Source organism: Pseudoalteromonas sp. HL-AS2, from assembly GCF_031198805.1.
Lineage (GTDB): Bacteria > Pseudomonadota > Gammaproteobacteria > Enterobacterales > Alteromonadaceae > Pseudoalteromonas > Pseudoalteromonas nigrifaciens.
Genome location: NZ_CP133572.1, coordinates 576,714 through 634,384 on the forward strand (window position 1 = coordinate 576,714; position 57,671 = coordinate 634,384).

At 39.2% G+C, this 57,671-nt stretch carries 39 protein-coding genes and 1 pseudogene (1 of these 40 only partly in view); 15 read left to right on the plus strand and 25 right to left on the minus strand.

The window, feature by feature from the left end:
- The 13 genes from RB215_RS17420 to RB215_RS17480 all read right to left on the minus strand — a co-directional run.
- On the minus strand, positions 1–924 hold the 5' portion of the coding sequence (locus tag RB215_RS17420) for a hypothetical protein (protein ID WP_309217282.1). 309 nt of this gene lie to the left of the window's left edge; the window shows 924 of its 1,233 coding nt (coding positions 1–924); it begins with the start codon at positions 922–924; the stop codon falls past the left edge of the window.
- A gap of 214 nt (positions 925–1,138) precedes the next feature.
- Positions 1,139–3,712, minus strand: a complete 2,574-nt coding sequence (locus RB215_RS17425; protein ID WP_309217283.1) for a nuclease domain-containing protein — start codon at positions 3,710–3,712, stop codon at positions 1,139–1,141.
- A gap of 2 nt (positions 3,713–3,714) precedes the next feature.
- Positions 3,715–5,970 (minus strand): AAA family ATPase, encoded by a 2,256-nt coding sequence (locus RB215_RS17430; RefSeq protein WP_309217285.1) that lies wholly within the window; start codon positions 5,968–5,970, stop codon positions 3,715–3,717.
- A 2-nt stretch (positions 5,971–5,972) separates the two neighbouring features.
- Entirely contained in the window at positions 5,973–7,790 is a 1,818-nt protein-coding gene (locus RB215_RS17435) for a restriction endonuclease subunit S (RefSeq protein ID WP_309217286.1), read from the minus strand.
- Positions 7,790–9,262, minus strand: a complete 1,473-nt coding sequence (locus tag RB215_RS17440) for an N-6 DNA methylase (protein WP_309217287.1) — start codon at positions 9,260–9,262, stop codon at positions 7,790–7,792. Before RB215_RS17440 ends, RB215_RS17435 begins: the two co-directional genes overlap by 1 nt.
- Positions 9,263–9,379: 117 nt before the next feature.
- Positions 9,380–11,851: an EcoAI/FtnUII family type I restriction enzme subunit R gene (hsdR, locus tag RB215_RS17445; RefSeq protein WP_309217288.1), complete on the minus strand. Its 2,472-nt coding sequence runs from the start codon at positions 11,849–11,851 to the stop codon at positions 9,380–9,382.
- 231 nt (positions 11,852–12,082) lie between these two features.
- Positions 12,083–13,390, minus strand: a complete 1,308-nt coding sequence (locus RB215_RS17450) for a DUF4145 domain-containing protein (RefSeq protein ID WP_309217289.1) — start codon at positions 13,388–13,390, stop codon at positions 12,083–12,085.
- Entirely contained in the window at positions 13,387–14,346 is a 960-nt protein-coding gene (locus tag RB215_RS17455; protein WP_309217290.1) for a viperin family antiviral radical SAM protein, read from the minus strand. Before RB215_RS17455 ends, RB215_RS17450 begins: the two co-directional genes overlap by 4 nt.
- Positions 14,347–14,543: 197 nt before the next feature.
- The gene (locus RB215_RS17460; RefSeq protein ID WP_309217291.1) at positions 14,544–15,215 is read right to left on the minus strand and encodes a hypothetical protein; all 672 of its coding nucleotides are present in this window, start codon (positions 15,213–15,215) and stop codon (positions 14,544–14,546) included.
- Positions 15,205–15,633, minus strand: coding sequence for a hypothetical protein (locus RB215_RS17465; RefSeq protein WP_290292405.1), 429 nt, complete (start codon positions 15,631–15,633; stop codon positions 15,205–15,207). Before RB215_RS17465 ends, RB215_RS17460 begins: the two co-directional genes overlap by 11 nt.
- Positions 15,626–16,462 carry a hypothetical protein gene (locus tag RB215_RS17470; protein ID WP_290292403.1) on the minus strand — a complete coding sequence of 279 codons (837 nt, stop codon included), beginning with the start codon at positions 16,460–16,462 and terminating at the stop codon, positions 15,626–15,628. The genes RB215_RS17465 and RB215_RS17470 overlap by 8 nt, the downstream gene beginning before the upstream one ends.
- Positions 16,463–16,835: 373 nt before the next feature.
- Entirely contained in the window at positions 16,836–18,338 is a 1,503-nt protein-coding gene (locus RB215_RS17475) for a hypothetical protein (RefSeq protein ID WP_309217294.1), read from the minus strand.
- A 126-nt stretch (positions 18,339–18,464) separates the two neighbouring features.
- Positions 18,465–19,331, minus strand: coding sequence for a hypothetical protein (locus RB215_RS17480; RefSeq protein ID WP_309217295.1), 867 nt, complete (start codon positions 19,329–19,331; stop codon positions 18,465–18,467).
- A gap of 252 nt (positions 19,332–19,583) precedes the next feature.
- Between RB215_RS17480 and RB215_RS17485 the strand changes: the two genes are divergently transcribed.
- A complete protein-coding gene (locus tag RB215_RS17485) occupies positions 19,584–21,476 on the plus strand; it encodes a winged helix-turn-helix domain-containing protein (protein WP_309217296.1) in 1,893 nt (630 codons plus the stop codon).
- A 430-nt stretch (positions 21,477–21,906) separates the two neighbouring features.
- Here RB215_RS17485 and RB215_RS17490 read toward each other — a convergent pair whose 3' ends face one another.
- Positions 21,907–22,116 (minus strand): hypothetical protein, encoded by a 210-nt coding sequence (locus RB215_RS17490; protein WP_197141617.1) that lies wholly within the window; start codon positions 22,114–22,116, stop codon positions 21,907–21,909.
- 811 nt (positions 22,117–22,927) lie between these two features.
- On the opposite strand from RB215_RS17490, the gene RB215_RS17495 reads away from it, so the two are divergent.
- Complete coding sequence (locus RB215_RS17495; RefSeq protein WP_309217297.1) at positions 22,928–23,806, plus strand: hypothetical protein; 879 nt, start codon at positions 22,928–22,930, stop codon at positions 23,804–23,806.
- A 291-nt stretch (positions 23,807–24,097) separates the two neighbouring features.
- On the opposite strand, the gene RB215_RS17500 is transcribed toward RB215_RS17495, so the two are convergent.
- Both RB215_RS17500 and RB215_RS17505 read right to left on the minus strand, forming a co-directional pair.
- Positions 24,098–24,565, minus strand: a complete 468-nt coding sequence (locus tag RB215_RS17500; protein ID WP_309217298.1) for a hypothetical protein — start codon at positions 24,563–24,565, stop codon at positions 24,098–24,100.
- A 199-nt stretch (positions 24,566–24,764) separates the two neighbouring features.
- Positions 24,765–25,157, minus strand: a complete 393-nt coding sequence (locus RB215_RS17505; protein WP_182720721.1) for a hypothetical protein — start codon at positions 25,155–25,157, stop codon at positions 24,765–24,767.
- Positions 25,158–25,721: 564 nt separating this feature from the next.
- Between RB215_RS17505 and RB215_RS17510 the strand changes: the two are divergent.
- Positions 25,722–26,008: pseudogene (locus RB215_RS17510) on the plus strand (transcriptional regulator).
- Positions 26,009–26,791: 783 nt separating this feature from the next.
- Complete coding sequence (locus RB215_RS17515; RefSeq protein ID WP_309217471.1) at positions 26,792–27,679, plus strand: LysR substrate-binding domain-containing protein; 888 nt, start codon at positions 26,792–26,794, stop codon at positions 27,677–27,679.
- Between the two features lie 79 nt (positions 27,680–27,758).
- On the opposite strand, the gene yegQ is transcribed toward RB215_RS17515, so the two are convergent.
- Complete coding sequence (gene yegQ, locus RB215_RS17520) at positions 27,759–29,165, minus strand: tRNA 5-hydroxyuridine modification protein YegQ (protein ID WP_011329783.1); 1,407 nt, start codon at positions 29,163–29,165, stop codon at positions 27,759–27,761.
- 258 nt (positions 29,166–29,423) lie between these two features.
- On the minus strand, positions 29,424–29,924 hold the full coding sequence (locus tag RB215_RS17525; RefSeq protein ID WP_225740922.1) for an acyloxyacyl hydrolase: 501 nt from the start codon (positions 29,922–29,924) through the stop codon (positions 29,424–29,426).
- Positions 29,925–30,233: 309 nt separating this feature from the next.
- Here RB215_RS17525 and RB215_RS17530 point away from each other — a divergent pair, with 309 nt between their 5' ends.
- From RB215_RS17530 to der, 10 genes are all read left to right on the plus strand, one after another.
- Entirely contained in the window at positions 30,234–31,850 is a 1,617-nt protein-coding gene (locus RB215_RS17530) for an alpha/beta hydrolase (RefSeq protein ID WP_309217299.1), read from the plus strand.
- A gap of 143 nt (positions 31,851–31,993) precedes the next feature.
- Complete coding sequence (gene ndk, locus RB215_RS17535; RefSeq protein WP_011329780.1) at positions 31,994–32,425, plus strand: nucleoside-diphosphate kinase; 432 nt, start codon at positions 31,994–31,996, stop codon at positions 32,423–32,425.
- A 169-nt stretch (positions 32,426–32,594) separates the two neighbouring features.
- Positions 32,595–33,725, plus strand: coding sequence for a bifunctional tRNA (adenosine(37)-C2)-methyltransferase TrmG/ribosomal RNA large subunit methyltransferase RlmN (locus RB215_RS17540; protein ID WP_011329779.1), 1,131 nt, complete (start codon positions 32,595–32,597; stop codon positions 33,723–33,725).
- Positions 33,726–33,870: 145 nt separating this feature from the next.
- Positions 33,871–35,613, plus strand: a complete 1,743-nt coding sequence (pilW, locus tag RB215_RS17545; RefSeq protein ID WP_197107786.1) for a type IV pilus biogenesis/stability protein PilW — start codon at positions 33,871–33,873, stop codon at positions 35,611–35,613.
- Entirely contained in the window at positions 35,610–36,473 is an 864-nt protein-coding gene (locus RB215_RS17550) for a RodZ domain-containing protein (RefSeq protein ID WP_011329777.1), read from the plus strand. Before pilW ends, RB215_RS17550 begins: the two co-directional genes overlap by 4 nt.
- A gap of 5 nt (positions 36,474–36,478) precedes the next feature.
- A complete protein-coding gene (gene ispG, locus RB215_RS17555; protein ID WP_086998188.1) occupies positions 36,479–37,597 on the plus strand; it encodes a flavodoxin-dependent (E)-4-hydroxy-3-methylbut-2-enyl-diphosphate synthase in 1,119 nt (372 codons plus the stop codon).
- Positions 37,598–37,776: 179 nt separating this feature from the next.
- Entirely contained in the window at positions 37,777–39,057 is a 1,281-nt protein-coding gene (gene hisS, locus RB215_RS17560; RefSeq protein ID WP_011329775.1) for a histidine--tRNA ligase, read from the plus strand.
- Positions 39,058–39,104: 47 nt separating this feature from the next.
- The gene (locus RB215_RS17565; RefSeq protein ID WP_011329774.1) at positions 39,105–39,725 is read left to right on the plus strand and encodes a tetratricopeptide repeat protein; all 621 of its coding nucleotides are present in this window, start codon (positions 39,105–39,107) and stop codon (positions 39,723–39,725) included.
- Between the two features lie 10 nt (positions 39,726–39,735).
- Positions 39,736–40,914, plus strand: coding sequence for an outer membrane protein assembly factor BamB (gene bamB / locus RB215_RS17570; RefSeq protein ID WP_011329773.1), 1,179 nt, complete (start codon positions 39,736–39,738; stop codon positions 40,912–40,914).
- Positions 40,915–41,007: 93 nt separating this feature from the next.
- Positions 41,008–42,471, plus strand: coding sequence for a ribosome biogenesis GTPase Der (gene der / locus RB215_RS17575; RefSeq protein WP_011329772.1), 1,464 nt, complete (start codon positions 41,008–41,010; stop codon positions 42,469–42,471).
- 88 nt (positions 42,472–42,559) lie between these two features.
- Here der and RB215_RS17580 read toward each other — a convergent pair whose 3' ends face one another.
- Positions 42,560–43,147, minus strand: a complete 588-nt coding sequence (locus tag RB215_RS17580) for a DUF4202 domain-containing protein (RefSeq protein ID WP_309217472.1) — start codon at positions 43,145–43,147, stop codon at positions 42,560–42,562.
- Between the two features lie 184 nt (positions 43,148–43,331).
- Between RB215_RS17580 and RB215_RS17585 the strand changes: the two genes are divergently transcribed.
- Positions 43,332–45,059 (plus strand): DUF885 domain-containing protein, encoded by a 1,728-nt coding sequence (locus RB215_RS17585; RefSeq protein WP_309217300.1) that lies wholly within the window; start codon positions 43,332–43,334, stop codon positions 45,057–45,059.
- 55 nt (positions 45,060–45,114) lie between these two features.
- On the opposite strand, the gene RB215_RS17590 is transcribed toward RB215_RS17585, so the two are convergent.
- From RB215_RS17590 to RB215_RS17615, 6 genes are all read right to left on the minus strand, one after another.
- Complete coding sequence (locus RB215_RS17590) at positions 45,115–45,576, minus strand: thioredoxin family protein (protein ID WP_179807756.1); 462 nt, start codon at positions 45,574–45,576, stop codon at positions 45,115–45,117.
- Positions 45,577–45,699: 123 nt separating this feature from the next.
- Positions 45,700–47,658 (minus strand): hypothetical protein, encoded by a 1,959-nt coding sequence (locus tag RB215_RS17595; RefSeq protein WP_309217301.1) that lies wholly within the window; start codon positions 47,656–47,658, stop codon positions 45,700–45,702.
- 190 nt (positions 47,659–47,848) lie between these two features.
- A complete protein-coding gene (ilvD, locus tag RB215_RS17600; protein WP_011329767.1) occupies positions 47,849–49,528 on the minus strand; it encodes a dihydroxy-acid dehydratase in 1,680 nt (559 codons plus the stop codon).
- Between the two features lie 147 nt (positions 49,529–49,675).
- Positions 49,676–51,166 (minus strand): glutamate synthase subunit beta, encoded by a 1,491-nt coding sequence (locus RB215_RS17605; RefSeq protein WP_089369085.1) that lies wholly within the window; start codon positions 51,164–51,166, stop codon positions 49,676–49,678.
- A 20-nt stretch (positions 51,167–51,186) separates the two neighbouring features.
- Positions 51,187–55,794: a glutamate synthase large subunit gene (gene gltB, locus RB215_RS17610; protein WP_309217302.1), complete on the minus strand. Its 4,608-nt coding sequence runs from the start codon at positions 55,792–55,794 to the stop codon at positions 51,187–51,189.
- 624 nt (positions 55,795–56,418) lie between these two features.
- Positions 56,419–57,624, minus strand: a complete 1,206-nt coding sequence (locus RB215_RS17615; protein WP_309217303.1) for an anhydro-N-acetylmuramic acid kinase — start codon at positions 57,622–57,624, stop codon at positions 56,419–56,421.
- Positions 57,625–57,671: the final 47 nt, after the last annotated feature.

Sequence of the window (57,671 nt, forward strand, 5' to 3'; positions counted from 1 at the left end):
AAGTAATTTTTTTTGTATTCTATTGTGTACCCTACGAGATATATATCTTGCTGATCTAGAAATTAAAACATCATCAATATCTGTAACATCAGATACTTCTACTTCCTCTGATGTAGCTGCTTCTGCAGAATAATGTGAAAAGATAGCATTTATTCGGTCGACGCTCTCTATTTTATGAATTGTTCCACCATATCCAAACGGAACTTCATAATTAATTTCAGTATCTATAAAGTCAACTTCTATTGTATGACCCAATTCAGCTGAATGACGGTAAAGAGGCTTTTCAATGCCTTTTACAACAGCATAAGCACCAATAACTAATCTAGGTCTATTTCCTTGAGGGGCACTATGTAGTTTTACTGCAATAAGATCTCCAGGCTTTAAACTCAAGAAGTGCTTTAATGTAGAGTACGACTCTTTAGGCTCATTTTTATTTTTCAAATACTCAACGATTTCATTCTGTGATTTCCCCAAAAACTCACTCATGTCTTCAGAGAAATTAAAACCAACAGCAATAACATTACTCTTTATCATTAAAGGTAAAACATCCTTAAATGAGTTCGAATTTCCGCCATATTTGCTACCAATCACATAATAATTAGGCACTTCACTCCATATAAACTTTTTTTCACCTGCAGGCCAATTGACCTCTGTCACATTCTCACAACCTTCCTCGGCAACGAAGACAAATTTAAATCTTGTATCACTTACTTTTTCATAGGATTGGACTGTTCCACCTTTATGTGATGGTAACCTTTGCGCCTTATGAATGTATATTCTCCCGCCAACAAGTTCTTGGGCTCTAGCTTCTGAAACACTCCAATCGCCGCTTTCCCATAAGTTGCTTTTTGCGTTAATTTCTTTAAGCTTCTTATCTTCATCTTTCTTTTCAATAAAATGTACAGCTGTTAATTTTCTTAACATATATTTCCCTATTATTTTGAAACTCACCTAATAATTAGTATTTACGAAAAGCACTTATATTAGTAGGCTGATACCACTTGCCTCTTTTGCCAAAACAACAAAAGAAAAGGCCAACGAGAAAACTACTAACAACTTAAATAATAATTTTATATTCAACTACATTCTCAGCTTATTTAAATAGTGCTCAGATAAAATCTAATATCTCGCAATCTAACTACAACAAACTCTCACATGATGGACATTTTATATTTAGCGGCTCCATTGGCATTTGTGAATGGTAGGTCCAATAGTCCCCATTTTTAATTAATCTAGTATCGCAGCTATTACAGTGGTTATATGTTGTAAAGTGCTTACATTGGTTACATTCATACCACGCTGATTTTGCTCTGTTGTTTATTTTTAGCGTTAGATCGTGTGAGCCACATGCTATACAAAAGTTTAGTGACTCGACATCATCGACCTTGCCATTTAACGTATTATTCTCAATACCGTACTGTAGGAACATCCCTATCATACGCTGAAATTCATCTAAGTCATTCAGCCTTTCAATAGGGTTAGCACAAATAGCACCGTATTGATGAAAATACTCCTTTCTGTTTTTATCCCAATCAAACAAAGCTAACTCGCCGTAATAACTATTATTCCCCCATGACTGCGGAGATACTTTTTCAGTAATTGCTGATTTAACAGGATGAATAATAAAAACAGTATTTCTACCTTCTTCACTATAATCTTTATCTTTGTATAGCTGCTTTACAACACCAGAAACGCCTCCGGCTTTTTGAAGCACAGAACTAGAGTAAAATTTTGCATCCATTACAAAACGCTTTTTATAAGCCTCACCATTTTTTCTAGTAAAAAATACATCCATCACAAAGTCTGGCGTTTTACCATTTTCTAGCATTGGTTCGTAACTAAGTTTAATTGTTCTTTTTAAGTTATCGTTTTTAAATACCAAACTTTGATAATTTTGCTTAGTTTCAATAATATTTATAAGCTCTTTTTTCCAGTCATCCGTTGGTGTATAACCATAGTTTTGAACTAACACTTTTATCAATTGAAGTAAGCACCAACGTTCATAAAGAAGAGGCATATTAATCAAACCTATCTCTTCAACCCTCTCGAGAGAGAGTAATAAATCATCATCAGTTAAACTAGTTAACTCGCGTATTTTTTTATAACCAGAATGAATAAATTGATAATCAGGGTTTTGTACGAACGTCATTGAGTTAGGGAAAACGGAGGATGCTTTAACTCCCATACTCTTTAGCTTTTTAATTGCCGCTTTAAACTTGCGTAATTTAGGTTCTAGGCTATTGAATACAACGCCTACATGCTTTTCTTGGATGGCGTAAAAATCTAATCGTTTTTGAATTGATCGCTTTTCACGCTCTTGCTCGGCTCGCTCATTCTTAGTAAGTTTTTTTACCCAGTTATTATGATTAAAATGGACAGCTTTACTTCTTTCAGCCTTAAAACTTTCATGTCTTTGCGTTAACTTATCACCACCCACTATTTTTATTTTACGCATACTTATTAACTCATAAGTATGCCACTGCTTACCATTTGAAAAACCACTTTTATATTTCAGGTTTCCCATAATTTTGTATTCAAAGCCCTGCTCTAGCAGATTTAAAAAAAGTGGTTCACCTTGCTTTAAAAACACATTTTGAGTTGCAACTTCAGTCTCAAACCAATTATCGCTATATTCTTTTTTAATCGCTAAAAAACGAGAATCACCGCCCTTTGTCTTTGAGCCAATTTTTAAAAAACATATAGAAGAATTTTGTTCTCCTAAACCACGTTGATTAAACAATTCGAGCTTCTCTTGTAAATTAGCCGATAAAAACTTTGTATTAAAAGAATCTCTTAACTTTTCTAAGTCTTTTTTTACTAAATCTTTATCTATCAGTTTATCTTCAACAAATGCTTCTAAACGTGATCCTAGTTTTACTATATTTGATTCATAGCGCTTCGTTTTATTTTGAGAAATTGCCACTAATTGCTTTATAATTTTATATATTCGCTCAAGCACATAAAGAATATAGCGATTTTCAGGAACATTATAACTTGGCTCTGTGCTCCGGCTTGTAAGAAGCTTGCTACCACCTTTTGTAGCTAGTTCCATAAAAGTACGATTAACTGGTTTTACAGCCTTTCTTGGCTTTAACGTTTGAACTTCTCTTAGCTCAGCCTTGGGATTTTTTAAAATATTTTGACTATGGGAAAGTAAGTTATTAACCAGTGTAATTGTATCTTGTGTAACGACGCCATCATTAACTGTTTTCCCCTTACCCTTTACATAACTTTGCTCGTCTAAAATCAACTCCCATAAGTCACTTTTAAAGTCAGCCAAGTAAGTATCTAGCTGCTCTAAAGTAAAATCATATGATCCAATATTTACTTGGCAAACTTCATGGGCTAAATAAACTTTTATGCTCCCAGCGGTTCTATGTGCCTTCCCTTGCCAGCGCTTGCTTTTACTAGACCAGCTATCAGCTTCTATCCACCATTCTTTGAGGGTTTCTGTATCAAGTACGCATTTAAGGACGATTTTCTCGCCAGCTCCATTTACAAAATAAGGCTTTATTGTACTCTTTTTTAGAAATCTAAACGCAAGCTGCCCGCATTCGACACCCTCAGTTTTTGGATATATAACCGTGCTACAAATGTACTTATCTACTTCATACTCACAATCTAAAGGCAACAGCGATTCAGTAATACTTAATACTGTGTTCTTGTCATACCAGGTAATATCAATATATTTAGCTTCAAATTCAGCTTTCATTTTTATGCCCAGTAATTCACAACACCGTCATTATCTTTAGCGTTATTAATAATTGATTGTAACGCCACAATACTCGAAAACTCTTCATCCATATTTTCATGGCTTTCTAATATTTCTTCTAACAGCGGTTTTAAAACCTTATCAAGTAAATCTAACTTATCAGATTGTCCCGACTTTTTATTACCATCGAAAGTAAATTTGGGCAGCACTTTATGAATAATAAAATTATTAATAGCCTGCTCTTTATCTTCATTTACATCTTTAAAAAGCGCCAGGTAATTAAGCCCCTGCCTAATCGTTCGCATACCAAATTCAACACCTAAAGGATGAAAAAAACGGCTATTTAGTTCTTTAAACTGTATACAAAAATCGTCATTAATAGAGTAATTAGGATATGGCGTCCTTACACCTAGATCATCTATTTCAAATACCACGGGCAGCGCCACATCTTCAAAGCCATACGCGTCAATTTCACTAATAATCTTATCCCAATCACTCAGTAGCGGGCTTCTAAACTTCATTATGTGAGCGCGATCTAAAATTTTAGGAGATAAATAATGCGTAGTTTCATCAATATTAATTGCACCAATAATGCGAACGTTTGGAGAAATCGTTATAGATGAAGGTGTACTAATTACACCTGCAAGCATACGCCTAATGTCACCGTGGTATTTTATAAGAGAATTTTTATCACTAAAGCCGAATGCGCGTTTCATTTCATTGTTAACATCTTCATCTTGCATAAGCGCTATAAAATCGGTAATACCATTTTTATTATATTTTTCTTTAGCCCCAGTAATAATAGATACAACGCCTTTAAGTTCTGCTAATACATGCGATGCTTCATCATCTGAATAAAGTTGAATCTCTGGCTTTTTATTTCTTTCTTCAAGTTTTGATAAAAAATCAGCAAAATAGTATTCAACCCTCGCCAAGTTCATTTCATCCAAACAAATAAAATAAGGAACTTCTGGGTTTTGCTGTGCCTCAATTAATGCTTCAAGAAACGGAGTTGCTAAATACTTTTTTTCTAAAGGATTGTAATAACCTAACAAATCCTCAGAGCTAGTCCAATTCGGCTTTACCGGAATAATAATAGATTTACCGCCAACAGCATCAGCAAACGAATTAACCAAATTAGTTTTCCCTGAGCCAGAATCCCCCGCTAAAATAATTAAATCGTTACTTCTAATAAGGGTAAGGTAATTTTCAATAATATGACGGGGGTAAAGTATATCGCGCTCTTTGAGATAAGCTTGAATATAAGATACCGCTTGCTTGTAATCACCGTTTAAGTGATCACTAAACTCAATATGCTCAGGTCGCTCACTTACTTTAGTAATATTAGAAACGAAACTATTAAATTCATCATCATCAATAAACTCAAAACTCTTTAAAAAAACAGCCTTTTCTTCTATAAATGCTTTTAGCTTTTCTATTTTTTTAGCCATTACTTCCTCAAGTCCTTTGTATTTATCATCAAGTATTGCTAGCTCATGCTCTTTTTTTTCAATACTTTGCCGAAGTAATTTACTTTCTGAGCCTAATTGTTGGTTTTCTTTTTTACTGCTCTCAACAGAATCCTTTATGGCGTGTAGCTCAACTTTCTCTATCGAAACGGCTCTTGTCATTGAGTTAAGTCGAGACAGGTGCGTTTCTATTTCCGACTTCTGAGTTTCTTCAAACTCTGTTTTAAGTTTACTCAGTTGCTGTTCATAAATAACTTTATCAATAAAACGTTCTGTGCCCTCACCTAGCACTATTGATTTATCTATATCGCTCAGCCTATCTATTTCATTTATAGCAATAGGCAATTGCTCTAGGGGTTCTATATCATCTGAGGAAAGATTTAATTCAAATGGGTTGCCATGCTTAATTCGCTCACTTAATTTAGTAAGAATCAACTTCCCACGAACAAACGTCCTTTGGTCTGTTATATAGTATTTATTACCTATAGAAGGATAAACAAAAATGCCACTTTGTAGCCCGTAGCTAACATCTATTGGGTACTCTATTAATTTATTATCAATAACGTTGCGTACATGTTTTAATCGATAAGGAACCACACCATCTTGTTTAGTTAGCTCGCCCCATACTTCAATTTTTTTATTTTTAATTCCCCAACATTTAAATAACCTCTGGTAAAGCTCTTCATCAGATAAATCTTTTACAACATCTAGTGAGTATTTAACGGGCTCGCCTAGCAAGCTTTCATTACTTAGTACATCGTAATCAGCTTCATATGTCTCATCTGCCATATCTACAACGCCTGTTCGACTATGGCATCGGTTAGATGAAGTTTAGTGGTTTGTGCGTCGGTTAAACGGGCTTTGAGTTGGTCGCAGAGTGCGATTAGTTCATCGACTTTAGCTACTATAAGCCTTTGCTCACGCGGCGGTGGTAAAGGAAAAGCTAGCTCTTTCAGAAGCCCTAAATTTAAAACATTCATTGTAGAACCATGACTTCTCTCTAAAAGCTCATCCTGTATTAACTTGCTTCCTAATATAATTTTTATGTATTCCCTAATTATATTTTCATTAAGGCTTATTTTAACTAATCGAGGGTTAATAATACCGGCTTGGAAGTTTTTACTTAAAACTAAAACTTTGCCTATTGTTCCAACCAAACTTATTAGCATATCACCTGCTGATACTCTACAAGATAAAAGTGAGTGATACTTATCTTTGTCTATAAAGTAATCACCGATATTTTCATCTCCTGAAATTACCTGCTCTTGCCCATAGATTTTATAACCAGATTCTACATACATTGATTTTTTCAAAGCTGAGCCAAATGGCCCGGCCTTTAAAGAGTTTTTTTCGTTCTTAGCAATACTCTCTAATCTTACCCACTCCCAACCATTTGGTAATTCAAACAGTTTTTCTTCGTCGGTGATTTCTGGCAGTGGTTTTTGCTTTTTGATTTTTTTGTCTTTAATCAGTTGGGCTTTTTCTACTGCTATGCGCTCTAGGAGTTTGGCGGCGGGTTCGTCGTTTGAGTTTTGTGGGACGAGTTTGCCCATTACTGCTAGTTGTAAGATGGTTTGCTTTAGCGTGTCGATGCTGGCAGTGGTGGTGAATAGCGTGTCGAAGTGTTCGCTTAAACGTTGCCAGTTTTGTTGGAACTGCGCTGTGGCTTGTTCGGGTGTTGCTCCTTCTTCTGGTGCTTTAAGCAAGGCCTCTAACAGCACTTCAACTAATGTTTGATGTGCCGTTATACTATTTTCAGTTTGTGCCTCAAGCGCATCACACAAGTCCATTAACTCATCGACTTTAGCAACGATGCGTTGTTGTTCTAGAACTGGGGGCAGAGAAATTAATAATTTAGAGACTATTAATCCAGATACTTCTTTAAAAGTAGTACCACTTGCCGCGTCATCAATGTACCTCGCTGAGCGCTTTAAGTAGTAATAGATATATTCCGAAAAACCGTTTAAAAATGGGACTATTGATTTAAACCCTTGATTAGTGGCTAAAGGACTCGAAGCTATTACAACATAGCCAATAGGTGCTCGGCTTGAGAATAATATACTATTCACGGGTAATAACTGTGCTGAAGATTTAGCTAAACCCTCTTCTGTAATATCTCTTTTTCCACTTGAAATAAATTTTTCTTTTCGACCATACAAGTCTGCTGGTGTAAGCCATTTAATCCCTTCTTCACACCAATAGCTTGCCTCTCCTGATTTTGGGGTACCGCCACCCACTATAGAGCCAACTTCGCCTAACCTTGTCCACTCCCATCCTTTAGGCAATTCAAACGGCTTTTCGTCTTCACTAATTTCCGGCAGTACTTTTGGCTTTTTAATTTTTTTGTCTTTAACCAATTGCGCTTTTTCAGCGGCTATTCGCTCTAGTAATACTGAGGCCGGTTCGTCATTTGGATCTTGCGGCACTAACTTGCCACGTACTGCGAGCTCTAAAATAAGCTCACGGAGTTTTTTAATGCCGTGAAGTGAAAACTTTTTCGATGAACCGCGCCCTGATGATGACTTTTGCTCGATGGCGGTGGTCCAAATATCAAGGTGCTCGGTGATTAAGCTCTCGGCATTTTTGTGTGGTGTTTTTGACTCAGCCATTACTTGCCCTCAACATCTTTAGCAAGTGCCGCTGCCAATATGCCTTTTAGCTGATCGCGCAGTGCTTGTATGTCGGCTTGCTGTTTTGAGTAGTCGGCTAATAGCTCTTGTGGATCGTGGCTTATTACCTCGCCTACATGCGGGTTTTTAATGTCGAGGTTGTAATTACGGGCAATAATATCGTCGATTGATACTTTCCACGCTTGCTCGGTCTCTGTTCGGCTGGCAAAGCCGTCAGCCTCATTACCCCACCATTCAAGCTCGGTTTTGAACTCTTCAAACTTCATTGGTTTGGTTTTGTTGTAGTTTTTAACGCCAGCTGGGTAGGGGTGCTCGTAAAACCACACGTCTTTCGTTGGTGTGCCTTTGGTAAAAAACAGTATATTGGTTTTAATACTGGTGTACGGGTTAAACACCCCATTGGGTAAGCGTATTATGGTATGTAAGTTACATTCCTCTACCAATAGCTTTTTAATTTTGGTTTTAACGCCTTCACCGAACAAGGTGCCATCGGGCAATACTACCGCAGCACGACCTTTAGTGTTGAGCACTTCTATAATGAGCTGTAAGAATAAGTCGGCTGTTTCGCGGGTTTGCATGTCGCTTGGGAAGTTTTTTTCAATGCCGTCTTCTTCAGTGCCGCCAAACGGAGGGTTGGTGATGATGACATCTACTTGATTATCCCAGCTTGAAAGCGGTTTATTTAACGTATTGCCGTGTTTAACTTGTACTGGTACCTCTATGCCGTGAAGCATCATGTTGGTAGTACACAGTAAGTGCGGGAGTTGTTTTTTCTCTACGCCGTGTATTTGCTTTTGAAGTATTTGGTGGTCGTCGCCCGATTTAACATAGTTTACTTTTACATGGTCGAACGCACACGCTAAAAAGCCACCAGTACCACAAGCAGGGTCCATAATTGACTCGCCTAGTTTTGGGTCGGTTACAGCCACTATAAATTTAGTGATGGCGCGCGGGGTATAAAATTCGCCCGCGTTGCCTGCGCTTTGTAGGTCTTTTAGTATTTGCTCGTACAGGTCGCCAAATAAGTGGCGCTCTTTTGAATCGGTAAAATCTATTTCGTTTAGTTTATTAATAACCTGGCGTAGTAGCGTGCCGTTTTTCATGTAGTTAAAGGCATCACTAAAGGCTTGGGTTACTACATAGCCGCGTGGGTTTTTATCTATGGGTGCGGTTAGGTTTTTAAGCTCTGGGAATAGCTTGTCGTTTACAAACTCTAACAGCTCATCGCCGGTTATGCCTTCGTTATCAGCCGCCCAATTGCGCCATAAAAATTGCTCAGGGATTGGCTCGCGATAGTCGTCTAATTCAAGCTCTAGCTCTTCTTCTTGCGCGTCGAACACTTTTAAAAATAGCAACCACGACATTTGGCCAAGGCGTTGTGCGTCGCCATCGACACCGGCATCTTTACGCATAATATCTTGAATGGATTTAATAGCTGAACTGATAGACATAGTATTCTCTTGTTTGATTATTTTTATAAACAGCGGCTAAAAACAAATATGAAAGCTGTTTATTATGATTTGTTAATACATTGCTGTAGCTCATACAAAGCGACAGCAATGATAAATTTAAGCTGTTTTAGGCGCTGGCATTTGGTAAATTTCGGCTTCGAGCTCTTTGAGCGCTTGCTCGTATTGTGGTTTGCCGCCAAAGCCTTTTTTAATGATTTCACCTAGGCTGCCAATTTCGTTAAATGGCGCCACTTTAAGTGCTTGCATAGATTCAATTTCTTGCACGCCTACATCTGCGTATTTTAACAGAAGGTTCTCGAGTACAGTGTGTGCGGTACCCGAATATTTAGTGAAATAGTTACGCTTTTGTACGTTATCTGCGCGCTCTTTACGGGTTAGTGGAGGTTGGTCGTAAACTACATGGCAGATCATATCAAATGGGTCCATGTCTTTGCCTACTTCTTCCTCTAGGGCTGACCAAATAATGCCTTCTTCGGCGAGCTCGTCTATTACGGCTTGTTTGCGATCTGACTCATTCCAACGTTTTACAAAGTCGTCGAGTGAGCTGTATTGCTTGCTCATGGTTTTACGGGTGTAGTCTATAAATGATTCGGTAACAAGTTTGCCGTCGGTATCGTAATACTGTACTCGCTCTGCGACTTTATTAACGGTAACACCCGATACGCGGTACTTAACCATTTTGTTAGTTTCGTCGTCCCATTCGCCATCAAGCGTGCCATCGCCTTTGGGGTCGTTAATGGTGTCGTTGTTGGCATCGATTGTATCGTCAGCGGTTTGGTCGCCAAATACGTTGTCTGGTGTTTCTACGCTGGTTGTATCATCTTGTGATTCAAGATCAACGTCTTCGTCTTCAATATCAGTGGGCGTTACTTTTATTATTTTTTCTGGTGTGCCATCAAAGCGTTCATCGGCAAATAATTCGGTGGCTTTTTTAAAGTCGAGTATCGTAAACCAAAGCTTACCGTAGCGGTCGTCAATACGGGTACCACGACCAATAATTTGTTTAAACTTGGTCATTGATTGTATGTTTTGATCAAGCACTACTAACTTACAGGTTTTAGCGTCTACCCCTGTGGTCATAAGCTCTGAGGTGGTAGCAATGACTGGGTATGGGCGTTTAGGACTACAAAAATTATAAAGTTGAGCTTTACCTAATTCATCATCGCCAGTGATCTTCATCACATATTTATCGTTTTTAGCCATTTGGGCTGGGTTTAAATTAGCAATGGCGCGGCGCATTCGTTCAGCGTGATCTATGTCGTTACAAAACACGATGGTTTTAGCCATAGGATCGGTGCGCTTTAGATAGTTGGTGATGGTTTCGGCCACCAGCTGTGTGCGCTCGTCAATGACCATAGTGCGGTCAAAGTCTTTTTGGTTATATATGCGATCTTCTATTACTTCGCCTTGGTTATCAACCTGCCCTTTTGTGGGCCGCCAGCCTTGTAGGTCTACATCGAGATCGACACGCACCACTTTGTATGGGGATAAAAAGCCGTCTTCTATGCCTTCTTTAAGAGAGTAGGTATAGGCAGGGTCGCCAAAGTAGTCTGAGTTTGATACTTCTTCGGTTTCTTTGGGTGTAGCGGTTAAGCCAATTTGAGCAGCACTTTTAAAATAAGTAAGTATTTCACGCCAGGCACTTTCTTCGCTTGCGCTACCCCGATGGCACTCGTCAATAACAATAAGGTCAAAAAAGTCAGGGTCTACATTTTTAAATGCTTTTTGATGTTCTTCTGGCCCTGTCAAACCTTGATAAAGTGCTAGATGTATTTCGTAAGCGGGATCAATTGTTCTGCCTGTAATTTTGGTCATAGCTGTATCGAAAGGCGCAAAATCACCACTTTGAGTTTGATCTATCAAAGCTGTACGGTCGGCTAGGAATAAAATGCGCTTCTTAGCGCGTGACTTCCATAAGCGCCAAATGATTTGAAACGCGGTATAAGTTTTACCGGTTCCTGTTGCCATAACAAGGAGTACGCGGTCTTTACCTGACGATATAGCCTCTACCGTTTTATTAATTGCTTGAAGCTGATAGTAACGTGGGTGTTTGCCACTACCATCGTCGTAATAGGCTTGGTTTATTATAGGGAGTTGCGATTCGGTATAGCCTTTGTAGGCACAATATTTAGCCCAAAGCTCTTGCGGTGATGGAAAGTCTTCTAAGCGTATTTCGGATTCGAGGTTATGCGCATCAGGCGTGCCACTTTCATTTGAAATTAAGGTGGTTTTATCGTGGAATATAAAGCCATCACCATTAGAAGCAAATACAAAAGGCACATCAAGTAAGTTGGCGTAATCGAGGGCTTGTTGCATGCCCTTACCTACTTCGTGTTTATTGGCTTTAGCCTCAATGACAGCAAGCGGCATACTGGGTTTATGGTAAAGCACTATGTCAGCCGATTTAACCGTTTTACGTACACCAAGCTGCCCACGAACGATTACTTTACCGTCACGTAGTTTAACCTCTTGGCGTATTTGAGTTATGTCGTCCCATCCTGCGGTTTTAACTGCGGGTAGAATAAACTTACTGATTATATCGGTTTCGCTGAGCTTTCTTTTATCCATAACTTAAACCATCCCTAAATACTACGCTATGAGTGCGCACAACTCGTTGATTCAACGCGTTTCATGCTATTTAGTGATGCTATATAAAATACGGTTAATAAGCAAAAATAAAAGATAAAACTAAAAAACGAGAGACAGTGTCTCTCGTTTTAATTTAAGATAAACCTTTTAAGGCGTACTGCAATCATTCATTGTTTAAATATAACCACTTAACACTATGAGTATTTGCATTTATTTTCCGCAGCAATTTTTATACTTTAAATTAGAGCCGCACAAACAAAATTCATTTCGTCCTAATTTAGTGGCTTTAGTAAAAGGCTTTTGCGGTTCTACTTTTACTTTGTGACCTTTAATTTCGTCTAGTAAACCAGAAAATAGTTCTCTTATTTTTAAGTACTTTTCATCAAGGTACAAAGCTGCATCTAAGTTTCCAGTAGCAATTGCTTGGCATAAATAATTTTGAGCTAGTTCGTCATCTTTTTTAACTAACTCACCTTTGTAATAGATTTTACCTAATTCAAACATTGATTTATTACAGCCTAGCCTTACTGCTTTTTTAAAACTCTCAACTGCTTTATCACCATTAATTAGGCTAGCTTTACCTGAAGAATATAAAACACCTAACCTCTGATATAGAAAAACAGTATGCTCAGCCCTTTTGTGGGTAAGGTATTTATGTGCCTTTTTATAGTCTTCACTTAAATAATGGCACCACCCCAAATAAGCGTAAGCAGCGTAAAAACCTCTTTTCGCTAATGCGTTTAGTAATATTGTTACCTCAGTAATATTCAGGTTATCTACTTTATTATTGAGACATAAAAGAGCATATTTGAATAGAATTTGATGGCTTTGCTGAGCAATACTAATTTGTTTATCATCCGTGCTAATAACATCGGTTATCGTTTTTTTTGAGCAAAGTTGGAAAGCACTTTTATAAGACTCAGCTGCAAAAGAATACATAACCTGTACGCGCACACTAAAAGACTTATCATCTAACGCTTGGCTTTCAAAAGCATCACCCATTTCTTCGTAGAAAACACCTAAACTTAAATACTCTTTATAATCACAAGAGCTTAAGCAGTTAAACCACAAGTCTTTGTGCTCTTGGCCTCCAACATTTATTAGCTCGTATTTAGGTATGCGCTCACCAAGCCCTAAGCTCAGATAAGCACTTTCCAGTAAGTCTAAGACTTTTGTTCTTGAGGCTAACGCCTTACTTAGTAATACCTCATTACTTAACTCCTTATTGTGTACTCCATCATTTGTTAACTCTCTAACACCATGAAATAGCTCTCTATCAGATCCATGAATTACGCAGATATCTGCTAGTTCATTTATTTGCTCCCATAAATTTTTATTAGTAAATTCATAACTATGGTGTTGCGCATATAGTAAGCATAAGGTCTCAAGTACTTTACGAAACTTAAACAGACTAACATCAGGGCTTACGTTCATTAGTAATAGTGCATTTTTGTAATCTGAAGCAATGGACTCTTTAAACAATGCTGCGAATTGTTCATCATTATTTATAGTGCTCATGCTAATACTCCCTGTTTTAACGCAGCGTTATTTTTAATCTGATACTCGCTACTACTAATGAGGCTAATCTTATTGCCCTTTTTATATCGGCTAGTAAACGTCTCCCAATTTATCTCACAGACCTCTAAGGCTTGCTCTACTGCTACATCTAAAATTAAATCACCATAAACGTATCCATTTTGAGTTGCGCTATTTTGATAAAAACGCCCTTGAGGATTAATCATTAAATAAGAATTTGTCATTGCTTCGTTGTCTTCTGCCACCATGACTTCTTTTAATGAAGCATGCCGTTTTATAAACCCCGAAAACTGCTCATCAGAAACTAATAAGTTGTTATTTAATACAGGAAGCACCTGAAACACCTTCCATTTTTCGGGTTTTATGTCTGCTATTAGCTGCTCGAATGATTCTTGGTAATTAAGGCTATTAACAACGGTGTTTACTTTTATTGTGATGGATGGATTAACGCTACGAAGCTGTGTAACTGCTTTAATTAAATCGTGACTTCCAAAAGACTTACCTTTACGATCTATTCGACCAATATTTTCACGTGCAGTTAAATATTGGCTGTCAAAACTGATCCCAATCATTGAAAACATGGCACCATAGTTATCTATAAAAGAGTCTGTTAAGTAATGGCCATTGGTAATTAGCGATAAATTAAAGCCTAGCAACTTTGTTTTTATGATTAACTTTTCAAAACGTTTTTTAAGTATTAAGGGCTCCCCACCTGCAAAATTAATACGTACACTTTTGTAAGGGAAAACTGCTTTTACTTGGTTGGTATTATCGTCAAAAAAGTAATCGGCTAATTTTTCCAGCATTAACTCTGCGTCTTGGCCATGAGCTTGGATTTCGCTGGGACGATCCCACTTTGCATAGCAAAATTTGCATGAGTAATTACATACTTCTGTAACGTGATAATTAATGACTAATTCATCAATAGAGTTATTCATACGAACCTCCTAACACAATGCTCAATAGTGTTGTTTTAATAGCTGAATCAGCTAATGAAAGTTCATTGGTTTCATTGAGTAATGAAAAAAGAATTAAATGGTGCATTAAAATCTCCTAATATCACCGCAGTGTGCGGTGACTTCAGGAGCAAGTATCAAACTGTGAAATTCACAAAAAAGGAAAGGCAGTAAATATTTTAATATTTATTTAGCAATAAACTATATTCTTCGTATTCTGCTTTTTTAGTGTTGTATAGAGTTACTAGCCATTGGCCATGTTCGCTAATAAACGCATCTGGGTTTTTAGTAATTAGTTTACCTAGAACACCAAACTCGCCTTCGATCACAGCCTTAAGAGCTAAATCATATGGGCTCGATTGCGTATCAAATTCAATAGAATTAGCAATCATCTCCAATGAACTATATTGACCTTCATTAAATGGATATGGGATTTCATCTTGTGACCAATCTATATTTTCATCTGATAGAAAAAGCCTTAAATCACCAATACGCTTATCAAGTGCTTGAAAGAGTAATTTTTTAGCCCTCCACTCCTTGGCAAACTGCTCAAAACTTGCAGTATTGATTTTTTCGCCATTGAGCCACTTTACAACTAATTTTTTATCTTCAAACAACGTATCTAGAATAACCAGATTACGGATAAATACATGATTACCTGCTTTAATAGGCTTTGGCACATAATCGACTGACTCTGATTTTTTATCTGCCTCATCAAGTAGTTTTGCTTTGAGGTTTTTATCTTTAACGTAATAATTTAAACGACTTCTCAACCGCTCTGGTAGCAAGTTGCGGTCAATTCCTAAAGCTTGACAGGCAACCGCTGCAATACTTTTATTTTTACCAGCCATACTGCTCACCATAACAACCAAGGCGTTGCTCTACTTTATGAACAGTTAAAGCCCCTCTAGCAATGTATGCGTAATTAATTTTGTAAGTATCTACTTTACACCGCTTTGCTACTCTATAAATTGCACCGACACACATACCTGCCAAATTTGCCTCTTTGAGAGATGTACTTAAAGAGCTGAGCAGCGACTCCTTTTGTTCTAAAAACTCTGAGCAAGACTCTTTAAGGTTAACCTTGTAGTAGAAATCATACCCAGTGCATTGACCCGCTAAATGTGCTTCAGTCACAGAGGTTGAAAGCCTTTCTAATAGCGAGCGCTGTTGCTCTTTTTTTTCTTTACATGCAAGGTCTATATCAACGTTTGCTAAACTGCTGGCACTGAAAAGAATGAATACAACTAATATAAACCCTTTAAACATTAGCTGTGCCTGCTTCTGCTAAGTCTTTTTCAACTACTTGCTTTGATGGTTTTTCGTCAGGCTTAAAGTTAATTAGACACGAAATAAATAAGCTAATTATTATCACGTCATCAATCCAATAAGCGTTGTATCTACTCACAATAAGAAAAGGAATAATGCCTAGTAGGCTTACTTTTATTAGTACGTTTAGTGACTGAATACCTAATAAGCTGACACTAAATCGAAAAGGAGTGATAGCTAATTTTTTATATTTCCCAATTAAATTGCTCGCTGTTTTAATATTTACAATCCAAAACCAGCCTACTAGTAACTTAACAAACAAATTATCCTGAGTTTTAACCAATACTAAGAGGCTAATAACCCCAAGCACTAAAATAACTATTAGCGTGATTAAGAAGTGAAATAAAGAATGAGCCCAAATGCTAGGTTTTGATAACTGCTCTATTTGGTTAGCTCTTGAAAAAAAGTAAAACTTTGCTGAGTTTCTAATTAAATCAGGTTTTTTTAGCTGAGATAAATATTCAAAAGCAATCATATGTTTGGCTTTATATGTTGCAAAGCCATTGTCTGATAATTGAAAATCTTCATTTTCGTCTAATAAGGTATTTTTTTTATCTAAATACGCTATTGAATCTAGCGCGGTGATAACCTTTTCATCACTTTTATCTAATTCTTTAGGTACTTCAAATCCTGTGTCTTTTTTTAGGGATGCAAGGTTTACTCGCCATTGCTGTATTAATTGATTCTGGGAGAGAGGGTTATCTTGAGTTTCTGCTTCTACTGTTTCAGTATTTTTACTAGTGTTCGAAGGCTCATTATTACTTTCCATACTTCTATTAATATCCTTATACAAATAACTAAAATGAAGTTTTTCTACTGTTAAAACTAAAGCTCTTATATTTTTTATACTTTAAAGCAGAGTGACAGTTAGGCACTTTAATCCATTAAAATCACTTCATAAGGTGGATTTAACATGCATAACCTGATGATACCGCAAAGATTGAGACTTTATAAAACTTAATTTTAAAAATATGAATGGTTTCTTAATTACTAAATTATGATTTCACTTAAGCGCGCTAGTGCCACTCTACCGCTTTTACTAGCCTAGCCAACTTATAAAAAGGCTATTTTTATTTATTAAAACTTCATTCAATCAAAAGGGCTACTGTAAGGTAGCCCCTTTGCTCTCATACAAACAAAATTTATTTAACTAAGGTTTTCAAATCTGCAGCAGTGCCGTTATACATTTTCCAATTATCAACAGACTCTATAATTTCTGCATTCGGAGATAATAGGCCTAGTGTTAACTTTTGGTCACGCTTAAACAAAGCAAGTCCAATATAATCATCTACACGAAGCATCCCCGTTCGATTATAAGCAACACCATCTGAGTAAACTAATGAAGTCTGATTCATTTCAAATACTGGCGAGAACGCTAGATCTTGGACATACGAAAAACGCGTATCAACTGCTTCACCACTGTCATATTCAACAGACATACGCTCTTCAAAATCAACTTCATAAGCAACACCATCAAATTCACCTGCACTATCATCCGCTAAGCCCGTATAAATAGAATGGTACCAATCACGATCTCGAAGACCCATACCTTCATTCACAGCTGCAGAATAGTCATCCATCCACATGAAGCCACCACCATATCTTCTTCCGTTTACTATCTTTTCTACTTTAAACAATAGCGCGGTACCCGCATCTGATTTATGGCCATAAATTAAGTTGTAAATTAAAGTGTGACTATCTTGGCTTGTTAGAACCATCGAACCATCAATATCAACGCTAAAATCATAACAATCAGCATCCACATCAGCGTTTAAAGGTTGCCCTGAATCAACAAACGCATTTTTTATACAAAACTGCTCCCAAGAACTCTCTGCTTTAATAGTTACTTGGCCATACTGATCACCATCAAGGCGGTCAAAATGGTATGCACTCCAATCACCCACAAACGAAGAGAGCGTGGTACCTTGGATGAAATCACCTTCTACAACGTCAACCTCTACGCTCGGGACCTTTAAATAAAGCAAACCACTTTCATCAAGCTCAAAAGAAATCTCACTGGCAACAACACCCGACTCAAGCGCTGCATAAACAGTATCAGCAGCAAGAGAGACGTCATACGGTACATCCGTTAAAGACACACCTTCTTGTAATAATTTAATTGCATAGTCAGATGCCAAGCCAACCAAAACAGCTTGTGCATTGCTATCATCTAGCGCCGTGTAGTCACCTTCAAACACACTCACATCAACCGACCATAAATCTGCGATTGACTCAACAGAGTAACCAGAGTCTACAGCCATCGTTGTTACAGGGCTTACATTCGCTGAGCCAGCTTCTGCATACATAGTGTATGAGTGGCCCACAATGTTGCCCTCATTTACGTTCGCTGTTTTCTCTGATATTGCATCAACAATAATTGCTGTATCTGTGTAGTCACCTGACACTGTAAATGCACCTGATGCTGATGTTAGGCCTAAAAACTCAGATTCTTCACACACTAAGTTTTGGTTTACGTCTGCACAAACGCGTGCATCGCTAAGTGGCCCTACAGTACCAATAACAAAATCAACATTGGTAACAACGCCAGTTGATGTGTCACCAGTCGAGTCCGGTACCTGCGTTTCAGAGCCAGAACCACATGCCGCAAGCAAGCTACAAAGAGATAAGGTAATTAATTTTTTCATTTTTATATTCCAATATTTTTAAGGTAGGTAAGCAACTGAGGTGCCTGAAGATTAAACTTTGATTTTTAGCATATTTTTTTGTAAGCGCGCTCCACTTAGAGCTCTCTTTAAACGACTTACAACAACTCAGCTGTTGGCTACACTTTTAAGATGTTCTAGTAAAATTCCCATTAAATTTTCATCATATTGTGATGTCCCGTCAGGGCTTACAGAAACAGGATGACTTAAACGATATTCAACTTTTGACTTACCGCGGTACAAAAAAATATCTAAATCTACATACGCAACCATATCACCTGAATTAAATGTAAAACTATTCTTGTAGACTCGCTTATTTGACTTATTCTCATTCGGTTTTTGCTTTAATTTTCTCTCAAAACTTGTTTGAACAGATGCAGGGTCAAATTCAACATTAAATGAACCGCTAGAATAAACATGTCTATCAATATTTTTGCCGGGTTTATTCAATACATTATCGAGTAACTCTTGAAGTGTTTTGTCGCTTATTGGGGAAGATATTGGAATAAATAATGCGTCAGAAGCATCTTCTGCAGTTGCAGTCACTGCAGGTAAAAGGTTAACTTTAAAAGATTCAGTTGTTTCTTCAATTTGGTAAGGAAATGCAGTGTGAACTTTTGAAAGGTAAGTACTACCTGTGCGAAATTTATCCCCGCGAAAGTAGGTAATCTTCACTTCAGAATCAGTTAGAGAAACTTTTTTACCCCATATTAATTTTATGTCTGCCGTTTGCCACTTTCCGCATTCGATATCGCATTGCGTATATCCAGTATGTGCTGAAACATGCTCCCTTAAAGCATTTTTCACAGCTCCTAAAGTAACAACATTACTTGCAACGCCTGGTAGTTTTTTATATTCAAGTGTTTTATTTTTAGCCGTTAGACTCAACGGGATATCCCTGATATCGGGAGTTGACTTACAACCCGAAACAAAAGATAAAATAACAGCGATTACAGCAAGTCTTTTTAAGTTCATTATTAATAATTCCTTCTTATTTAAAGTTTAATTAAATGCGATTTTGTAAACTTATATACAATGGTTTTGAAGCATGTTTTTTCACGAAAGGAATATCTATGATTTTTTAAAAAGGAGGTAGTGAATAAATATAAAACAGTGTGATTTAGTGTGAAATATTATAATTATTAAATAGTTATAAATATCATGGAGATTGTTGAAATAATCAAAACAAATGGTTAAACTCCCCGAAAAAATAATAAAGCTCTTCCTGTGAACTATAAAATCAATGACTTTTTAATCTCACCAGATATTCATTTAGCATCAAAAAACAACGAAAAATTTGAACTGACCTCCCAAGAAATAATTGCACTTAAACTGTTTTTTTCGTCCGATGATGGTTTTGTTGATACACAAACTCTTGAATCAGAAATTTGGGGGGAACGCATTGTAACTAAAAACTCACTTCGTAAACTGATAAGTGATCTACGGTTAAAATTTGGCGATAGGGAATCATTTAAAAACATAAGAGGCAGAGGCTACAAACTCACATTTGAATCGATTGAACCCTCAACGGTTAATCACAAAAAAGTAACGAGTTATAAGTACTTGTTCACTTTACTATTTATTATTTTGATATGCATTGTGGCAATTTTATCATATAGCTATAAGGGTAAAGTTAAAACATTACCAAAGGTTTCAACTCAGACCGTTTTTGAATCTAAAGATTATATTTTGGACTATGCGACTCATAACAATACGTTATTTGTTACTGCGCGAGACAAAAATACATCAAAGTTATACAAAGTTCTAAATCGCCAAAACACAGTGTTAATGTCGGAAAATTACTCTGGTGCTTATCGCGGCTTAGAAATTCACACTAGCGGCCGCACCATAATGCACATGGTTGAAGATTCGAAATGCAAAATTAAAATCTACCGAATACCAGTCGAAGACCAAATAGATGAAATTCCTTGTAACAGGCAAAATGCATTCCCCTCTTTTGATTGGATCGATGAAAATAGGTTTTACATTACTTTTAACGTTGATCCGAGTTCATCAATCAAACCTTTTGTATATGACCTGACAACGAAGCGATTGGAAGAGGTCTTTAGCATCAACTTTGAGTCAGAAAATAAGAAAAATTTTATTGATGCATACATAAAAGGCCACAATGATGGCGTATTTTCATTAAGAGAGAATCATTTAGATAAAATGTCTTTGACTTACTTTGAAGGTAATAATAGGAGAACACTTTATAAATTTAGAGCTAAACCTTATTCCGTTGCAGTTGCACAACAAAACCTATTCTTTGTAGGTAATAATAATGAGCTATTTATGTTGCCCTTATCAGATGACATATTATCTCAAGATATAAATTTATCGCTATTGATGGCATCGCAAGCTACCAAAATTGATGATCCTTTAGTTCTTGAAGAACAACTCTATTTTTCTTTAGGTAACGTTACCAAGGAAGTTATATATAGTTCATCAGGGGATTTTACTTATAGCTTAGAAAATGGTGTTAGAGACTTCACCTATACTGATAATGTGCTTACAGTTTTAGCATTAACCAATAGTGGTTACGCAATAGAACAACTCAAAGATGGACTTGTATTTAATACTATTTACTTCGATTCAAACCTGAGCCTTAGGCATATAGCTTTTTTTAAAAACGAAATATTCTTGGCTGGTGCTGATGGTGTTTATAAGTTATTTGAAAATAAGCTGATTCAGATTAGTAATATAAAAACTATCGAGCTCGTGTCTAACGGTAAATGTATGATAGCAGAGGGTGACGGTATTCATTTATTTGAACAAAAAAAACATACCTTCATGAAAATAGTAGAGCAGGGTGAAAGAGCATTTCAAAGTGAGCAAGGGTGTTTATTTGTTGATACGCTAACTGGGAATATTGTTAATGAAAATCGTGAAATAATAAGTAAGCAAACAAAGAAAAGACTATTAATTGAGCACAAAGGAAAACTTGCACACAGATACAATGTCAAAGAACAAACACACATTGTGGATATTAAAAGCGGTAAAGTAATAGAAAGAACGAGAGAGCGAGCCCGATTTACAAGGCTTATCTCCTATGAGGATGATATTCTTTATTTAGGAGGAGCTGATGTTAATACTTCTATTTTGAGGTTGAAATTAGATTAAAAGCTTATCAGCTATAATCACCCTGAACTTATTATCGCTAGAGTATTTAATTTCATTGAGTGAGTAAGCGCATTGAAATTGGATGAATCTATAGTATGCAAAATTTCATTTTTCATACTATAAAACGTAAAAAAAGCGCCCTGATTAACTAGGAGCGCTTTGCGTTTAGGACAAATAAACGGGTTTTATACAAATTTAAATAACAAATATTTGAGCATGATTTTCATACTTCGGTTATTTTTCTGGCGATATTGCTCATAGTTAATTATGCCAATAGCCATCTTGGTACAGAATAAGATCAGCGTAATAAACCAAGCAAAATTTTGAGTTGATTGGTACTGGAAAGAAGGTACTGCTGAGCCACCAAATACAATGGTCGAATATACGATTTCTATTCGATGCCGGCTTACTGCTTTCAATATCTCGGGCATTAAAAGCCGTCATCAAACGAGTCAAATGCATCAAAGCAGCCACCATCATTTGAATCCGCTATCGATTCTTCAACCTCGAAAACAGTCATTACTCTATCGTGTTGGCCTATCACATTGCCGCCTACATCTACGATATTGCAACTCGCATTAGTAATAGGAAGACCGCTGGCTGGATTAATAGCAATATCAGTAACGTCATTATTTTTCATTTTTAAACCTTATTAATCATTAATTTATGCTTTCAAATTTAATGATTTCGTGATAAAAAACAAACTGTTTGACTGCGCAGCTCAGCAACAAACATTTTGCATAAGTAGTTCCCCCTCCCCTTACTTAACCTAATTTTTTATTAAGTAAAAACCCTTTCCTCTTTATCTAAAAAGTTCATTAATAAGTTTATTTTGAAGGCGCTTTTGTCTAAAAGACGCTCTTATAAAACGCATTTTTCGGCACGAAAAACTGCAAAAATAGCGCCTCAGAATGAGGCCAACAAGCGCGTAATGTGTTGTAGGCGAAGCCGCAGACACATGGAGACAGCGCGAATGTACAGCTGGTCTGTACTACCCGCGATAGTGTTTCGCATCAGCGAAATTCGATTAAAATTTGGCACAAATTGATATCGAACCATCTATTTTCGTCAGAAAATAAAAGCGAAGAAAAATGCGGATAATGGGGCACCCATCGCATTGTCTGCAGCAGCAGTATGGCGGGTAGTACAGGGCGGAGCACGGTACATTCGCGCTGGGTCTACAACGCTAGCGCGATAGCGCGTCGAGTCAGCTCGTTGCGGAGCAACATCAGAGCTGGCGGGCGTTTTAGACCCTATGGTTGAACAACGAAGTTGAGAAGCCATCCGCTGAAGGCGGTTTTTGTTGCGATAATTATCGCGGCAATGATTCCGTGCATGCTGTAAGAGCATCTCGGAATGAAAAACGGGGTTTAAGTCATCAAATAACGGTAATTTGTGTACTATGGGGCTAGTTAATTTTACTAATTAACTAGCCAGAAAGATTTTAGAAAATGACACAACAACCATCAATAAATTTGGAAACGAACAACACTCTTCATACTCACTACCCTCGCTATTTTGATATTGATATGCGGTATTATCCAGGCGTAAACAATCATCAAAAAGGGGTTAACCGAACACGATTAACCATTTTAATTGCAATTCGGTTTTCCATTGTTACACCAGGCATTGTGCGTTGGCTATATGCCATCAATCATCGGTTAGCTTTAGAGCATCTAAACCGGCTAGAAAAAGATGGTTTTTTGCGGGTGGTAAAAACACACCGCAGTCCAGATGGTCGCGTCTATGTTCCTACATATACAGCTGCCAAATTTGCCGAGGAGTTAATGGGCATCGACGTGTATTTTAGGAGTAATAAAAACCCTGCTCTGCAGTTCAACCAAAATAATGTAGTACACAACCTTATAAACGCATTTGTAATGTTGCGCGGTATACATAATTATCATAGTGATGAAACGTACGCCCCACTGTGGAAGGGATTTATTACCGAGCCTGAATTTCAACGAATTAACGGCCTATCCGCTACACGAACCGTGGATGGCGCTGTGCTACTTCCTGATGGCTCAATAGTCGCTATTGAGGTGGAACACTCTTTTAAAAACAAAACTGCACGACAGGCCATTTTACTAAAATATTTGTCGTCTTTAAAAAAGGGCGATTACAGTAAGATTTTTTTATTCTCCCAATCAGTCAAAATTTTTGATGACATTAAGCGACTCCACGAACAGTTATTTGAGGAAATGCCGCAACGTTTTGACAAGAAGACACGAGCACCACTTCTCAGTGAAAGCGATGCTGAATTACTTCACTCGTCTATTATTTTCCGCACTAAATTATGTGAAGAAATTAATGAAATTTTTTATCAATAAACGATAGATAAGCAAAGGGGGAATGGATAGTAATCCATTCCCCCTTTGCTTTTGGCCTATTTAAAGCCTTGCCAACATTATTATTAAAAACACGCTTTTGTGAAGTAATAACAAGGCGCTATATTTGCGTCACGCCTTCCCCTAGAGGTGTAATCTCTATTAATGAGATTGAGCTGCTTAAACCAGTTTTCAGCTTAAGTAGTGAGCCTGCAAATAATGACTCATGGCATATTTTAGGGGTAATGATTAGGCAGTTATTTTATTATTAAAATAACTTATATTTGTCCTTTATTATTTATTTAGAAGACTGTTTATTGAATCTTGGATATTACGATCAATACGATCTTGTTCAAACTCGTCAACAAATTCACTTTCAATATCATTTTTACAGTCGTCTTCAAATTCATCCTCGAACTTACTATCAAAAACTGAATCAAAGCGCTCTTCTGGCGCATCACTAAATGCTTGCTCTGGCTCTTCATAAAACTCGTCATCGTAATCAGGATATGCTGGTACGGGTTGGTGTACATCGTTTATTAAACAAATCATTAATTTATACATCAACAATTTTACGCCACGATAATTAAGATGTTTTTTATTAAAAGATTGAGGCTCTACAATAGCCCAAAAGCCTTTAAAGTTAGGGTTATCTGCACTTAGCATGAGTTTGTTTATTTTATGATCGTTATCCCTTACAACCGTTTTGACATCTTCTAACAGGGTGATAATGTCTAGAGTAGAGGTATATCTGCAAGTCATAGAATTTCCTTATCGTAAATTAATTTTGATAATTATTATCCGTTAATAATTACTTACTCCCCTTATTATGAGGTTATTTATAAATAGGCACTCTCAGGGAGAAATAGTGACTTTTTTTGTGAGTTTAAATTATTTATTTAAAACACAATTGGATCAGAATCTTTAAAACTAAAAAGCGAGCCTAAAGGCTCGCCAGAATTTATGAGCTTTCTATTAACCGTAACCAACTGTCTTCTGCAGCTGCAAAATATACGTTGGGTTTTAGCATAAATAGCTGCTCAAATTCTGCACTAAACAAGCTGCAAAAGTTTGTTATGTCTTCAATATGTATGAGTAAAAAAGCATACATCTCAATACCTTCCAAATACCTCTCCGAGAACTCAGGATTAGCAGCTAGTAACTGTTGAGAAATACTAATACCCAGCACACACCCCACGCTATCTCGGTGTAAATAAACGTAATTGGTGAAGCCTAGTTCAAGTTCTTGCTTATCAACAACATCAGCTAATAGCAAAATGGTGGAAGCATCCTCCCAGGGAGATTTACTAGCGCGTACATATTGGCGTATAAACGGTGACTTTTGATCTTTCATGATTTTTCCTAATTATTTGTCCTAAAACTAACTAGGCATAAGTGAGGAGAAAAATTGAAAGGTAATAGACAAACGACGTAAATTTGCAAAACACCTCAAAAACATTAAGGTTAAGATATTGTTTCAAATATTGAGAATTAAAAATGAGTGATTTTATATGGCTATTACCAGCTGCTGTGTTGACGATAATTCTAATTAAGCTTGTTAAACAAGCTAAGAAAGTAGATTAAGTAAAAAAACTTAACTTTTTTGATATAACCGACGGTAGTTAAAGTGACCTATGAGTCACTTTAAGGCCTTAAATGCAGCTTAATGTTCCCTAAAAGGCACTTTATTGTGAAAAGTGTAAAACGCTAATATGCGTTTTAATTTTTTACGCTTCTAATTTGATTTACACTCTATTGTATAAGGAACCTGAACAAGATTAGTCAGTATCTACTTTGCTTGGCATTAACACATCTCAAACGCTTTACTCGCAAAAAATAGACACTATTGCATCCATTAATCTTATTTTAAATCCATTTTAGATACAGCTGTGTCTCTTTTATACTTGCGGGTTACATTATTAATTACCTACTATTAAGCGAAGGTGATGTGCAGCTAGCTTTTGCAGAACATCTAAAAGAAGGTCGCAAAAAAGCAAAAATGTCACGCGAAGCGTTAGCTAAAAAAGTACGGTACCTGCTTCTACGATAAAAAAGTTTGAAGTTACTGGGCTCATTTCATTCAGGCAGCTATTACTTTTATGGCAAACTCTTGACGATTTGACCCGTTTATATGAATTAACAAAATCGCCAGCTCAAGGTAAGAATGCGCCAACGTCTATCGAACAGGTATTAAAGCGTTATTAAATAATATCGATTCAAAGGTTATGGTAGTTTGTGTTTTTAATTTTTCAGTTAATACAATTTGCCTTTTAAGGCTGTTTTTAAGATACTAGCCAGGTGCTTATGAATTTCTAAAAATCGTAGCACAAACCATAGCACGACAAAGCAACACCTTGTTTTATATAAATTTAATTAAAAGCCTTATAACTATCGCAGTTAATGCATTTGTTATTTATGAGTAGAGCCATTTTTTAGCCTTTTAAATTAATATCATTATAAAACAAAAAGATAAGTAAAAATAAAGGTGTATAAAGGCTAATTTTTGTGCAGCTCTAGTTTAATAAAAAACCGCTATTTTTCATTAAATCGTAACACACATTCCTAACACACCATTTTATTTTTAGGTGTAAATTGCAGCCGCGGATTATGCCTATTTTTCTCTGTTTCTTTGTTGATCTTAATCAATAAAAATCGCCGCAAGGCCTTTATTTATATAGGTTTAACTAATGGGCTAAAAAACTACTCAAGCTTCTGGCAGAAACCGAAAGGCAACTCGTGTTTGGTATTTATGCGTCGCTATAGGCTATTTATGGCAATAACATATTGCTCGGCACTGCTTTATTTAAAAGCTCAAGCCACTGCTGCAAATTAAACCTTAAAAGATAAACTCGCCGCAAAGTATTTATAAAAGTTAAAAATGCTTTTATAAATCACTACTTTTAACATCTAATGATATTTAACAGCGCCGCTGTTATGATTAAACATAACTTCAACAATAATTAAGTTTTGAAATGATAAGCGGTTTTAATAATGCCTAATTACTCCCTTGATGATTTACGTTATTTTTGCACTATAGTGAAATTAGGTAGCTTTAAAAAAGCATCCGAAAGTCTAAATCTATCATTATCAACCTTAAGCCGCAGAATACGTTTATTGGAGCAAACTCTACAGTTAACCTTACTTAATCGAGACGCTCATCGCGTTACATTAACTCATACAGGGGAGCTATATTACGCTCGCTACTGCAAACTGTTTGAGGAAGTAGACGCCATAGAGCAAGCGTTATCTGATGAGAAGCAGCAACCAAAAGGTAAAATTAGAATTTCTGCGCCAATTTACATGGGCAAGCATTTTTTAAGCGCTATTTTTTGTGATTTTTTACTGCTGTATCCAGAAATACAGTTAGATTTACGTTTTTCAAATGACTTAATTGATATCGAAAAAAAAGGCATTGATATTGCTTTTAGAGTAAGAAACCCTGCTATTGATAATTGGGTTATTAGAGAGTTGAAACTCACCCATAATATAATATGTGGCCGCCCTAACCAAACCACTCATTTAATTACCCACCCTGAACAATTAGAAGAACAACCCAAAGTTATTTGCTTTGGATTAGCACCGTGGCAATTAAAAAATAAACTGACTAATGAAGTGTATAACGTTGAGCCAAAAAAACACATTAGGCTTGAAGTTGATGAAATTCAAATGATGAAACATGCCGTAGAATCGGGTGTTGGCATTAGTTATATACCTGATTATATTGCATTGCCATTAATAGAGTCAGGAACGCTTGAGCGTATTCTTCCTGATTGGCAAAGTGCAGGGCAGCCTTTTTCTATGCTTTATCGCGACAGAAAACAAATCCCTCATCGTGTGAGGTTACTAATAGACTATACCTTGCAACACTTTAGCTAAAGCGCTGCAAGGTATTTTTTAATAACTCAGCCTCAGTACCATAACGCTATAAAAGTCGCTTAAAGTATTGCTGTAATTACTAAACGGCTTGCTTAAACGGATTACGAGTATCTTGATGCTCATCAAGATTACGCATTAAAATAGCGTACGCTAAATCTAGTGCTTGAGGCAGCGCTATTTTAACAATATGGCCGGAACCTTTAGCATCGCTAATACTTTCACCCTTTTTATTTTCCATCTGCTCAAGTACAAAGCTAATATTACCTTGTGGGGTCATTAACTCTAATGAATGGCCAACACAAAACTTATTTTTTACATCAATATCAACTAAGCCGTTAGCATCTCTACCCAGCACTTCGCCAACAAACTGTTGTTTAGTTGATACCGAATGGCCGTATTCATAATTTTGATAGTCTTGGTGCGCATGGCGCTTTAAAAAGCCTTCGGTGTAGCCTCTGTGGGCTAAATTTTCTAAGGTTTTAAATAAGTTGGTATCAAACGGGCGACCAGCTACTGCGTCATCAATTGCTTTGCGATAAACCTGCGCGGTGCGTGCTACATAATAAAAAGACTTAGTGCGCCCTTCTATTTTTAAGCTATGTATACCCATTTGGGTAAGTTGCTCTACATATTGTACTGCACGTAAATCTTTTGAGTTCATAATATAAGTACCATGCTCATCTTCATAAGCAGGCATATATTCACCGGGGCGACCTTGCTCCTCTAACATGACTATTTCGCTGCTAGGCGCGCCTTCACCAAGCGTAGGTATTATACTTTTAGGATCGAACTTATGTACCATTTCACCCGTTTCGTTTTCAACGCCCGGTTTTACATCGTAATCCCAACGACAAGCATTAGTGCATGTACCTTGATTTGGATCGCGTTTGTTTATGTAACCCGACAATAAACAGCGTCCAGAGTACGCCATACACAAGGCACCATGGACAAATATTTCCAGCTCGGTATTTGGGCAAAGCCTGCGTATTTCGGCAATTTCTTCTAGCGACAGTTCGCGCGATAAAATAACTCGCTCAATCCCCTGTTTTGCCCAAAATTGTACACTCGCGTAATTTACCGCATTCGCTTGTACCGATAGATGAATAGGCATAGTCGGCCATTTTTCTCGCACTAGCATAATTAAACCCGGATCAGACATGATCAGCGCATCGGGCTGCATAGCAATAACCGGCTCAATGTCGCGTAAATACGAGTTAACTTTAGCGTTATGCGGCGCAATATTAGATACCACATAAAATTTTTTATTTAGTGCATGCGCTTCATCTATGCCTATTTTTAATGTTTCAAGATCAAACTCATTATTACGCACTCGTAAGCTATAGCGTGGCTGCCCTGCATATACTGCATCGGCACCATAAGCAAAGGCATAGCGCATGTTTTTTAAGCTGCCCGCGGGCGATAATAGTTCAGGGGTAAACGCAAACGGCGGTGTATTTTTTGAAGAGTTAACAGTAGTTGATGGCATGAGCGCTCCATACATAAAACTGGTTACAAGCCAGTTGCATGAATAATTAAATAACAAAGCGCGGCAGTATATAGAGTATTAATTTAAGGATAATTGATCAGCATCATGTACTGAGTATTTAGCGTTAAAAGCACAATAATTTAGCCCTTATTTAAAACACCTCTCACTAACGAAAAACTGAGTAGCGTTTTGCGCTAATTTTTCGTAGTAGCCGCAGTTATTTATATTGCGATACTTGCGGCTACTTAGTCACAGGGGTTAATAAAAGCGGGTATAATTTAGGGCAATAAAATCTAGCCCTGGATTTGGCTTTTTGAAGCCGGCGTTAGAATAATGAAAGTAGCGTATAGCCACGCTTTGTCGATTATTTTTGCCAAACTTCATCACTAAACCTAAGCGGTCTTCAAATTGATAATGGGTGCTGACATTTTTGCCCGCAAACACAGTATCGTCGAGTAACGAAACACCAATCCCAAACTCTATAAAAATAGGTTTATCTGCCATCTGGGTTATCGGGTATTGGATCACTGGCGAAATAGCAAGCACTAGGTTACTGTCGTAGTCATTTTCAGCACCATACTCCCACAGGTTTAAGCTTGATTCAAAATACATATTTAAATTCTCTGAATACTGTTTTAACCAGTCAACGTGGTATTGCAGCGCTAGCTTAATCCCTTTGACATCTCCTTCACCTTGAATGTAATCAATCGAATAACTCTTGTTTTGAGTTGCGTCTGCCGAAAATACAAAACCAAACATTAGTGTCAAACTTAGAATAATATTTTTCATAGCAATATAAGCGTGTTAAGTTGAATTTGGCGGCTATTTTAATGACATTTATCACGGTTAAAATTTAATTAATTAGTATAAAACAATCGACTTAATAGAATTTAATTAACCGCCAATATCATTGCTGCAGCACACAACTACACGAACAATAGCCATTATGTGAGCAAGTTTTTGCACAAACAGGCAAGTTAATTTGTTAATAGCCGTTTAATACTTGAGAAAATAACGACTAAGGTGTAGATTTTAATATTGTTTTTATAATTTTTTAGCACTGTGACTATGGTTCGATTATTCTTTATTATTGCAATTTTTATTGTGCTCAATGGCTGCTCTTCTGGGCGTTTTTTGCAATTAAATGACCAACAGCCACAAATTAGCAATGCGTTGGGCTATGCTGTTTTACCTAATTTAGCGCCCTTATCGCTAGGCGCGTTACACAGCCATTGTCTGAGCGTGAGTGATGATACAGATATTGGCCTAGTATTGAGCCTACAATGTGCGCAAACTCTGTTGGCCAGAGCGCAATTACCCTCTAATTTAAAAACGTATGCACTGAGCCTCTACAACAGCTCTCTTTATAAACTACTAAAAAGCGATCCCACACAATTAAACCTTGTTTCGGTTGCAATAAACGGTGAAAAACAATTTACCTTTGTAAGTAACCTATTACCTTTAGAGCCACGCCTTGCGGCTAAAACACTGGGTGAGTTGGGGGTTGCCTTAGTGGTAAAAAAACAGCAGCCCGACAACCCAAAAGCCAAGTTTTACCCTGAAGAAGGTATTTACCGCGCCTACAATGCTAAGTTAAAAACAATTGAAACACAGGGGTTAACCTACCTAGTTACCATAGATATTGAACAACAAAACAACACTAAAGAAATTAGCTTAGGAAATAATCGCTACGCATTAAGTTATTCACCCGCAGCAAGTTTTTTAATGCTGCTAGAAGATGCCACCATAGACCAATTTAGTTGGCTAGGCTTTGTCTCTGCCAGCGAAGCCGAAAAGCGTCGTGGCATATTTTCACTTGCCCAATTAACTGCTGACAAAGAACCATTAGTAATGATCCACGGTTTAAATTCTGATCCACTGATTTGGCGTTACTTAACCATGGCCATATTAAATGATGCAGTATTAAGCCAACGTTATCAAATTTGGCATGTGTATTATCCCTCAGGTCCGCCACCGTTTTTTAATGCCATGAGAGTGCGTCATTTACTCAGTGAACTGAGCCAAGTTGCTAGCGGGGAGCAAGGCTTTGAGCGCGCAACAATAATTGGCCACAGTATGGGCGGAGTGATCAGTAAAACACTAACAACAAATAGCAACTACGCATTGTGGGATGCCACTTTTACCGACAGACCCGAACTGCTACTCAACGAAAAACAACGCGATATTAAAGATATTTTTGTGTTTGAGCCGGTGTTTAACTACAACCGTGTATTCTTTTTAGATACCCCACATCGCGGCTCCAGTATTGCCAGCTCAGCATTAGGCTACATAGGCGCGTCCTTGGTTACTTTGCCACTGGAATTTACTGGCCTTTTTAAAGCACTTATCGATAAGGTTGGCATAGCTAAACTAACTAAAGGTATGCTGCCTTTTTTAAAAGATTATGGTCCAAATAGCGTACAAGTACTCAGACCTGGGCACCCTTTAATGGATGCGTTGGGCACATTACCCGTGCAAGGAGAAGCGTATAATATTATTGGTTCTACTAATCGTCTAATCTGCGATTCAAGCGATGATTGCAGTAATATCAGCGACAGCGTAGTTGACTACCCTAGCGCTTATTACGACAAAGCTAAAGAGACTATTATAGTTAAATCAAGCCATAACTCCTTTCAAAACCCTAGTGCAATTGAGTATATTTTAACAAAGTTAAAATCGCAGTAAGCGCACAAAACAAAATATAAATAAAGCCTGCTAAATATATTCAAAGATGGTTATTAATAATAATTAGTATTTTTACGTTAAAACGCGTATAATTCGCGCCCGTTAATATTCATACTTTCACTTAAAATTATTGGAGCATTAAGATGGCTTTAGAACGTACTTTCTCAATCGTAAAACCTGATGCAGTTGCTAAAAACCACATCGGCGCTATCTACAACCGTTTCGAAACTGCTGGCCTTAAAATCGTTGCAGCTAAAATGGTTCACCTTTCACAAGAGAAAGCTGAAGGCTTCTACGCTGAACACAGCGAACGTCCTTTCTTCGGTGCTTTAGTATCTTTCATGACATCTGGTCCAGTAATGGTTACCGTTCTTGAAGGCGAAAACGCTGTTCTTAAAAATCGTGAAATCATGGGTGCTACTAACCCTGCAGACGCACTAGCAGGCACTTTACGTGCAGACTACGCTGACAGCATCGACGAAAACGCTGTTCACGGCTCTGACGCTGTTGAATCTGCTGCTCGCGAAATCGCGTACTTCTTCGCTGACGAAGAGCTTTGTTCACGTACTCGTTAATTCGAACTCGTTAACATATTGAAAAGGGCTTTCGGGCCCTTTTTTAGTCATTATGTAAGGTATTAATCAGTAAACTTATAATGTTTTACTTAATGATTAAGCTGAGTGAATTGTGTACAATTCGTCCTCGTAAATTTTTATCTCCACCGTCACCGATTGAGGTTGTTTCATGACCGAACAAAAAAAGATTAACTTATTAGATTTAAACCGAGAAGGGATGCGCGAGCTATTTGCATCGTTCGGTGAAAAGCCGTTTCGTAGTGACCAGGTGATGAAATGGATTTATCATTTTGGCGTAGATAACTTCGACGATATGAGCAACGTAAACAAAAAGCTTAAAGAAAAACTTAAAGCTGAATGCGAAATTGTTGCCCCAGAAATATCAGTGCGTCAACAAGCTAAAGATGGCACGATCAAATACGCATTAGTGCTTGAAGGCGGCCAAGAAGTAGAAGCTGTTTGGATCCCTGAAAAAGAACGCGCTACGTTATGTGTATCATCGCAAGTTGGTTGTGCGCTTGAATGTACTTTTTGCTCTACAGCGCAACAAGGCTTTAACCGTAACTTAAAAGTATCTGAAATTATTGGCCAGGTTTGGCGTGTAGCTAAAGATATTGGCCTTGATGGTCACAGCGAAAAACGCCCGGTAACAAACGTGGTAATGATGGGCATGGGTGAGCCACTCCTTAACGTTAAAAACGTAGTCCCCGCGATGGAACTGATGTTGGACGATTGGGGTTTTGGTTTATCTAAGCGCCGCGTTACATTAAGTACTTCAGGCGTGGTACCGGCTCTGGATTTACTAAAAGAAAAAATTGACGTAGCACTGGCTATTTCATTGCATGCTCCTGATAACGCACTGCGCGATATTTTAGTGCCCGTTAATAAAAAATACCCTATTGAAGAGTTTTTAGCGGCGTGTCGTCGTTATATCGATGGCTCTAAAGCAAATAAAGACGTAACCGTTGAATACGTTATGCTCAATGGTATTAACGACAGCACCGACCAAGCGCACGCATTGGTACAAACGCTTAAAGGTACTCCTTGTAAGGTAAACCTTATTCCGTTTAACCCATTTCCGGGTAACGAATATACGCGTTCGAGTAATAGTCGTATTGACCGTTTTTCTAAGGTTTTACAAGCAGCCGGCATTACTTGTATTGTACGTCGCCCTCGCGGTGATGATATTGATGCAGCCTGTGGTCAATTAGCTGGCGATGTTGTTGATAGAACAAAACGCTTGGCTAAAAAGAAAATGCGTGACGATAACGCGATTGCCGTTAATATTCACCAAGCATAGTCTCATCTCTAAATAGCAATCAGTCTTAATTAATACTTCATATCAAGACTGATTGCTTTTAAGTCGTTTATTTTTAAATAATTGATGCAACATAGATGCTTTTAGGTAAGATAGGCGCTATGGACAAAAATAAAGAGACAAGGTAATGCGACCTTTACTAGTTTTAACTATATCTACGCTCGCCTTAGGCGGTTGCGTTACAGAAAATAGTTATAACGGCAGTGATAAACCCGTTGTCGAAAATAAAATTAATAGCGCAGGCGCAGCTCGAACTCGCATTGCCCTTGCTTTACAATATTTAAATACGGGTAATAACTCTCAAGCGAAATATAACCTTGAACGTGCCAGCGAATATGCGCCAAACCTACCCGAAGTCCACTACTCTTTGGCTTATTACTATCAACAAGTTGGTGAAAAAAAACTTGCCGATTTAGCCTATCAAAAAGCACTTGCTATTAAACCTGACGATCCTAATACCTTAAATAACTATGGGGTATTTTTATGTGGTATTGATGAATACGACCGTGCTACTGATCAGTTTTTAAAAGCAATCGCAATACCTAGCTATATCCGTGTTGCCCAAAGCTACGAAAACTTAGCGTTGTGCGCTATAGAATTTGACGACTTTGATAACGCCGAAACTTATTTTCAGCAAGCAATAAATCATAGCTCTCAGCGCGCTTCAACGCTGATTAGTTTAGCGGCTTTATATTACGCTAAAAGCGATTTATACAAAGCAAGTGCACTGTTAAAGCGCTACGACGATACCGCGCAAATATCTCCGCGTGCTTTATTACTTAGTTATTTAATTAAACAGCGCATGGGTAAAATTGAAGAAGCAGAGAAAATTGCTGCAACTATCCTACAAACTTACCCAAGTAGTGATCAGGCTTTTGCGATTAGAGATAGCCAAATAAAACAAACCGAATTTGAAGTCTTGCGCGAAAAATATCGTCAAGCGCAGCTCAATGAATTAAAACAAGATGGTAGCGAAGCGCAATTAAGTTCACAGCCTAAAATAAAAATAATTCGTAAAAAGCGTCCATCACAAAATGACTCAACAAGCTTAATTAGTGCTAATAAAACACCCGTTGCAACAGTAACAGCCCCAGCTGCAGTAATAGCCGAAGTTAAACCAGCTCAGCCGTCAAGCAAAACTGTCGCGCCAACAAGCCAGGTGAACGCTGCGCTAAACGCAAAACTAATAACAAACTCAACAAACCAAAGCAGCAAGCAAGCTATTGTTAGCCCTTTAAGTACGCAGCCTGAGACACCACCAAGCACCTTGCCTGCAGCACAGGTAGCAGCTAATAATAACGTTAAAATAATTTCTTTTGGCGCTCCTCAACCTGCTAATAACAGCGCTAATAAAGCAAATACAACTAACACTACTTTCAGCCAAACGAGTGCTCAACCTAGTAATAATGGTCAGGTGGTTTTTTATAAGGCCACTAAAGATGCAGATGTATTTACTAGCAATAACAGCAACGAACTTGACACCATAGAGCTGAGAAATGCGCCAACAAGTAACGACAATAAGCTACCTATGCTCAATCCTAAGGTTGCGCCACTTACAGTACCGTTTCATATAATAGAGTTTGGTGAAAACCTATTTAGCATTTCGGTACGATACAATGTTAAACTACAAAAGCTCCTACTATGGAATGGATTAAAAGAGTCAGATCGGGTAATGAATGGCAGTAAAATTTACCTTAACGATCCTAATATTTATTATGAAATTAAAGCTGGTGATACCCTTTTTGAAATAGCTACCCAGCGGCAGGTATTAATTGATGAATTAATGCGATGGAATAAATTAAGTCCTGATATAGCACTAACACCAGGGCACAATCTTTTACTAGTGGATCCAGACTCATACCTATTATGAATGAAGAAATTACTCAGCCCCAAAGCGAACAACCTTCTCTTGGGCAAATATTAAAAACACACAGAGAAAACGCTGACATTAGCCTTGCTACTATGGCAACACATTTAAAACTGACTGTGTTACAAGTACAACGCATGGAAAATGATGAATATCAGTTACTTGGCCCTACAACCTTTGTAAAAGGGTATATAAAAAATTATTGCCGAGAGCTAAAAATTGATCATACACCTATTTTGGCTATGCTACCTGCACCTACAACGCCTGAAAAACCCGTTGATATGCAGAGTTTTTCGCGTCGTACTGAAAAAGAAGCTAACGACAGTCGTTTAATGATTGCCAGCTATATTATTTTAGCCATTGTAATTGGCTCCTCTGCCTTATGGTGGTGGCAAAATTCTATGCCAATTGAAGAACAAACAAGTAATATTAATGTTGAAAACTCGATAATGAGTGAGCAACAAGAACAGGCTGCGCAAAGTAATATTGGCGCATCACAGCAGCAAGTTCAGGAAATAAATAATGTAGCATTACCGCAAAGTGAGCAATTAAGTGCGCTACCTAGCGGTAATAGTACAATTAACACCACTACTACAGCCCCTAATGAAGCAAACAATAGTAGTACTATCGTTATGCTTTTTAATGATGAGAGCTGGGTAGAAATTTATGATGCCGAAGGTGAAAAAATTGCGTTTGGAGTAAAAAAAGCAGGCTATGAAATGACCTTAACAGGCATAGCTCCTTTTTCGGTTGTGCTGGGTAAGCATGATGCAGTTAATATTACTCTAAACGGTGAAACTGTTGATCTATCAGCTTTTCCAAAAAATCGTTTAGCTAAATTTAAATTACCACTAGCAGAGTAGCCGCTATGTTTTCAGAATCCCCAATTAAACGCAGAAAATCAACCCGTATTAATGTTGGTAATGTACCTATAGGTGATGGCGCACCCATTGCCGTGCAGTCAATGACTAACACCGACACTATGGATGTGGATGCAACCGTAGCACAGATTCAGGCAATACAAGATGCCGGCGCCGATATTGTGCGCGTATCTGTACCAACTATGGACGCCGCCGAAGCATTCAAAAGCATTAAAGAGCAGGTAACTATACCGTTAGTAGCCGATATTCACTTTGATTACCGAATTGCCTTAAAAGTGGCAAAATATGGCGTAGATTGTCTGCGTATTAACCCAGGTAATATTGGCAGCGAAGAGCGAATTAGGGCTGTGGTAGATGCGGCTCGCGAGCACAACATTCCTATTCGTATTGGTGTAAATGGCGGCTCATTAGAGCGCGATTTACAAGAAAAATACGGCGAGCCTTCGCCCGAGGCATTATTAGAGTCGGCAATGCGCCATGTAAATATATTGCGCCGTTTAGACTTTGATCAATTTAAAATATCAGTAAAAGCGTCTGACGTGTTTTTAGCTGTAGGTGCTTATCGCTTGCTAGCAAAAGAAATAGACCAACCTCTGCATTTAGGTATCACCGAAGCCGGTGGCATGCGCTCAGGCTCAGTTAAATCTGCAGTCGGTTTAGGCATGTTACTTGCCGAAGGAATTGGCGATACGCTACGTGTTTCGTTGGCAGCCGATCCGGTGCAAGAAATTAAAGTTGGTTTTGATATTTTAAAATCACTGCGTATTCGTTCTCGCGGTATTAACTTTATTGCTTGCCCTAGCTGCTCTCGCCAAGAGTTTGATGTAGTTAGCACCATGAACCAATTAGAAGAGCGCTTAGAGGATATTATTGAACCGGTTTCGGTCTCAGTGATTGGCTGTGTAGTAAACGGCCCTGGCGAAGCATTGGTAAGTGATATTGGTTTAGCCGGCGCTAGTCGTCGCTCAGGATTATATATTAATGGCGAACGCCAAAAAGCCCGCATAGATAACAATAATATTGTTGAACAACTTGAAGGCTACGTGCGCGATTTTATTGCAAAAAAACAAAACCAAACACCTATCGATATTAAAATCGTTGAGTAACACCTTTAATTAGTTAGTTTGGCCTTTATTTAAATTGTGCTATCGCTGGGTAACTTAGCAATAGCGCGCCTCTAAGCTCGCATTTACGTGTAAATTAGGGTTATAATATCGGGTCAATTTTTTTAGTTTTATGTTGTCGCAGTCAAGCATTGTACAACAACAGTTTTTAGGATTTAGCAGTGGCAAAACAAATTCAAGCAGTTCGCGGTATGAACGATTGCCTACCAGGCGATACTCAAGTTTGGCAAAAAGTAGAAAATATTTTACGCGAAACCGTTGCGTCGTTCGGTTATCAAGAAATTCGTTTTCCAATTGTAGAATCAACCGACCTATTTAAACGCTCTATTGGTGAAGTAACCGATATAGTAGAAAAAGAAATGTACACCTTTGCCGATCGTAATGGCGACTTACTTACGCTTCGCCCAGAAGGCACCGCTGTGTGTGTACGCGCAGGAAACGAAAATGGCTTACTGTATAACCAAGAGCAACGCCTTTGGTATATGGGCCCAATGTTTCGCCATGAACGTCCGCAAAAAGGCCGCTATCGCCAGTTTCACCAATTTGGTTTAGAAACCTTTGGTATTGCGAGTGCCGACATCGATGCAGAAGTTATTTTACTTACAGCGCAATTATGGGAATCGTTTGGGATTAGCGAACATGTACGTTTAGAGCTTAACTCGTTAGGTTCAAACGAAGCACGTGCCAATTACCGTGATGCACTGGTTGCCTACCTTGAGCAACACCTTGATGTACTAGACGAAGATTCAAAACGTCGCATGTATTCAAACCCGCTACGTGTACTTGATAGCAAAAACCCTGACGTGCAAGCAATTTTAATTAATGCACCTAAGCTATCTGAGCATTTAGACACTGAATCAAAAGAACATTTTGCAAATTTATGTGAACGTTTAGACGCAGCCGGCGTCAAATACACGATTAACGAAAAACTGGTACGTGGTTTAGATTATTACAACCGCACTGTGTTTGAATGGATCACCGACAGCTTAGGCGCGCAAGGTACTGTGTGTGCCGGTGGCCGTTACGATGGCTTAGTTGAGCAACTTGGTGGAAAAGCGACCCCTGCAGTAGGTTTTGCAATGGGCCTTGAGCGCTTAGTGCTACTGCTACAAGCACTTGAGTGTGTAGGTGATATTCGTCGTAATGCTGATGTATATTTAGCATCAATGGGCGACAAAGCCAGTATTCAAGCACCTATTATTGCAGCGACGCTTCGACGCGATGTGCCAAACTTACGCGTTATGGTGCATGCTGGCGGCGGCAACTTTAAAAAACAATTAAAACGTGCTGATAAAAGCGATGCACTCGTTGCCGTTATTATCGGTGAAGATGAATTAGAACAAGGCGTTGTGACCATTAAGTATTTACGCGAGCGTAAAGAACAAGTCACATTAGAATTAGAACAAGCTAAAGCGCTATTAGCGGAGCTTATTAATAGCTAATATTTTAATAAAAGCATATTAATGCCAAAGCTATCACAGAGGTAAAAATGGATATTTATTCAACAGAAGAACAACAAGCCGAAGCCATAAAGCGCTTTTTCCGTGAAAACGGCCTTTCTCTTGCACTAGGTGTAATTGTAGGTTTAGGTGGTTTATATGGCTGGAAAGCGTATAACCAAAACCAAATTACCACAGCTGAGCAAGCATCAGACGCTTACACAACATTGGTTTCAGGCGAAAGTGTATTATCGTCAGCTGATACTTTTATTAGCGAAAATAAAGATACCAACTACGCAACGTTAGCTGCATTTGTAGCGGCTAAAGATGCTGTAGAAGCAAATGACCTAGACGCTGCAAGCGAAAAGCTAAGCTGGATAGTGTCTAACGTAAAAAACGATGAATTAAAAGCCATTGCTATTACACGCCTAGCTCGCGTTCAAATTGCCCAGCAGCAGTATGATGAAGCGCTAACGTCGTTAAATGCATCATTACCTGACGCATTTTCTGCCAATGTTGCAGAGCTTAAGGGTGATATTTACACTAAGCAAGGCGACAAAAAACAAGCTCGCGCAGCATATCAAGCAGCGGTTGATGCCGGTGGACTAACCAGTAATCCACTATTACAAATTAAGTTAGATGACCTAGCAGTAACAAGCCCAGCGGCATAAGGTTTTAGCTATGAAAAAAATAACAATCGCAACGCTTGCGCTTTGCATGGCAACTTTAATGGGTTGCTCGTCAAGTGATGACGAAGAAGAACTGGTTCTGCCTGAAATAGCCAACCAGTTCGAAACTAATATTGTATGGCAAGAATCAATTGGTAATGGTGTAGAGCATTATTTTTCACGCTTATCACCTGCTGTATATAAAGATACCGTATACGTTGCTAACCGCGAAGGCCAAGTAAAAGCACTTAAGCTAGAAAATGGCGATACGCTATGGAAAAGCGATGTGCGCCAAGATGTATCGTTTTGGCCATGGGCCGATAACGATAGTGCAAAATTATCGGGCGGAATATTACAAGCTTATGGTAAAATATATTTAGGTTCGGAGCATGGCTATGTTATTGCTCTAGATCGTGAAACTGGTGAAGAAGTTTGGCGTAAAAACGTACCCGGTGAAGCACTTTCAAAACCAGCTGCCGGTGACGGTTTGGTATTTGTAAATTTAGCTTCGGGTAAGTTATTAGCCCTTCATCCTGATACGGGTGAAGAACGCTGGCGCTTTGAGCAAGAAGTACCTGCGCTAACCTTACGTGGACAAAGCGCGCCTACGGTTGCAAATGGTGGTGTATTAGTTGGCCTAGAAACCGGCAAATTAAGCGTATTAATTTCAGACAGTGGTTACTCTGCATGGAGTGCCGAAATTGCAGTTGCTAAAGGTGCTTCAGAGTTTGAGCGTCTAGTTGATGTAGACACACAACCACTTATTAGCGGCCCATACGCTTATGCTATTGCTTATAATGGTAACCTAGCGGCAGTTGATATTCGTTCTGGTAATATTGTATGGAAACGTGAATACAGCAGTTACCGAGATATTGCCATGGATGCACAAAGTATTTATGTAGTAGATAGCAACGGTGTTATTTACGCATTGGATAAAGATTCAGGTATTGAACGTTGGAGCCAACCCGCTCTACGTGGTTGGTATTTAACAGGCCCTGCAGTTGCAGGTGAATATTTAGCGTTAGGTGATCAAGAAGGTAACCTACATTGGCTAAATAAAGTCACTGGCGAGCTAGTATCTCGTGAAGACTTTGACAGTTCAGGCTTTTTTGTTGAGCCTGTTGTTGCCAACGATAAACTGATTTTATATACCCGAGATGGGGAAGTTAGTGCGGTACAAATACCAAACTAACTTATGATTATTAGTATAACCCACTAATAGTTAATTATTTTTTGTAAGGCTTCGCAACGCGAAGCCTTTTGTTGTTTTTTAAAGAGGTAGTTTATGCTTCCCGTGATCGCTCTAGTGGGGCGACCCAATGTGGGCAAATCCACATTATTTAACCGTTTAACACGTACTCGTGACGCGCTCGTAGCCGATTTTCCAGGTTTAACTCGTGATAGAAAATATGGCCAAGCAAATTACGATGGCTATGAATTTATCGTGGTAGACACGGGCGGTATTGATGGTTCTGAAGAAGGCATTGAAATCGAAATGGCTGATCAGTCTCTGCTCGCCATTGAAGAAGCCGATATAGTACTGTTTTTAGTTGATGCCCGTGTAGGTATGACAGTAGCTGACCAAGCCATTGCTAATCACTTGCGCAAGCAAGAGAAAAAATGCTTTGTGGTTGCTAACAAAACCGACGGTATTGACGCCGACTCAAACTGCGCTGAGTTCTATCAATTATCGCTGGGCGAAATTCATCATATTGCTGCATCACATGGCCGCGGTATTACGTTATTACTTGAGCAAACGCTACAGCCTTTAATTGCTGAATTAGCGGCGCTTGATGAAGATGTAAGTAACGATGATGAAGAGCTTATCGATTTATACCAAGAAGACAGTGAAGATGACTCTCATCAAGCATTTGCAGACAAACCTGTAAAGCTAGCCATTATTGGTCGTCCTAACGTAGGCAAGTCAACACTTACCAACCGTATACTCGGCGAAGAACGTGTAATTGTTTACGATATGCCAGGCACAACCCGCGATTCTATTTATATTCCGATGACCCGTAACGACAAAGAATATATTTTAATCGACACAGCTGGTGTGCGTAAGCGTAAAAAAGTAAGCGACGTGGTTGAAAAGTTCTCAGTGATTAAAACCCTACAAGCAATTGAAGACTGTAACGTAGTGTTATTAGTCGTTGATGCTCGTGCGGGTATTTCTGATCAAGATTTAAGCTTATTAGGTTTTGCACTTAACTCTGGCCGTTCACTGGTTATTGCGGTGAACAAATGGGATGGCTTAGACGATTATGTTAAAGATCGTATTAAATCAGAACTAGATCGTCGCTTAGGCTTTATCGACTTTGCCCGTTTACACTTTATATCGGCATTACACGGTACTGGCGTAGGTCATTTATTTGAGTCGGTAGACGAAGCGTACGAATCAGCTACTAAGCGTATAAGCACCGCAATGTTACGTCGTATTATGGACATGGCACAAGCAGATCATCAGCCGCCACTTGTTCGTGGTCGCCGTGTTAAGCTTAAATATGCGCATGCCGGTGGTTATAACCCACCACGTATTGTTATTCATGGTAACCAAGTTCATGATTTACCTGATAGCTATAAACGCTACCTAATGAACTACTATCGTAAAGCACTGAAAATTATGGGCACACCTATCAAAATCGAATTTAGAGAAGGTGATAACCCATTTGCCGGACGTGTTAATAAAATAACACTATCGCAAAAACGTAAAATTCGTGCGTTTAGTAAAGAAAACCGTAACAAATAGGTACTAGGTACTAGGTACTAGGTACTAGGTACTAAAATATTAAATGGCGTACATTAAATGTACGCCATTTTTTGTTTAAAATAAAGTATTACGCAACCGCTTTATGAATATGCCCAACTAACGGTTCGGGTAATGTTACATTACCAGCGAGCACAAAATCGCGTGCCTCTACTGACATTTTTTGCCACGTGCGACGAATAATGCCAAGCCATTTTTGTTCATCATAATCTGGTTTGGTACTGGTAAAGGCCAACATATAATGTTCAATAAACACCAAACTTGCAATATCCTCCACTAACTGACTGTCTGGGTTGCGTTTAATATCTTGCTTAGCTACCGCGGCATAAACCCGTTGTTGCTGCGCTTCATTAAAGCCAACTTGTTGCATCAACTCAATTACTCTTGAAGCATGAAATATATAAAGTGCACTACGCCACTGATGATACCCCTGCTTATTCATAGCAAAGTTACTACGCGGCGACTGCCAGCGCTCAATATGCTGGCCGCGTACTGCTATTTGCATAAGCTCATCGGCATTAGGGCTAAAACGCGCTAACATTTCGCTCATACGAGTTGCGTATAAACTTTCTTTTGGCAGGCTCTGAGCATTATATATTTCAGTATTAGGGTCTTGGCTATTTGCTTGATCAATTAAGGTTATTACTTGGTTAAGCATTATTTTATTAGGTGCGCTATTTAGCATGGTACTTATATTTAACTTGAGTTTACTTTACACCATTCTAAGCCGCTCAAAACGAATAAGCGAGTACTGAACGTTAACCGCACTAACAAAGTGTTATCTATAAACAGCACGTGTTAACCTTGAACGATAAAAATTAACTCGCTAAAACGAGATAAACATGTTCAAAAAAAGTATTTTAGCTATTTGCTTAACCCTAGTTTCGCTGCCAAGTATGGCTGATAACAATGCCGATTTAAAAAATATAATTGATAAACATTGGCAACACGCCCAAGACGAAAAAATATTTTTTCGTACCGATCCCGACGGCTGGAAACCCAATGGCAAGTTAGCTAATTGGACCGAGCACGCTATTGCTCAGCGTAAACAGTACAATGATGCCGTGCTCGACAATTTAAAAAACATTGATCCTAGCAAGCTCAGCGACGCGCAGTTAATGAATTACCGATTATTTAAATATGAACGAGAAACCGAGCAACAAAGCTATCTATTTCAGGATAAGTATTTTCCAGTAAACTTTTTAAGCGGCTGGCATACCTACTTTGCTGAAGCACCGGCCAATATGGCATTTTTAACTGCTAATGATTATGATCACTTTTTAGTCAGCCTTGCCGACTACCCTCGTTTTAATCAAGAAAACATTAACTTGATGAAAGCAGGGATTAAAAATGGTTATACGCACTACTGTAAAACCTTTGAAAATTACAGCAGTAGCATTAGCGCTCATATCGTTAAAAAACCTGAGAACAGCGCCTTATACGAGCCCTTTACCCGTATTCCGAGTACGTTTAGTGCAGAGCAAAAAGCCACATATCAAAACAAAGCAAAAGCTTTAATTAGCTCAAAAGTAGTACCCGCTTATCAGCATTTTTACGACTTTTTTGAAAACGATTACATGCCTAATTGCAGAGCCGAGCCTGGTATTTCAAGTGTTAAAGATGGCCTTGATTACTACAAATATACGGTAAATTATTACACCACCACCAATGCCACGCCAAAACAAATACACGAACTTGGCTTAAAGGAAGTCGCACGTATAAAAACGCAAATGCAAAACATCATTGATAAAGTGGGCTTTGATGGCACTTACGCTGAGTTTTTAGAGTTTTTAGCGAACGACAAGCAATTTTACGCAACAGACGCGCAAGACTTGCTCGAAAAAACCGCTTTTATTACCCAAAAAATGTATGGCAAGTTACCCACCTATTTTGGCCATTTACCGCGCAACACCTTTACTATTAAAGGCTCAGCAAGTCGCGGCGCGTTTTATATGCCACCGCCTGATAACCGCTCACCAGGTACTTATTTTTTAGCTTCAATACCTAAAATACAGCCTTTATATAACCTAGAGGCACTGAGTTTACACGAAGCAATTCCTGGGCATCATTTACAAAATGCCGTTGCCATGGAGTTAAATGTCCCCCAGTTTAGACGCACCTTAAGCCACTCTGCATTTGGCGAAGGCTGGGGCTTGTACAGCGAACGTTTAGGCAAAGAAGCCGGATTTTATCAAGACCCTTACAGCGACTTTGGCCGTTTGGGCTACGAAATGTGGCGCGCAGTGCGTTTAGTGGTTGATACCGGTATTCATGCCTTTGGCTGGAGCCGCCAAAAGGCTATTGACTACTTGGCAGATCACACAGCCTTGCCGCAAAGTGCGGTTGAGGATCAAATAGATCGTTATATTTCTTGGCCAGGCCAAGCACTGTCTTATAAAATGGGCGAGCTAAAAATACGTGAACTGCGCGCAAAAGCCGAAAAAGAGCTAGGTGCTAAGTTTGATATACGCCAGTTTCACGACACTGTTATCGGCCAAGGTTCACTGCCAATGGCGGTGTTAGAAGCGGTAATAAATGAATGGATTGCACAACAAAAGTCCGTTATTTGATGTCTGTGGCGCTGAACATTACTCAGCGCCTTTAACCTGCAAGCCCACTCGATTATTAAGGTAGGTTTTTTGTAAGATCTTGCGCAAGTGTGCCCGCTGGTTTTTCAACCATACGTGTTAGTTCTTTGCCATTTTGGCTAACTATAATAGTAGGTGTGTATTGTAAATTATGAGCCTGTGCTACGCCGCTAGCATCTTGCTTGTTGTATCCTACGGCTACAAATTTAATACTCTCTAATTGTACTTTCGACTGTTCAAGCAGTTTAATTAAACGCGGAACTTCGCGCGCGCTATCATGGCACCAAGTACCAAATAATACGGTTAACTCCTTCCCCTTTAATTTTTGTATTAGCGTAATATCTTGTTTACTAGGGGTAAAGTTTTTATATTGCTGAGCAAAGTTATCATATTCTGCAAGTAAATCTGCCGCGCTAATACCCCCAGTATAAGGCGCTGTAGCCCCAAAAGTGGACAGTGGCAAACACAGAAAAAAGAATAAAACTAATTTTTTAAACATTAAGGCGCCTTTTTGTATTAATACTGTGAGTGTTTTATTTACTCGATTTAAGAGTATAAGTTAAGTTGATATATGGCTATTTTACAACCAAAGAAAGTCAATAGCATTACTATAATCAAGCCATTATTTATTGTTATCCATAAAAAAGTTTACTTGCGATAACTGCGTTAAATACTCTCGTCTTGCATCTTTATCTTGCGCTAATTTGTCTAAATCACCAATTAATGTAACTAACTTATTATGTGAATAATGGTTGGTATTTTTAAAATCATCTGGCTCACCAATCTCGTTTATACGTTCTTTTTTATCCATTTTGTGGCTGTTTTCGTTGCTTTCAAGCCAAATGTCGTTAATAAGACGAATGTTACTTTCGTGAGTGGTTTTTTCAGTAAGTGCCATTTTTAGCTCATACTGCGATTTATCTTGGTTGTATTGATAGGTTTTTTTATCAATATCTATTTGCTGGTATTGGTCAAGCCCAACTAACTCGTTATTTTTAACGGCGGTATTAATATTGTAACTTTCTTCGCTGTCGTAATAATCGGGCCGGGTATTCTGGTAGTCAAAATGGCTACTTACGTTTTTACTTTGCGTAACCCCTTTTAGCTCACCTGACTTTTGTTGCTCGGTGGCTTGGCTTAGCGCAACATTACTTTTAGGCTGATAGTCGCCTCTGTCCATGGCAAACTCAAATTTTGCATCAAAATCAGCTAACTTAGAAATACCCGCCCCTAAAGAATTTTGCGTACTGTTGCCAAGCCCTTGATAGCGAGGATCGTTCGTGATCATGTTATCGACTAAATCTGCCACCATGGCGCGACCATCACTAAACTGCTGCGTTGCTAGTGACTCTAACTTGCTATAACGCTGCGCTGCTGAGGACATGCTCGTAAATGCGCCTTTAAATAAAGCAAAGCCTTGCTGCATATTTGCATCGCCTTTTTTACCAAATGCAGACGCTTTCTCGTCGCTACTATTGTGGCGGCTATCTTCAAGGTTTTTATCTAATGAGGCAAGATACTGCTGCATTTGCTGGTTATCTTTAGCGCCTACCGTTGCCATATCTAAAGTAAAGTCGATTTTATTAGCGCCGCGATCCGATTTAAATACCAGCGCTTGCTGCTGCATACTTTCATCTATGCTGTAGCTAAAATCAAGATTGTTTTCAGTAGATAAAACGCTCTCACCTTCGGTCGTTGAAAAAGACACATCAAAACCAGATAACTGCTGATGATTAAAATCAGCTAAAAAGTCTAAGTTCATATCGCCTTGGTTTACCGGCACATAACGGCTGTTAGCATATTGACTGACTTTAAAAAACTCATCAGCCATTTCACCTACACCTGCAAGTACTTCAGTTAGCGCCTGATGTTCAGCCTCTGACAAATCCCCTTCTACTTCATAGCTAAGGCTAAAATTATCAGCCGTTTTACCAGCACTTTCATCATAACCTTGCGATGAGTTAAAGGTGATATTAATGGTATCGCCTTCTTTGGTTTTTACTGATAATTGAAAGCGGTAGTTATCGTCATCCTCATGCTTGCTACGATTAATACTCTCCATATAAGGGTTAAGCGCACGCTCAACACGCTGCTGACTAGAGGCTAAAAATGATGTTTGTTGATGCCCTAATTGCCCCAGATTAAATAAAATATCACTGGTGTTGGCGTAAGCACCCTGAATATCTGTTACCGATTTATTTAAGCGTTGTATGAGCTTATCGCTATGTTCATTTTTAAGTAGCCCTTCTTGCTGACTCGTTATTACAGTGCGTATAGCTAACTCTTCAGCGCTGTAGTGGTAGCTCGATATATTTGCTTTTTTTGCAGGAGTGATCAGCACCGAAAGTTGTTGTTGCAGTAATTGGGCAACTTTTTCGTCGCTAAACTGACTGAGAAAATCGGACGTTATTTTGGGTGATAGCTCTGGTGTTAACTTTGTTGCTAACTCTGGTATTAATTTTGGCGCTATTTCGAGTGGGCTATGTTGCAGTTTGCTGCTAAGGGTATGGTTTGCATTATCAACTGGCAGTACTTGCTTTGTCGCTAAACTAGAGTGGTTATTTAACCCATTGTTAATCATGATCATCCTTAATCGCAAACTGCTATTAAGTATATATCGGTCGGCCAACTAAAAACTTGAGCGATTTATAACCTTGTTACTTAAATTACAAATAAAGTAACAAGGTTATCTAGGGCGTGTTGATCTTTGCGGATTAAAACTCGCTCTATTTAGGGGAGTTTAATCGCTAATTTTAGCGATTAATTATGCCTTAACTTGGCTTATCGGTCACGGCTCCGGTAGAAGCTGAGCTTACTGTTCTGGCATATTTTGCTAGTAATCCGCGGGTGTATTTTGGCGCAGGTTGTTGCCAACGTTGTTTCCTACTGGCCATTTCTTCATCAGTAATATTAAGAGTCATTTCACGGCTTTGCGCGTCAATAGTAATGCTGTCACCATTTTCTACTAGTGCAATGGCGCCGCCTTCGTAAGCTTCTGGTGTAACGTGCCCCACAACAAAACCCCTACTACCACCTGAAAAACGACCATCGGTAATAAGCGCCACATCGTTACCTAAACCTTTACCCATAATAGCTGAAGTGGGGCTTAGCATTTCACGCATACCTGGGCCACCTTTAGGACCTTCATAGCGAATTACTACAACGTCTCCGGCTACTACTTGCCCATCTATAATAGCGGCAAAACCTTGCTCTTCTGAGTCATATACTTTTGCGTTGCCGGTAAAGCGTAAACCCTCTTTACCCGTAATTTTTGACACTGCTCCTTCTGGCGCTAAGTTGCCAGCTAATATAACTAAATGACTGTCTTTTTTAATCGGCTTATCAAAAGGTAAAATAATATTTTGCCCTGCTGGGTAATCTGCTACATCGGCTAAATTTTCGGCCATGGTTTTGCCTGTCACTGTCATACAGTCACCGTGCAGCATACCGGCATCTAATAAACGCTTCATCAGTGGCTGAATGCCACCAATTTCAATCAACTCCGACATTAAATATTGACCGCTTGGGCGCAAGTCGGCAATTACTGGTGTTTTATCGCCAATACGCACAAAGTCATCCAATGTTACTTCAACGCCTACCGCATCAGCCATAGCAATTAAATGCAGCACCGCATTGGTTGAGCCGCCTAAGGTAATGATCAGCGTAATTGCATTTTCAAACGCTTTTTTGGTCATAATATCGGAAGGTTTAATGTCATGCTCTAGCAAATAAACAATTGCTTTACCCGCATCAATACAGTCTTGTTTTTTGTTTTGTGAAATAGCATTTTGCGCAGAACTATTTGGCATACTCATGCCTAAAGCTTCAATTGCTGAGGCTAACGTATTTGCCGTGTACATACCACCACACGAACCGGCCCCTGGTATGGCTGTTTTTTCAATATGTTCTAATTGCGTAATTGGAATATCGCCTGCCGCGTAGCTGCCCACCGCTTCAAATACCGAGACTATATCGGTATGATTTTCACCGGGTAAAATTGTACCGCCGTACACAAATATAGAAGGGCGGTTTAAACGTGCTAAACCCATTAAACAACCCGGCATATTTTTATCACAACCGCCAATAGCAATAATACCGTCGTGGCCCATACCCGCCGATACCGCTTCTATTGAGTCGCAAATTACTTCGCGTGATACTAGAGAATATTTCATCCCTTCGGTGCCCATAGAAATACCATCGGATACGGTAATGGTATTATATATAACGCTTTTCGCACCGGCGCTATCTACGCCTTTACCCACTTCTTCGGCAAGTGTATTAATGTGCATATTGCACGGCGTTACCATAGACCATGTAGAGGCAATACCAACTTGAGACTTTTTAAAATCGTCATCATTAAAACCTACCGCTCGTAACATAGAACGACTAGGAGCCTGAGCGCTACCATCTACAATTTTTTGTGAATATTTACGTGGTTTTTCAGAAGTCATTTCTTACCTTACCTACTTTTTACAAGGTTTATTAATAGAACAAATTATAAAAACAAGCCCCACCTTGCATAATTAATGCGGTAGGGCTTGCTATAATAGATGGTTTTAACTTTTAAAGCAGTTAAAGTTTACAGACTTGTAATCGCTTTAAGGCAAATAGCTTTTACCCATTAAATAGCTGTCAACCTCACGCGCGCAGCGTCGACCTTCATCTATTGCCCACACAATTAAGCTTTGTCCGCGACGACTATCGCCTGCGGCAAATACGCCAGGCTTGCTTGTAGCAAACTTATCGTACTGTGCTGCAATATTAGAGCGAGCATCCTGCTCTAAACCAAATTGTGCAACAAGGCCACCTTCTGGCCCCATAAAGCCCATAGCAATCAGTACTATATCGGCAGGAATTATCTTTTCACTGCCCGCTACTTCTTGTGGCACCATTTGCCCTTTATCGTTAAGTTGCCAAGTAATATCTACAGTGTGCACAGCTTTAACATTACCTTGCCCGTCACTTTCAATTTTTTTAGTCATCACTAAATATTGACGTGGATCTTGGCCTTGTACTGCAATAGCTTCTTTTTGGCCGTAATCAACCAACAAACGTTTTGGCCATTGTGGCCAAGGATTGCTGCTCTCGTCGCGTTGCTCGGGTGGACGAGGCATAATTTCTAGCTGAATAGCACTTTTACACTGATGGCGAAGCGCAGTACCAATACAATCGGTGCCGGTATCACCGCCACCTATAACCACTACATTTTTGCCTTTCGCATTAATGAACGCTCCGTCTTGATGTTCGCTATCGAGCAAGCTTTTGGTATTGGCTGTTAAAAAGTCCATAGCAAAATGCACACCGTTAAGCTCGCGCCCTGCAACGGGTAAGTCGCGCGGTACTGTGGCACCAATACATAACACGACTGAGTCAAAGTCAGTTTCTAACTGCGCCACACTAATGTCTTTGCCTACTTCAGTATTAGTAACAAAAACAATGCCTTCTTGGGCTAAAATATCAACCCGACGTTGCACTAATTCTTTTTGTAGCTTCATGTTTGGAATACCATACATTAGCAAGCCACCAATGCGGTCGGCGCGCTCATATACAGTAACCATATGGCCAGCTTTATTTAACTGTGCTGCAGCGGCAAGGCCCGCTGGGCCCGAACCAATTACGGCTACATTTTTACCAGTGCGAGATGCAGGTGGCTCAGCAACCACCCAACCTTGCTTAAAGGCATGATCAATAATTTCTTTTTCATGTAACTTAATAGCCACCGGATCGGCGTTAATACCCAGTACACATGCCCCCTCACAAGGGGCTGGGCATACACGCCCAGTAAACTCAGGAAAGTTATTGGTTTTATGCAATAGCTCTACTGCATCTTGCCAGCGGCCGCGATAAATTAAGTCATTCCACTCCGGTATTACATTATTTACCGGACACCCAGCTACTGCCGGTGCAAATTCTGATTTTGCCGACTGACAAAACGGCACGCCACAATCCATACAACGCGAAGCTTGCTGCTCTACATCTGCTTGTGGTATTTCTTCATATACTTCCAGCCAGTCAATTAAACGTTCACCTGCGTTACGCTCAGTTGGCAAGGCACGACCTACGTTGATAAACCCTGTTGGATTTCCCATAATATATTCTCCTTGGCAGCTTAAGCTTTAGCGCTAGCTATGTTGTTTAAATGAATGTCGAATGCTTCTACGGCAATGTCATACTCTGAGGTGAATTTTCCGCTACTGCGTACATCATTCATATAACCTTGCATGCGTTTGTAATCAACCGGCATTACTTTAACAAAGCGCTTAACATTGCTGTCCCAATCTTTTAATAAATCACTGGCAACATCTGAACCTGTAGCATCAAAATGTTGGCTAATTAAGACTTTTAATTCGTGGCTTTCAGCGTCGGTATCTACACTTTCAAGTGCGACCATTTCCATATTGCATTTAGCCGCAAAGTCATTATTTACATCAAGTACGTAAGCAACACCGCCCGACATACCTGCAGCAAAGTTTCGACCAGTTGCGCCCAAAATAACCACTTTACCGCCGGTCATGTATTCACAACCGTGATCCCCCACACCTTCAACAACGGCTGTTGCGCCCGAGTTACGTACACAAAAACGCTCCCCCGCTATACCGCGTATAAAGGCGCTACCTGAAGTTGCTCCAAAAAAGGCCACATTACCAATGAGGATATTTTCACTTGCAGCAAACTTAGCTTGTTTACTAGGGTACACCACTAAATTTGCGCCAGAGAGCCCTTTACCAAAGTAGTCGTTGGCATCGCCTTCAAGTTCAAAACGTAAACCCTTGGTTGAAAAACAACCAAAGCTTTGCCCCGCTGAGCCGTTAAACTTAACCTTAATAGTATCTTGCGGTAAGCCATCTGCATGGTACTTTTTAGAGATTTCGTTAGAGATCATCGCCCCTATGGTTCTGTCGGTGTTAATCACATCGTATTCAAGCGCCACACTTTGCCCAGACTCTAGTGCCGCTTGAGCATCTTTGATCATTTTGCGATCGATAATGTCGTCGATTAAATGCTTTTGCTTTATTGATTGATACAGAGTTTCGTTTTCAGCGCATTCTGCTTTGTGTAATAGTGGAGTTAAGTCAACGCCTTGGTATTTCCAATGGTCAACATCTTTGCGCTGCGTAAGGCACTGAGTTTGGCCCACCATTTCTTCAATACTTCTAAAGCCAAGCTCAGCCATAATTTCGCGTAAACCTTCTGCCATCATGGTAAAAAAGTTAACTAAAATATCGGCACGACCAGTAAACTTGTCGCGCAGGCCTTTATCTTGTGTGGCAATACCAACTGGGCAGGTATTTAAATGACACTTACGCATCATAATACATCCCTCAACCACCAATGCTGTGGTAGCCATGCCGTACTCTTCTGCACCAAGCAGCGTTGCAATGGCTAAGTCGCGTGGCGTTTTAAGTTGCCCATCGGTTTGTACCGTAATACGGCTACGCAGTTTATTACGCACCAAAGTTTGATGCGTTTCAGCCAAACCCAGTTCCCACGGTAAGCCCGTATGTTTAATTGAGCTCAGTGGTGACGCACCGGTGCCGCCATCGTGGCCCGCAATCAGTACCACATCGGCATAGGCTTTTGCCACACCCGATGCAACCGTACCTACACCCGCTTCTGATACTAATTTAACGTTAATGCGCGCGTCGCGGTTGGCGTTTTTAAGATCGAAAATAAGTTGCGATAAATCTTCAATAGAATAAATATCATGGTGTGGCGGCGGCGAAATTAAGCCCACCCCTGGCGTAGAGCCACGAGTTTTACCTATCCATGCATCTACTTTATCGCCGGGTAATTGCCCACCTTCGCCCGGTTTAGCGCCCTGCGCCATTTTTATTTGTAGCTCATCGGCATTCGCTAAATAATGGCTAGTAACACCAAAACGACCCGAAGCCACTTGTTTAATTCGCGAATTCATCGAATCGCCATTTTCAAGCGCAGTATAACGAATTGGGTCTTCGCCGCCCTCACCGCTGTTACTTTTACCGCCAATGCGGTTCATAGCTATAGCTAAAGTAGTGTGTGCTTCCCACGAAATTGAGCCAAACGACATGGCACCCGAGGCAAAGCGTTTGAAAATGTTGGCAACCGGTTCCACTTCGCTCAAGGCAATAGCAGGACGATCGCTATTCAATTGTAATAAACCCCGTAAGGTAAAGGCTTCTTTACTTTGATCGTCCACCGTTTTTGCATACTGCTTAAACTGCTCAACATTATTACTGGCTGTTGAATGCTGCAGTAAGCGAATTACCGTGGGATTAAATAAGTGCCGTTCACCATCATGACGCCACGAGTATTCTCCGCCCGTAGGCAGTAGTTTATCTATAGCAATGCGGTTGGCCTCAGGGAAACCCTCACGGTGGCGTAATAGCGCCTCTTGGGCAATTTGATCTAGGCTTAAGCCTTCAATACGGCTAACCGTACCGGTAAAGTACTGATCAATAACCTCAGAGTTAATGCCCAAGGCTTCAAAAACTTGCGCACCTAAATACGACTGTAGCGTTGAAATACCCATTTTAGAGAAGGTTTTCAACAAGCCGCTGCCTACCGCTTTGGTGTATTTTTGGGTAATTTGTTCATTTGTTAAGTTAGTATCAAGTACGCCTTCATCACGTAAACCATACATGCTCTCTAGGGCTAAATACGGGTTAACTGCCGCAGCGCCATAACCAATAACAGTAGCAAAATGATGCGTTTCGCGTATATCACCCGACTCCAAAATTATATCGGCAGATGAGCGTAGTTTTTCACGAATTAAATAGTGATGCACCGCTGCTGTTGCCAATACCGAAGGTATAGCAACATGGTCGCTGTCTACGCCACGGTCACTTAAAATGAGTATTTCATAATCATCTTCAACGGCATTTTTGGCATATAAACAAATACGATCCAGTGCTCTTTTTAGTGCACCTGGCCCACCGCTGGCTTTAAAAGTAATGTCGATCGTTTTAGCTTGAAGATGATTGTTATCTATATACTGTAGTTTGCGTAATTGCTCATTGGTCAATACAGGCTGTTCTATTTCAACCTTATGGCAATGCCCAGGTGTTTCATCGAGCAAGTTAAGTGAGCGGCCAATATAACCGCGCAACGACATAACCAACTCTTCACGAATAGGGTCGATGGGTGGGTTGGTTACTTGCGCAAATAACTGCTTAAAATAATGTGATAATTGTTGCGGGCGATGCGACAGCACTGCAAGCGGCGTGTCGGTACCCATAGCGCCTAGTGGCTCTTTAGCCGTACCAACCATACCCGCCAGTACTAGGTTAAGATCTTCGCTGGTGTAACCAAATGCTTTTTGTATTTTTCGCAGCTCTGCCAATGGCGGCTGGGCAAAAGACGCGCTAGGAACGGGTAAATTGTCTAATTCAATTTTGTTTTCAGCTAACCAACGAGCATACGGCTGAGCCGAGCTAACGTGTTGTTTTACTTCGTCATCACTAATAATGCGACCTTGCTCTAAGTCAGCAATAAATATTTTACCCGGTTGCAAACGCCCTTTTTCAACAACCGTTGATTGATCAACGCACAATGCACCGGTTTCAGAGCCCATCACTAGCGTGCCATCTTCGGTTAACAAGTAACGCGAAGGGCGCAAACCATTACGGTCAAGTGTTGCACCAATAACGTTGCCATCGGTAAACGATAACGATGCTGGGCCATCCCAAGGCTCCATAATACACGCATAGTATTCATAAAATGCGCGCTTGGTGGCATCCATATTGGTTTGTGTTTGCCATGCTTCTGGCACCATCATCATCATTACTTGCGCCAAAGACCGCCCGCTGAGCACTAATAGCTCAATAGCCATATCAAGATTAGCCGAATCTGAGTTATCGTTATTACACACCGGATTTAACATATTCAATTCAGCATCGCTAAAATTAACCGAGCTAAACAATGCCTCACGAGCATTCATCCAGTTAATATTACCGCGTACCGTATTAATTTCACCATTGTGGGCTATATAACGAAACGGCTGCGCGCGGCGCCAAGCAGGAAAAGTGTTGGTTGAAAAACGAGAATGAAACATCGCCATTCCCGAAATAGTACGCTCGTCTTGCAGATCAAGGTAATACTGGCGCACTTGCTCGGTAGTAAACTGGCCTTTATAAACAATTTTGGTAGATGACATTGAGGTTACATAAAATTCGTCACGTTCGGTGAAATCTAAACCATTAATTTTATGCGAGGTGTATTTACGCAGCACAAACAGCTTACGTTCAAATTCTTGTGCGCTTAGCGCTTGCGGCTTAGCAATAAACACTTGCTCAATATTTGGCTCGCTTTCAAATGAAGCCGCGCCTAACATAGAGTTATCGCCCGGAACATCCCGATACCCTATTAAGGTTAAACCCAGTTCGGCAATATTTTGATTTAGTATTTTTTTACACGCGTCGCTAAGTGCTTTATCGCGTGGGAAAAAAATCATCCCCACACCATAGTTTAAGGCGCTTGGCAGCGTCCACCCTAGCTTTGCGGTTTCTTGACGGAAAAACTCATGAGGAATTTGAATAAGAATACCAGCACCATCACCACTTTTAACGTCAAACCCTGTTCCACCACGATGTTCCATGCAGCTGAGCATGGTGAGTGCATTTTCGATAATATCGTGTGACTTTTTACCCTTAAGGTTAGCGACAAAGCCAATGCCGCAACTGTCATGTTCAAATTCAGCGCGATAAAGACCTTGGGATTTTTTGCTCATATCATTCATTACTTATTCCTATTTCATCAGCCTATTGCTATCAGCTAAATTGTGCTTACTAATTAAGTCATATATTTTTATATACTCGAGGTATGCGCTTATCTCATTCAAAAAATCGTTAAAATGCCTAAAACAGCCACTGTAAAATCTTTTTGAATTTGTATAGTGCAGTATTTATTAGTGAAAACTTTAATCAAAGGGGGATAAAAACTAGCCGTAAAATAACGCTGAGTCAACTAAGAAATGAATATACATTCAGATTATATGAATATATATAGTCAAAAATAGTTATTAACAGCCCATTTACACTGCATTTAATAACTATGCCTTATGTTTTAAAAAAGCGCATAGTTGATTTGGATGGGTTTGGTCTTTTTAGTTATAAAAGTGCACCACTAAGGCCTGAGGGGCGAAACTAAGGGAGGATTGGTGCATCTTTAAAAAGTAAATAAGCAATAACATTTTTATAATAACTAAAGCGCAGCTGCAATTAATTACTACAAAACAATATTCACGCTAATGGCAGCGCAAAAAAATAAGCTTACCCTATAACAGTAAGTCGCAGTTATGCAAAGGCCAAACAGTGAGTTTGGCTAGGTCTCACCTAAAAACTTAAGCTTAGAATATGTGGTTTCAATCTGCAAAACTCACTTTACCCATAGTAACGCCTGCAATTCCTTGGGCTTTATTATCAAGGTGTAGCTGCTCACCGGCTAAGCATTCGTTAGCTAAAATAGCAAAAAGTACCGCTTCTTTCGCGTCGGGATCAACCCCTAATGCGTGAGTATTTTTAAAACCTTTTATGGTCGGACAAAGCGTTACTAAATGTTGCATTAAGAGTAAATTGTGAATGCCGCCGCCACTGGCATACACCACACTATTGGGCGCCATTTTTACACACGTATTTAGCGCATTGGCAATAACCTCTGCGGTAAAGCGGTTTAAGGTGGCCATTACGTCTTGATGACTTAACTTTTGGGTATTTGAAGCCTGTTGCGCAGCCTCTAAATAAGCCAGATTAAACACTTCAGGGCCAGTAGTTTTTGGCATTTTTAGGGTTAAAAAATGATTGTCGCAAAGCGCTGTTAGTAACGCAGTATTAATAACGCCCGCTTTCGCTATCGCAGCGTTTTCATCGTAATGCATGTTATTAAAATAACGCTGCACATAGGCATCCATAATGGTATTACATGGGCCAATGTCAGAGCTAAATACTGCGTTGCTATCGCCATTTTGGGGTAAAAAAGTGAGGTTAGCTATACCGCCCATATTGAGCAAAATACGGTTTTCGTCAGAGCTTGAAAAAAACAAATAATCACCATACACGGCAAGTGGTGCGCCCTCGCCGCCTGCTGCTATATGCTTTTGCCTAAAATCGCCAATGGTAGTAATACCTGTAGTAACGGCTATTTGGTCGCTGTCGCCAATTTGTAAAGTGCCATTGTTAAAATCGTTATACTGATGCTGGCTTTTAGGACAGTGGTAAATAGTTTGTCCGTGGCTGGCTATTACATCTATATTGGCTGGGTTTACCTGCCAGCTGTTTAAACACTGATTAACCATGTCACCATGAAATTTACCAACCCAAGGGTGCAGTAACGTAAGGTATTCTAAGTTGCATTCACGCTTGGCAAATACCTGCTTTATTTTTGTTTTATAATCATCGCTATAATCAACCGTAGTAAACTTTAAAACCTCAATTTGGGTATGCACACCCGCGGCAGTTATTTTACATAAGGCAACATCAAGTCCATCTAACGAGGTACCACTCATTAGGCCTATAATTAATCGGCTTGGCTTTAACGCACTGTTATAAAGCTTACTAATGTGTGGGTGCATAATAATTTCGCATCTATTGTTGTTGAGTTAATAGCATTCATTTTAGA

What these genes read in the sequence shown, in the direction of transcription:
- RB215_RS17440 (WP_309217287.1), bottom strand. Translation starts at nt 9,262, where the DNA reads ATGTCTATCAGTTCAGCTATTAAATCCATTCAAGATATTATGCGTAAA.
- RB215_RS17540 (WP_011329779.1), top strand. Translation starts at nt 32,595, where the DNA reads ATGACCGAACAAAAAAAGATTAACTTATTAGATTTAAACCGAGAAGGG.
- RB215_RS17490 (WP_197141617.1), bottom strand. Translation starts at nt 22,116, where the DNA reads ATGAAAAATAATGACGTTACTGATATTGCTATTAATCCAGCCAGCGGT.
- bamB (WP_011329773.1), top strand. Translation starts at nt 39,736, where the DNA reads ATGAAAAAAATAACAATCGCAACGCTTGCGCTTTGCATGGCAACTTTA.
- RB215_RS17525 (WP_225740922.1), bottom strand. Translation starts at nt 29,924, where the DNA reads ATGTTTGGTTTTGTATTTTCGGCAGACGCAACTCAAAACAAGAGTTAT.
- yegQ (WP_011329783.1), bottom strand. Translation starts at nt 29,165, where the DNA reads ATGCCATCAACTACTGTTAACTCTTCAAAAAATACACCGCCGTTTGCG.
- RB215_RS17615 (WP_309217303.1), bottom strand. Translation starts at nt 57,624, where the DNA reads ATGCACCCACACATTAGTAAGCTTTATAACAGTGCGTTAAAGCCAAGC.
- hsdR (WP_309217288.1), bottom strand. Translation starts at nt 11,851, where the DNA reads ATGGATAAAAGAAAGCTCAGCGAAACCGATATAATCAGTAAGTTTATT.
- RB215_RS17565 (WP_011329774.1), top strand. Translation starts at nt 39,105, where the DNA reads ATGGATATTTATTCAACAGAAGAACAACAAGCCGAAGCCATAAAGCGC.
- ispG (WP_086998188.1), top strand. Translation starts at nt 36,479, where the DNA reads ATGTTTTCAGAATCCCCAATTAAACGCAGAAAATCAACCCGTATTAAT.
- pilW (WP_197107786.1), top strand. Translation starts at nt 33,871, where the DNA reads ATGCGACCTTTACTAGTTTTAACTATATCTACGCTCGCCTTAGGCGGT.
- RB215_RS17585 (WP_309217300.1), top strand. Translation starts at nt 43,332, where the DNA reads ATGTTCAAAAAAAGTATTTTAGCTATTTGCTTAACCCTAGTTTCGCTG.
- RB215_RS17480 (WP_309217295.1), bottom strand. Translation starts at nt 19,331, where the DNA reads ATGAACTTAAAAAGACTTGCTGTAATCGCTGTTATTTTATCTTTTGTT.
- RB215_RS17605 (WP_089369085.1), bottom strand. Translation starts at nt 51,166, where the DNA reads ATGGGAAATCCAACAGGGTTTATCAACGTAGGTCGTGCCTTGCCAACT.
- RB215_RS17505 (WP_182720721.1), bottom strand. Translation starts at nt 25,157, where the DNA reads ATGAAAGATCAAAAGTCACCGTTTATACGCCAATATGTACGCGCTAGT.
- RB215_RS17495 (WP_309217297.1), top strand. Translation starts at nt 22,928, where the DNA reads ATGACACAACAACCATCAATAAATTTGGAAACGAACAACACTCTTCAT.
- RB215_RS17460 (WP_309217291.1), bottom strand. Translation starts at nt 15,215, where the DNA reads ATGGCTGGTAAAAATAAAAGTATTGCAGCGGTTGCCTGTCAAGCTTTA.
- RB215_RS17435 (WP_309217286.1), bottom strand. Translation starts at nt 7,790, where the DNA reads ATGGCTGAGTCAAAAACACCACACAAAAATGCCGAGAGCTTAATCACC.
- RB215_RS17475 (WP_309217294.1), bottom strand. Translation starts at nt 18,338, where the DNA reads ATGAAAAAATTAATTACCTTATCTCTTTGTAGCTTGCTTGCGGCATGT.
- RB215_RS17500 (WP_309217298.1), bottom strand. Translation starts at nt 24,565, where the DNA reads ATGACTTGCAGATATACCTCTACTCTAGACATTATCACCCTGTTAGAA.
- RB215_RS17590 (WP_179807756.1), bottom strand. Translation starts at nt 45,576, where the DNA reads ATGTTTAAAAAATTAGTTTTATTCTTTTTTCTGTGTTTGCCACTGTCC.
- gltB (WP_309217302.1), bottom strand. Translation starts at nt 55,794, where the DNA reads ATGAATGATATGAGCAAAAAATCCCAAGGTCTTTATCGCGCTGAATTT.
- RB215_RS17470 (WP_290292403.1), bottom strand. Translation starts at nt 16,462, where the DNA reads ATGGAAAGTAATAATGAGCCTTCGAACACTAGTAAAAATACTGAAACA.
- RB215_RS17450 (WP_309217289.1), bottom strand. Translation starts at nt 13,390, where the DNA reads ATGAGCACTATAAATAATGATGAACAATTCGCAGCATTGTTTAAAGAG.
- ilvD (WP_011329767.1), bottom strand. Translation starts at nt 49,528, where the DNA reads ATGACTTCTGAAAAACCACGTAAATATTCACAAAAAATTGTAGATGGT.
- RB215_RS17430 (WP_309217285.1), bottom strand. Translation starts at nt 5,970, where the DNA reads ATGGCAGATGAGACATATGAAGCTGATTACGATGTACTAAGTAATGAA.
- RB215_RS17465 (WP_290292405.1), bottom strand. Translation starts at nt 15,633, where the DNA reads ATGTTTAAAGGGTTTATATTAGTTGTATTCATTCTTTTCAGTGCCAGC.
- RB215_RS17580 (WP_309217472.1), bottom strand. Translation starts at nt 43,147, where the DNA reads ATGCTTAACCAAGTAATAACCTTAATTGATCAAGCAAATAGCCAAGAC.
- RB215_RS17550 (WP_011329777.1), top strand. Translation starts at nt 35,610, where the DNA reads ATGAATGAAGAAATTACTCAGCCCCAAAGCGAACAACCTTCTCTTGGG.
- RB215_RS17595 (WP_309217301.1), bottom strand. Translation starts at nt 47,658, where the DNA reads ATGATTAACAATGGGTTAAATAACCACTCTAGTTTAGCGACAAAGCAA.
- der (WP_011329772.1), top strand. Translation starts at nt 41,008, where the DNA reads ATGCTTCCCGTGATCGCTCTAGTGGGGCGACCCAATGTGGGCAAATCC.
- ndk (WP_011329780.1), top strand. Translation starts at nt 31,994, where the DNA reads ATGGCTTTAGAACGTACTTTCTCAATCGTAAAACCTGATGCAGTTGCT.
- RB215_RS17425 (WP_309217283.1), bottom strand. Translation starts at nt 3,712, where the DNA reads ATGAAAGCTGAATTTGAAGCTAAATATATTGATATTACCTGGTATGAC.
- RB215_RS17530 (WP_309217299.1), top strand. Translation starts at nt 30,234, where the DNA reads ATGGTTCGATTATTCTTTATTATTGCAATTTTTATTGTGCTCAATGGC.
- RB215_RS17455 (WP_309217290.1), bottom strand. Translation starts at nt 14,346, where the DNA reads ATGAATAACTCTATTGATGAATTAGTCATTAATTATCACGTTACAGAA.